This window comes from Marinilactibacillus sp. Marseille-P9653 (assembly GCF_916618885.1).
Taxonomy (GTDB): Bacteria; Bacillota; Bacilli; order Lactobacillales; family Carnobacteriaceae_A; genus Marinilactibacillus.
Genome location: NZ_CAKAKH010000003.1, coordinates 1 through 48600, shown reverse-complemented (window position 1 = coordinate 48600; position 48600 = coordinate 1). Strand labels below are relative to the sequence as shown.

The following is a 48600-nucleotide window of genomic DNA, read 5'->3' as shown; positions in this document are numbered from 1 at the left end:
CGAAAAGAAGGCACTCTCTTCGGGTTTTCGGTCTGTACTGAAATCAAGGTATTATTGGGAATCCCAGCTTAAATCATAGATACCGTAAGGGATTTTATTCTTTATTTAAAACTTTGCAACAGAACCAGTAGGCGAATAATGTTCCGACGAAGAACTATACTTCCTCGTTCCTGTCGTCTACAATGAATAGTGCTTGTATTACTGATAAAGAGAGGTTGCTGTATGATTTTATATTACTTACTGGCAGCTGTTTTGATTGCCATAGATCAACTAGTGAAGTGGGGAATCGTCCAGAATTTCGCCTTGTACGATGAGCTGGAAGTTATCCCAAATATTTTTTCCCTGTACTACATCCAGAACCGTGGGGCCGCCTGGGGGATATTGCAAGGGAGGATGGGCCTCTTCTTCATCATCACCGTCCTGGTGGTGGGGTATCTGGTCTACACCTTCCATAACCTGCCGCAAAGGAGCATTTTGGCCGGTATCAGCTTCTCCTTCATCCTGGCGGGGGCTTTGGGCAACTTCATTGACCGCATGCGTCTCGGCTATGTGGTGGATATGCTCCGATTCGATTTCATTGATTTCCCGATATTCAACGTGGCAGATGTTTTCCTCACCATCGGAGTGGGTACCATGATCGTCTACCTCCTCTTTTTCGAAAAAGAAGAGGGAACTACGTCCAAAAGGGATTAGGAAGGGGCGAAAAGGAAATGAACTGCCGGGTTGCTGGATAGGCAGGCAAAAATAGCTAAGCTAGGCTCCAAGCCAAGGATAACTAAAGAGAGCTCAGGCAGTTTATCTCAGAAGCTGATTCCGGTATTCCACCGGAATCAGCTTCTTTAGCTTCCATTGTGGGTACAAAAAAAGACTCTATAAAGGATCTCTTTTTAAGAGCTCACTTTATAGAGTCCAGATTAAGGTTTTACTAGCTTTCTTTTTTCTTCAATCAGGGAACATTGATTGTCCCAGCTTTTTTGTTTCTACTTACTGTTTCTTATTGAGCATGTGGATAGCATGCCCCAAAACCCCTTCCGCAGCTTCCATGAGGGGTTCCGGCAAGGTTGGATGTGCATGGATGGTGAGGCTGAGATCTTCTGCAGTTGCTCCGGCCTCAATTGCAAAGACTGCTTCAGCAATGAGAGAGGATACCTCTGGTCCTACCATTTGCACACCTAGCACCAGGTTGGTGTTCTTCTCCGCGACAATCTGGACAAAACCATCAGCGTCCGAAACAGATAGAGCTCTTCCGTTTGCTTGGAATGGAAAACGGCTGGCAATCGTTTCATATCCCTTTGCCTTTGCCTCGCTCTCCGTTAGCCCTGTATAAGCGACTTCTGGGTCACTAAAGATGACAAAAGGCATTGCTTGGAAATCAATCGCACTCTTCATCCCACTAATCACTTCTGCAGCGATTTTCCCTTCGTAACTAGCTTTATGGGCAAGAAGATGACCGCCTGCACAGTCTCCAATAGCATAGACATGTTCAACATTCGTTTGACATTTTTCATTGATTTTAATAAAACCGCGCTGGTCTAATTCGACCCCGATGTTTTCCAAGCCACTGTTCCCTGTATTGGGTTTTCTTCCAATGGAAACTAGACAATAGTCCCCGTTAACAATTTCGTCCTTCCCATTTACCTGAACCTGAACATTTACTTCATTACCTGTATTCTCTCCGCCTTGGACGAAAGCATTCGTTATAACGGTGACTCCAAGCTCCTTCAAATGGCGTTTTACTACATTTGTAAGCATAGAATCCGTACCCGGGAGAATTGTATCGGTTCCCTCAAGGATGGTCACCTTAGCCCCAAATTTGGCATAAGCAGTCCCCAATTCTAAACCGATATAACCGCCACCCACTACAATCAAATGCTTCGGTATTTCCTGAAGCGTCAATGCCTCCGTTGAAGAGATAATCCTTTTTCTATCAAATGGCATATTTTTTAACTCAGTTGGCAAGGATCCTATGGCAAGGATTAAGTCGTTGTACGAATAGAACTGCTCACCGTTTTCGGTTCTTATCCTTACAGTATGAGGTTCAGTGAGATAAGCTTCTCCGCTTATTACTTCGACTCCATTACCTTTCAACAAGGTCTGTACCCCGTTTGTGAGCTTGCTCACGATCCCGTCCTTCCATTTCACTACTTCTGGCATTTCTACTTGAACATCGCCAGAAACCTTAATGCCCATTGCATTTGCATGTCTAATATGTTTTACTCGTTCAGATGCACTTATCAGAGCTTTTGACGGAATACATCCTCGATTAAGGCAAACCCCTCCCAATTCTGCTTTATCCACCAAGACCACTTTTCTTCCTAATTGAGCAGCGCGTATGGCAGCAACGTAACCGCCTGATCCCGCGCCTATAATTAACACATCTACGTCTTTTTGTGCTTTCTCAGTCATCTTTGTTTCCTCCTAGCGATTTTAAAGTATTATGTAAAGATTTTAACTATTCATCTACATAACCTGATATTTTTACATATACCCTATTTGAAAGGTTTCTATCTAAATCAAATCAACTATTTGAAAATTATGAGAAAGAGGCTTTCCAAACAAACGGAAAGCCTTCACTTTTATTCTTTAACCCGCATAAGTCGTAAACTATTTAATGCTACCAAAAGAGTTGCCCCCATATCTGAAAGAATGGCAATCCAAAGCGTTAGCCATCCAGGTATAACTAGTAGTAATGCAATGACTTTAATAGCAATAGCAAAGGTAATGTTAGCCTTAATTATATTTAGAGCTTTACGGCTTAGTTTTACAGCAAATGGAAGTTTTCTCAAATCATCTCCCATTAACGCAACGTCTGCCGTCTCAATAGCTGTATCTGTACCAGCACCACCCATTGCTATTCCAACTGTAGAAGCTGCCAATGCCGGAGCATCGTTAACACCGTCACCAACCATGGCTACATTCCCATGCTCTGATCGTAACTGTTTGATATAATCCAATTTATCTTGAGGCATTAATTCTGCCTGAATATCAGATACTCCAACATGCTCTCCTATTGCCTTTGCAGTACCTTGATTATCGCCAGTTAGCATTATTGTTTGTTTGATCCCTAACTGATGTAGCTTTTGAATCACATCTTTGCTTGATTCACGAACTTCATCTGCTACGGCAATAACTGCAAGAATATTTTGTTCTGTACCAATTATCATCGCAGTTTTCCCTTGATTTTGGAGGTGTCTAACCTTATCCTCGAACTCTTGGCTAAAGTCGGGAACAAATAATTCCTTGAAAAGTTTTGGACTGCCTATATAATAGGTTGTTCCGTTTATAAACCCTTTTATACCTCGACCCGTAATAGAAGAAAAATCCTCCACATTTACATCTGAATAAGAGATATTTTCTTGTTCTGCTTTTTTCATAATCGCTGAAGCAAGAGGGTGCTGCGAACGGTACTCAAGAGCTGTAATGATGGAAAGCAATTCTTTCTCTTCCATTTTTTTATTTAATACTGTAAAGTCTGTTACAACTGGAACACCTTTTGTCAGTGTACCGGTTTTATCAAATGCGATGGCCTTTAAGGCTCCCAATTCTTCTAAATAAACCCCTCCTTTTACAAGGACACCTTTTTTCGCAGCATTCCCAATCGCTGAAACAATAGAAATAGGAGTCGATATGACCAACGCACAAGGGCAACCAACAACAAGAACAGCTAACCCTTGATAAACCCATGTTTCCCAACTGCCATCAAAGAATAAAGGCGGGACTATAGCAACTAATGCAGCAATGACCATTATGATTGGTGTATAATATTTAGCGAATTTTTCAACAAACGCTTGAGATGGAGCGCGTTCCCCTTGGGCTTCCTCTACAAGATGAATAATTTTAGAAATCGTTGTATCTTCTACTAGTTTGGTTATTTTTACTTCAAGTAACCCTTCTTCATTTAAAGTACCAGCAAATACTTCATCATCAACGATTTTGGCAACAGGGACTGACTCACCTGTTATAGCTGCCTGATTGACGGCAGAGTAACCACTGACAACGACACCATCCATGGCAATCTTTTGACCAGGTTTAACAATCATAATATCTCCAACCATGATATCATCAACATGGATCATGATTTCTTGCCCATTCCGCCTTACAAGGGCTTCCTTTGGCGCGATGTCCATTAATGAACGAATCGATTGTCTAGCTTTGTCCATAGAAAACCGTTCCAGAGCTTCACTAATCGCAAAGAGTATGACAACAAGGGAAACTTCAGCCCATTCTCCTATAATGGCACCACCTATAACAGCTACTGTCATAAGGGTTTTCATGTCAAAGTCAAAATGAATCAAGTTTTGTAAACCGACTTTAAAGAGTGATAATCCTCCGATTAACATAGATGCTACAAATAATAATGTAGTAACAATGTTCTCATCCCCATTAACAGATGAGGAAAGGTAACCAAAGACAAGAAATAAGGCTGAATAGAGTAAAGTGCTCTGTTTTTTATAGAATGGCACTTTTTCTTCTTTTTTAACCTCTTTCCCCTCTTGAGAAGCCTGTTGTCTCCGTTCATCAGGAGCCACCTTTAAGTTTTCAAAAGCGCCAGCCTTTTCTAATTCTTCAATGGAAGTTTCACCATAAACCGATATTTTTGATGCCCCAAAGTTTACCTTGGCATCTTGAACACCTGGAAGCTCTTTAACATTTCTTTCAAATTTCCCTGCACAATTTGCACATGAAAAACCTTGAACTCGGTATACATTTTTTTCTTGATTCATCTCTTGTGGTACTTGACGTCTCGTTTTTTCCGGAATTACTTTCAAGTTCTCAAAAGCACCCGCTTTTTCTAGCTCTTCGATCGTTGGCTCGCCGTAAACGGAGATCTTGGAGGCGCCGAAGTTCACTTTGGCGTCCTGTACTCCTGGTATGTCTTTGACGTTTCTCTCGAACTTCCCGGCACAGTTTGCGCAAGAGAACCCCTCAACTCGGTACACATTTTTCTCTGCTGATGTTATTGTTTCACTCAACTTTAACGACCTCCTTTTGGTGTGCAAAAGCAATTTTTATGAGATTTTTTACATGGTCATCATCCAATGAGTAGAAAACTAATTTCCCCTCTTTACGATACTTGGCTAAACCTAAAGTTCTTAGCAACCTTAAGTGATGGGATGCTGTTGCAGTAGTAGAGCCTACGATATTTGCAACATCACAAACACATAACTCGTCCTCTAATAATAAAGCGTAGGCAATCTTTATCCTTGTATCATCAGAGAGGGCCTTAAAAACTTGTGCTGCCTCCACTGGTTTTTGCTCTGACAGGTTTCTTTTAGCCCTGGAAACTTTTTCTTGATCAAAAAGCGAAACTTCACAGTAATCTTTAATCACAGTATTTCCTCCTTTCGTATTATTCAAACACACATTTTAATGATGTAATATCATTCTATACATTTACACTCAAATAGTCAAACGTTTATTAGAGTATGAACTACTTTTGGTTCTGTTGCAAAGTTTTAAATCTACTATCAAATAAGGTAGAATAATAGAAAAAGATAGCAGGAGGAATGACGATGAATCATTTTAAAGGAAAGCAATTTCAGCAGGATGTGATTATTGTAGCCGTGGGCTACTATCTTCGTTATAACCTTAGCTATCGTGAAGTTCAAGAAATCTTATATGATCGTGACATTAACGTTTCTCATACGACGATTTATCGTTGGGTGCAAGAATATGGCAAACTACTCTATCAAATTTGGAAAAAGAAAAATAAAAAATCCTTTTATTCATGGAAAATGGATGAAACGTACATCAAAATTAAAGGAAAATGGCATTATTTGTATCGAGCCATCGATGCAGATGGTTTAACCTTGGATATTTGGTTACGTAAAAAACGGGACACACAAGCAGCCTATGCTTTTCTTAAGCGGTTAGTGAAGCAGTTTGATGAACCGAAGGTTGTAGTCACAGATAAAGCCCCCTCTATTACAAGTGCCTTTAAGAAACTAAAAGAATACGGCTTTTATCAAGGGACAGAACATCGTACCATTAAATACCTGAATAATTTGATTGAACAAGACCATCGTCCAGTAAAGAGACGCAATAAATTCTATCGAAGTTTACGCACTGCCTCTACCACGATTAAAGGCATGGAAGCCATTCGAGGATTATATAAGAAAACCCGAAAAGAAGGCACTCTCTTCGGGTTTTCGGTCTGTACTGAAATCAAGGTATTATTGGGAATCCCAGCTTAAATCATAGATACCGTAAGGGATTTTATTCTTTATTTAAAACTTTGCAACAGAACCATATTTTTCATACAGTTAACTAATTTATTATTTACATAGATTGAAAAGAAGCGTTAAGAGCTGACTAGAAAAAAACAGGGCTATTTTGAGAATCCTCTCAAGATAGTCCTGTTTTACTTAAAAATCATTCCTGCCCACGTTTTATTAATCGCATAATGGGTTTGCGATATTCTCTGAACCTACCCACGTCTTGTATACCGCCTAATGGGTTTGCGGTATTTCTAAATAGATTATATCACCCACGTTCTTATTATTCTATTTAATTTGTATGTCTTTCTCTCTTAAATTTATTTATATACACTCTATAAAACAAAAAAAGACGCTTTTAACGTCTTTTTCATGCCACTAAACTAATTATCCTTATTTTGTTTAATAATGGCTTGAAGAGCCTCTATTGTGTTTTGTTTTTCTATTTGGAGCTTTTTTCGCTGATCTTGGTTTTGGATCACCACTATTCTCCAAACGTCTTCTCGCATTATCTTCACTTGCCTGCACCAAATGCTCATACAAGCGAGCATTGGATAAAAATGAAAATAATGAATTCGGTGAACTTACCTGGCTATCTTGTCCTTTTTTTGTATCAGGCCTATCCTCTCCGTATGCTCCTTGATCTTCCAGTTCGGCAAGAAACAATTTCCGCTTGCTGGTATCGGCAACCGTATGGAACAATTCTTTTTTGAACGGGTCTTTTTCTATAGCTGCCAATTCCACTTCCGTAAAAGATTGTTTCTCGAATTTATTGAGATACTCTAGTCCCAACGTTCTTTCGTAATGACTATATTTCTGGATCAGTTCTTTTTGACCAGCACGAATAAGCTGATCTTCTGAGAAGCGATCACCATAGTAATCAATCAGACTCGAAAGACTTTCTTTTTCATGAAGCGTAAGTTGCTTCATATCGACTGTAGGATATCTAGATCGGATCGTTTCTTCAAAATACTGTTCTGTTATTTTAATCGATTCAAACGCTAGCTGTTCTTTCATTTCTATTTTTTTCAGACCCAATTTCACGTCTTCAGGAACATCCGTTAAGGCTTTAAAATCTTTAAGATCTATCCCGTGTGTTTCAAGAAAAGCTTCTTTATCTTTACGAGCTTTCAGAAAGACTTTTTGGAAAACTTTTATATCTTCAGAGTAAGGATCACGGTAAAGTTGCTGCAACCGATCATTTAATTGACTCTCTTTAGCTTCACTCAATAGCGTGTGAACTTCTTCAGTGGTTAATATGCGATCTTCTTTGATCGTTGCTTCCGATAAAACTTTTTTATAATAGTTCGCAGGATTTTTTTCAGCTACTTCTGGGTAATATGTTTCAATGATTCGATCATTTCTTTTGTCTACAATTTCCGCAGCTTCTTCTAAATGTAGCGTAAAGATTTTTTTATACTGACTACTGTCTTTAACCGCTATACCTAGATCACGATTAATCGTAGTAGATCGTTCCCAATTCGACAATAATCGTCTACTTTCTTGTACACTTTCAGACGTAATAGACGGCAAATTTAAGGCACTGGCTAGTTTTAATAATTGTTGCTTATCCGTATCCAACAACCGCTCAATACTTTGTTGAATACCGGTCTTTTTATTGTCTTCATTTCTAGTGTATTCTACTTCATAATTTTCTTTTTTTATCGTCCGATTTATTTCTACTCGATCACTTTTTCGACCGTTCTGTTCCATCTGTCTTGCGACATATCCTTCATGAATTGTAGGAATTTTTTTAATGCCTTGTTCCACGTAACTTTTGTCCGTAACACGATCACTATAGCCCAGTTTTTCCAAGTGTTTATTTTGAATAGTCGCCCATTCTTCTCTCCACTCTTTGAAAATTTCTTTGTTTCCCCAACCGGTTAAATCTACTTTACGGGACCGAACATTTCCAGCTGCTGTTTTCTGTTTTTTTCCTTCTTCGTCTAACAAATATTCTTTTTTTGTTTTATCTCCCCATTCGCCATGTTCATCAAACGGTCGAACCGTTGTCAGAATATGGGCATGGGGGTTATTATCATCTTCTCTATGAATCGCAACATCTGCGACCATTCCCCGATCCACCAATTGGTCCTGAACAAAGTCTTCTAGTAAATCTCTTTGCTGTTCATTTGTCATTTCTCTTGGAAGGGCCAGGGTAAAAGATCGGGCCAATTGTGCTGTAGGAAACGTCTCTTGTTTCTCTACACCATTCCATAATTTTTCTCTATCCAGGGTCCAATTGGGTGCATGATTTGGTTTCAAAATAAACGTTTCTGGAGGGACTTCTCTTTTATAAAAACTCGTCACACCATAACGTTCACTATACAATTTTTCTCCACTACGATAGCTCGCACTAGCTATGGCACTTTGGCCTTTAGCTCTACTAATGATCCTGCAATTAAAACTATATTGTGCCATAGAATAAGCCCTTCTTTTATCTTTTTATTTGAATCTATTTGACCTAAATTTTCGTAGAAAATTTTACTCCGCTTTAAAAAAGAAAACATGAATACTAATGAGTTTTTGTCCCCTGATTAGGCATGAACGAAGTGAAGGAACAATCGAAGGGGATAAAACTATTTTATTTGTTTTAGATTTGATTTTTTGACTTCAGCATACACCTTTCGAAGGAAGGTGTATAAGTGCGCCCTTTGTCTAACTCTTTATTATTGTACCATCTCTATTCTGTCATTACCAATTTAGACTCCCCACAAAATTTATGGATAACAAAGGGGTAAGTTCAATAGATCCTAATCAAATAATCGTGTCCTATTACTCTTAAAAGATAGTAAATAAACTCCTAATAAAACACTTAAGTACGATTTCAAAAAGAGCTAAAAGTAAACTTTAAAAAAATAAATTTAACCGATAAAAATAAAAACACTTTCTGATATAAATGATCTCTAAAATAGACATTTTCCTACTTAATAAACGACTAAATTATGTTTAATTTTATAAATAATATGGGCTATTTCCTAACCTATATAAACCCAATACAGTTGAATTAAATTGTAGTCAGTAATCTATTAAATCGCTCAAATATATCTAGTCCATTTTTCCAACTATCCCCGTTTTCTATCGTCCAACAAGCTTCAAGAATACCTCGAACAATACCCCACTTTACAATGCGATACTTATCTAAATGGAGACGATCAGACATTTGTTTTATACGGCGTTTTAGGACGCTATCTGGATCACCTTCACGATCAATATGATTGAGTAAATATTGTATTGTTTCGAAATGTATATCCCCTACAATACCTTTTGGATCAATGACCTTCCACTCACCTTTTTGATCCTTTAAAATATTCCCCTGGTGTAAGTCTCCATGAATCAAAACAGACGCTTCAGTAGTCTGAATTAACCCCTCTAATAACTCTTCAGCCCTTCCAATAGCTGCTTCCTTAATCACTCCATTTGATCCATAGTTCTTTCGATAACGCTGAATCCCTTCAAACCATTTAGAGATAGAAGTATAGTCATCCCTTACTTTTAATTTGGGGCTATGAAGAGCCTCAAAAACCTGACAAAATATCTCTACTTCCTCCTGATCATTTCCTACACTAGTCAAAGCATTTCCTGGTACAACTTGTTCCATTAAAAGAGCCCCTAATACTTCATCATGCTCAATAACTTCAACAACACTTCTACCTTGAAAAGCATTTAAAGCCCTAACTTCCTTCTCAAGATCTTCTTTCAAAAAAGAAAGTTTTAAAACCACTAATCGATCATCTTTTGTTCCTTCTACAACATAGTTATAAGACAGATTATCAAAAGCTTTTTCGATTCTAATTCCAAACTTATGCTCACATTCACCAATCAAAACTGGTAATTTTTGAACCCAATCATTTACACCTTTACCATAATTTTTTATCATTATTTCTAAAAACTCTTCAGAAATTTTAGACAATTATCCCTCTCCTTTTACTCGTCAGTAATTAAATATAATCCTACATTCATTACTTAAATAATCATCTATAAACAATCATAAATCCTTGATATAACTGGGACTCCAAGTGATGGAGATCCAGTTATATCAACACTTCTAAAATTACATTTTAAAAATAAGAGACACCAGTATTCTATTTTCAAAGATCAAGACAATGGATAAGTTTAAATTTAAAATTAGACAAGAAGATACTCTCCAGCAAACAAAATAAGAATCTTCACAACACTATAAGAAACATTAAACTAAGAAAGTAAAAAGTGCACGCAGAAGTATACTAGAAATAAGTAATAGGCAGTTCGTCCCTTTTATTTTTTAAGAGGTATCAATGATCTCCAAAGATAGATTTGAATCCCAATGTTCTTTTTTAAACTGAATGTCTTCCACTTCTTTAATAACTTGTTCTGCTTTTGGCAAACTCTTCACTAGATTCTTTTTTTGTTTCGCATACTGTTCCTTTTTTTGCCCTAATAAACTAATGACTATACTTTTAGTTGTTCCTAGACGTGTGTAGCCGCCTCTGCCTGGCTTCGTTTGAATGATCACGTAGTGATCTTCCTTCAGCATTCTTAAAAGGTCTTTAAGGCTTGATTCAGGTATATTGAGCTCTTTCATCAATTCTTTTCTCGTCATTTGAATAAAAGCTTGTTGGTTTTTCGTTTTTTGCTCGATCAAGTGAATAAGATCTAACCGATACTCCGAATAATGCGTTTTCTCGCGTTCTTCTCTAGGCTTTGCAAACTTATACCATACACCTTTATTTAAGCTCTCAGAGCGATTTTGAGAGATCCCCCACTGTTCTTCCAATACTTGAATATACTGCGCTGAAGCCCCACTATAACGCCCTGAATAAGCGGATCTAACGATCTTCTTCACTTCTCTATCGGATAGTGGATTCGCCAAAAACGTATTGAACTCGTCCATTAGGTCAATGCAGTCCTCTTTTTCCATTTTTGAAGAGTAACATGCCAAAGAGGCCGTAAAAATTGCGGAATTTCGTCCCAACAATCCTTTACCACCTTTTATCGTCTTCACGTTCAATAAGCTTCTAAACCAGCTCGTTTTTGTTTGTTTAAAATCAGCGTTTCTAAAATTATCTTTCTGAAGTAACTGTCTTTCTTGTTTTTGATCATCACTAATTTTCATGGACCACGCCATGAGCTTTTTGAAATCGAATAAGTTCGTTGGATCATAGTAGACAATATTATCTTCACGTGGGAATCTAAAAATACCGAAAGGATTGCAGCCAAAGTCGACCCCTTCAATTTCTTTTGAAAAGGCTACTTTTAAGGATCTCACAATGGCCTTATTGGTTCTCAAAGACTTGAACTCATTTGCTTTGGAAATATAGCTGGGTTGGTCCAACACAAAGTAAGCTTGATAGCCGTTAGGGGTCTCTAGGATCAACGTAGGAACGGTATTGAGTTCAAGCCCAGCTACTAGGATATCGTCACTGCTTACGCTCTCTTTAGAACAATCAAAATCGATCACGAACGTATTAATCTGTTGTAGGTTTTCTTCAAAGAAACCCATGACATGTTTTCTATTTGGATCTATGTATCCACCCCAGCTGTAGACGTTCGGTGTCCAGTGAGAGATCTTGTCCTTATTCTCGTAAATCGCCTCTTCTGAACCCATAATGAACCCTCTAGCTTGAGTCATAGCTTCTTTGTTGCGAAAAGCAAAAGTCACGCCTTTTTTACCAGGAGCTTCTTTAAAGTTCGGTGGGCAGCCTTTGCTATTCTTATATTTATATTTTCTTATACCATTTTTCGTAATTATAGAATAGACATCTGTTGTTATATACAAATTTAGATCCTTTCCAAAAAAAGAGGACACATTTTAATTAAAATGTGTCCTCTTCAATAGAAATATCCGTCAATAAAATGACCATGACAAATAACCTACTTAAATTGAAATACTCATCTGTATATGGTAAAATAACTTCAAACGGACATGAATCCGTCTAAAATTATAATTCATAAGTGGTTCTCAGCCACTTATAAATCCTGGAGACGAGCGTGAACACATAACTTAGGATTATGTGATTCAGAAAATTTAGACCCTCTCAAAAGTCTAAATTTTCCGTCTCTTTTTTTATATAATTTTTTAAAGAATGTACAGTAAGAATAACTGATAAAGAATACGTTGTCCATTAAAAAAAATGAATACAAGATTACTTACTACCGTAATTACATAATTGTATACTACCTCAATTTCCAATATTTGGAATCACTTACTACCTTTAAAAATAATTGTTTACTACCTTATTCATATGTGATCGCATAATAACCTACTACTTTAATTGTGAATTAAATACTACCTGATTTAATTCAGATTAAGGTAATTATCCCCTCTAAACCTTATATTATTCTGTACAATTTGATAAATAAACATAATTATCTACTACGTTAATGTATAATATCTTACTACCTTAATAAATAATAACCTACTACCTTAATACCTCTTACAAAAAATTACTTGCTACCAAATAGTTGTTTATTATCTATTTACCTACTACCATAATTAGATAATTTATATAATAAATTACTACCTTATTTATAAAAAAAGAACCCTAATAGTAGGATTCTTTTCTATATTCCCCATTTTTTAGCAATAACTCTTTCAGTCTCTTCTTCAATCTCTTTAGCGTTTTCTAAAATATTTCCATCCTCGTCTAGCTTATCTAGCGTAGGATTTTTCAATCTATAAGTGTTTAAATCTTTTGTTACTTCGTTTAACAAAGCTTTTTTATCCTCTTTTGTTAAGTTGACTTTTATATAATCATCCAAAGCTGCTCTTAAAATCTCATCTCTAGAATACTCAGACATATGTGTTTCAGATAATATTCTAGAAGTTGCATTTAAGATTGCTGATAACTTTATAGGTTGAGAAGCAGAAAAGACTCTATCAAAATTTCGTACTGGCGCTCCTGCCCCTCTTTTATTTACTTTTCTTGGTTTTAATTTCTTATTATTAATATTTTTTTTCTTTTCTTTAGTTACTGTAGGATTGATTGATTTTTTGTTTCCCTTATCAATTGAAGCCTTTCTTATTTGATCGAGTCCTTTATTTTGACTACCAAATATATTCATACTTTTAATGTCAGCCATATTTTAACTACCCCTCCTATTCCTCGTACCAAGTTTCATGCTCATCTAGTTCTTCAAGTATAGAATCAAACAATTCATGGCTTTTGCGATCCCATTGTTTTAATCGACCTTTTGTAGTTTTTTCCATAGTAATTCCAGAACCATCATATCTTTTCAATCTGGCATTTTTCAATACTATAGTTTTAAGTAAATGATTCCCGTATATTTCTTTTGCATTTTCGTACATTTCTTTATCAACTGCGTCGCTTGCTTCTAACATAAATGGGATTATTCCAGCTACCTGTAGTGTAGTATCGAATTCTTCTGTAAAAAACTCCATGTATTCTAGATATTGCATAGCATTTCTCATTGACTTAACTTGTGTTTGTAAAATGACTATGGCCCAGTCAGCTAAATACATCGCTGATTTACTATAAACTGATATAGAAGGTGGTACATCTAAATATATTACGTCATACATTTCAAATAACGGTGCAAATACTCGTTCCATATATTTAAATTGATCAATAGAACTATTATAATTCTCCTTAATCCAGTCGTCATACATTTCAAACGCTATATTAGCCGGTATTATATCCAAATTATTAACTACCTGGTATATTGCACTTTCTAAAGGAGCTTCATTCATTAAGACATCTGCGACAGTATTTTCAAAGTTTAATCCTTCATTGTCTCCTCCGCCTTCTTCTGAAGAAAAGTTCATATGTGTTAAACTACAGACGTCCGAAGTATTTCCTTGCATGTCTAAATCTATGATGCATGTTTTTCTACCCTTTTGAGCTGATCGAAAACCTAACATCTGAGCTGCTGTACTTTTACCAACACCTCCTTTAAAATTTCCAATTACATAAGTTTTTGCTTTCATCTAGTTTACCTCCATTTATATTACGTACTACTATAATATAAATAATAGCATACTACTATAATTTATCAACCATTATTACGGTAGTATGTTATTATTTTAAATTACTAAGAGTATTAATAATACTCTTAGTAATTTAAGTTATTACCATGTAGGTATAGTACTAGTTCATATTTTCAGTATTACTAAATAATTAAGGTAGTACTTAACAATTCCGTACTACCTTAATTATTTCTCTTAACACTGAATATTAAGACCACAATTAAAAAGACCGGAATCAATAGATAGAAAAACTGTCTATTGATTCCGGTCTTTTTAATTTCGAATTTTAATAACTTAGAATCTAGTTATTAGAGTCTTTTGCTAAATGAGGAGCATATTCTTTAATAAAATCTGCTGAACTAATAGATTTTCCATCTAGTTTAGTAACTTCATAGATTGTAAAACCTGTTTCAGAATCAGACTCGTAGTAACTAGTGGAATCAATCTTGAATTCGACTTGAAGCGTAACAAGCTCTCCGACTAAGGTAGCAAAATCACCGTTATTCCTTGTATATTCGCTAGGTGAGGTTTTGATTCCATTAGAGATTTCCAAGTACTCATGGCCTTCATATGGTTCAGAATCGATATCCCCGTCACTAAGGTTTATATAATATACCTTACTTTCAAGTTTAACGCTCTGCCTCGCCGAATCATGATAAAACTTCTGAAAATCCTCAAGAAATTCCCTTTCTTCAGGTGTCTCTAAATTGGATTCTATATAAAGAGTATCTAATTCATGTAATTTCCATAAAGTCGTTAACGTTTTGATATGATTCTCTTCGTCCCAGTTCACGTAAGCACGTACTCGATCAGCAAATATATCCTCAGGAGATTGTATATTAATTATATATTCCTCTGCTGTTTTAATTTGTCGGCGTCGATCATAGTTACCGGCAAACGGGCCAGAAGGGACTTCTATGGATATATTGATATCGTCTCTATACCATGATTTACCCTCTTTAACAAACTCCAACATATCCATGACTTCTGAAAAGACTCGGTCATCCGATAGTAGAACGTCTATATCTAAAGTAGTATAATCACCTGCCGTGTATATCTCAGCTGAAAGGCCTCCAACTAAAACAAAGCTAGTTTCTTCTCTATCGTTTCTTTTTCTAAATAATTCATGATACGCATGTGATATGATTCCGATAGCTTCGGTGTGCTTCAAATAAATATCTTTTCCAACCAAATTATTAAGCTGCTCTTTATATATCTCCTTGTTCATATCCATCTTTCGACCAACGTTCTAATATTTTTTTTTCATCAGGATTCCGAGGACGTTGCCTAGTCTTTTTTTTACCTGGATATTTCTTGCGAAGTTTACTGTTTATATCAGCAACTAACTTTTCATCATATTCCTTTTCATCAGTGAGGATTCTTTTCAATCGTTTGTATTCATTAGATACATATATAAGCTTACCCATAGGTTATTTTCTCCTCTCGTAGCCGTTAAAATTGAACTGTTAGTACTAAAATACGCATGGTAGATTATGTCTCAAGTAGCTTTACGCCCTATAGCATTAAGATTTCTGTTTTTTTCTTTCGAGCTTTTTTATTAATTATTATACGTTTAATTTTTCTCTTAATGCTTCTACCGTAACTTCAGATACATTTATTTTATTAGTAGTTGCTAGTTCATTTAACCATTCTGGTACAGAAATGTTTCTTCTTACTTTATTAGATCTATACTTCCTTCTAAATGCTTCTAAATCAACTTCTACTAGTCCTAGCATAGATTTAGGATATAAACTATTAATCTCTTCAGCAGTAGAGCTTACTGGATATTCACTCATTTCTGATAATAAACTACCTAGTACTTCTTCAGCTTTCTCATAAGCTTCCTTATAGTTTTCTCCTTGTGTAAATGCACCTTCAACATCAGGAAAGTTTACAACTATATAATCTCCATCTTTTTCAAAAGTAGCGATATAAACAAATTTGTTTGACATAATTTATCAATCCTTTCAGTTCATTTTAAAGATAAGGATATGCTGCAATGATAAAAAAGCGGAGCGAGGGCTATTTCAGCCCTGCTTGCTTTAAAATGGCATGTTCTATACCTTTTGCTAAGTCCTTATTGTGCATTGGGACAGTGGTACGTTTGTTGGTTATTTCGTTAAACATGAAAAGGTGTGAACCATCTTGTCTTAATTTAACGAAGCCATTTTTCTTCAACAGTTTAACCATCTGTTTTGGCGTCATTGGCATATCCTTAACTCCTTTCTACACATTTATCATACACACATAGTGTGTATGAATCAAGTGAAATATAATTTATTTGCTGAATTAGCAACCGAGCTTTTGATACGGAATGAGAGAGACTGTTATTTTGTTTCTTTTTTTAGGAACATTATAGTAACAATAGAGTATACATTAGAATGACAACACGTCGAGACGGGCGACAACCCAATTACTATTTTTTCTACGAGAAAAGTATAAAAAGAGCAAAATCTCTTTTAAGATTTTGGTATGTCAACACTTTTTTGAACAAAAATTATAAGGTGTAAATGATGATTGAGTTCACTTTCCTTTTGCCTCTCTAACTGAATGAGAGGCCAGTTTCGACCAGCTGGGGAACAACGGATTTGCAGACTTCAATTTCAGACTGTTCCTGTTCCCAATCTTTTCGATAATCGATAGGAGATTCGTAGTCCAATGATCCATGTGGGCGAAAATGATTCCACCAATGGACGTAGTCCATAAGTTGGACCTGCAGTTCATAGAGTGTATGGAATGTGTTGTCGTAGACAAATTCAAACTTAAATGATTTATACGTGGACTCCGCTACGGCATTGTCGTAAGGATTCCCTTTTCTACTTAACGAGCGCACAATATTAAAGGTATCCAGTAACTCATCAATGGTATGGTTGTCGAATTCTTTTCCCCGGTCAGTATGGAACACGTTGACCGTATGTAAATCTCCCTTAACTGTAGCGAGAGCCTGTAGGACTAAGTCAGCTGTCTTATTTGGTCCAGCAGAATACCCGATGATCTCGCGGTTAAACAAGTCTAAAATAAAACAAACATAGAACCACTTATTGGCAACTTTGACATAGGTCAAGTCCGTGACGATAGCTTTCATCGGCTCTTTCGGATTGAACTCACGGTTCAATGCGTTTTCAATCTTCGCTTGATTGACGCCACTCTTTTGTGGTTTGTATGATGGTCTATCATACTTGGACACCAGATGGAACTTTTTCATAATGTGTCCAATTCTCCGACGAGATACGATAAACGCACGCTTCTTCAATCTTTTCTTCAGTTTACGCGTGCCATAATTGTTTTTGCTTTTGGCAAACTCTTCAATAATCGCTTGTTCGAGTTCCGCGTCACTTTCTTTCTTTATTACTTCGTAATAATAAGATCCTCTACTGATCTCAAGGGCACGGCACATCGCTGATATAGAATAGTTATGTTTATTGCGTTTGATTACTTCGACTTTCGCCCGAATATCAGCGCCGCTTGCTTTAAAATATCATTTTCCATTTGAAGCTGGGTATTGGCTTTTCTTAATTCTTTTAATTCTTTCTGTTCAGGTGTTAAGTTATCTTTTTCTTTGAATGAACCGGTTTGATTATGTTGACGTACCCATTTGTCAAAAGCCGATCCTGTAAGATCATATTCTTCTATGATTTCTTTTCTTGATTTTCCTGCTTTGTGTAAATCAACAATTTGTTTCTTAAATGCTTCTGTATAAGTTCGGCGTGGACGACGAGTAGACATGATAGATTCCTCCTGTGTATGTTGTGTTTAGTATACACACCTTATCTTTTCTGTCCAACTGAGTGTAACCTATCCATTTTACTCTTTTAATTTATTATATAGAGCAGAGCAATAGCATTTTTAATTAAATAATATCGTCATATTGTTTAATTGTAAATAAATTTAAAGAATAGTCACAATGATTCCTTCTTTATTTCTAAATATATCAGCGATACTTTTATCTTGTAAAATAATTTCGCTTAAATGTTCTTCAAAATCTTTTTCAAAAGTCTGACTGACAGCTGTTTGATCAATCCATACCGTTCTCCCTTCTGGACCGTTACCAATAAAATACGACTGACCTTGATAGCTGAATTCTATTTCTCTTCCATGTTTAATATAATCTATCAAATCCTCTAGTGATATGGTGGGATTAGGTAACTCTTTTTCATAATCATTCATAGACACAATTTTATCTCCTTTATTTTTAATGTCCTGACCTATCCTTACCTTTCCAAGTGTGTGTATGCGGAAATTTATACTTCCCAGAGTGGGAATAGTCGACATCAAAATCTGCATTACCATTTTTATCATAATATCTTCTTTGTGTGCGTTTTCCTTTTACTAATTTATCCTTAGAAGAGTATGGCCTCTCCCCAGAGATAGGAACTTTACTCTTTGTTGTAGTAGAATGGGTTTTGGTCGTTGTCCAATCTTTTTTAGCTTTATTATAAGCTCTTTCAGTAAAAAATATACGTACTTTTTTGTACGCCCAGTGAGTTGCTTTTATAGTAACGCCCGCTATAACTATAACTCCCACAGTAGTAATGACCACTTGGCCTACTCCAGGAATAGCCCAAGTTCCTGCAAGAATTGGAGAATATTGGATAACATCACTAACAGCCATTCTAGACATCTGTCCACCATTATTTGCATACGGTGGTGTATTCGTTACGCTTTCAGCAACCTCTACTTCTACAGCTGTTTCAAGTAGTTTTTCAAATTCATCTTCCGTGTAATAAGTACCATTTATGGTTATTCCGTATTCTGATAATACAACATTAGACGGGTCATTTTCAATATCGCTATCTGTTGTATCTTCTTCGTAAGTATCGTTGATTATTTCGTTTTCTTCAGTAGTATCATTTACCATTGTATCTTCCGTAGTACTATCTGCTGAATCAATTTCAGTAGCATAAACATATAATCCTGTAGTTCCGAAAATCTGAAATACCATAATAATTGTTAACATTGAGATTAAGTATTTTTTTAAAACCTTCATAAATCACCTCTTCATTTTATTATATGACGATATTACAAAGTGATTATAGCATTATGTTACAAATGAGTTTCAATGTTATTAAAATAAAGTCAAAAAAATGAACAAAATGTGTCAAAACCTTTTTAGCTTAAATTTACTATCTACACATTCGTTCGTAACAATAGGGTATACTCTATCGTTACAAAAGTGAATTATTGAATAACTTGAGTTTGCAACATACCAGTAGGATTGAACGAAACTAAAATTATATAAAAGGAATAATGCAACATTTCTGATTATTGTTGTACTCATTAAAAAGACTAAAGATAATAAGAATGTAGGCTCTATCACGAACTAAACTGTTCATGATAGAGCCTACATTCTTATAATAATTTCTAAAAAATTTTGTTTATTTTACACTATGAAAATAAAAGATTGTGATTTTGAAGTTAAGAACAACATACATAAGCTTTATTCACAAGTCTCATTTAATTTATCTGAATAAAATTCAATGGCTTCCTTGTACGACTGAATATTCTCATCTTTAGAAGTTGCCAACAAGCATTGTAGTAGAATTTCTATCGCTTCTTTGTTGCTGTTCAAATTTTAAAGCGTCATAGCAAAGAAAACTTTCACTGCGTTATTAGTAGGAAAAAGTTCTAATCCCTTTAAGAAAGTTCTTTCCGATTCTTCGTATCTCCCCAGTGTTCTATACGTACTTGCTAAACCTAACAAAGCACCTTCTAAATCTTCTCCATCTAGTCCAAGATCAATTGCTTTTTTATAAAAAGGAACAGCTTTTTCCTCTTCTCTTAGTAAGTCATAGCTCCAAGCACATTGATAATTTATTATGGGATCAGTTGGTAATTTTCTATTAAGTTTAACATCATTTGATTAGATTCTTCTCTTTTATTGAGCTTTCTCAATCTAATTGCTTTCATTAAAAGTTGATCCATTATTTATTCCTTCTTTTTGATCTTAATTAAAGTGTATTCAGTTCCGTTATACCTATTATTAACCGATAAATAATCAATAGGTATAATTTCCGTTTTTAATTCCAACTATTAGCTACTAATCTAAATTCCAAATAACGCAACATTCTTTATTATTGGTTATCAAAAAAAGAAATACCTTATTCCGAGTAATAAAACTAAATGCATTGGATAAAACCAATAGAATGCCCATCTTGAGAATTTATTTCGCTTACCGGGTTGTCCGTTATACAGATAAAGAATGGGTATAACTAGTAACTGTCCAAACCGGTAAGTGGCTTGCATTCCAAGGTCTTGCAAGCCTGGATAGATATAGAGTAGTATTCCAATAATCGCAAAAGCTATTACTTTCTTAGAAAAATTGTCACGGAATATTCCAAAAGAAACAATCCAAAGCACTCCTACATAGTGCCAGTTTGCAGGTACTGCCAGCAGACAACACAAAGCAATTCCAAGAATTTTGTATATTGTATGTACCTTTTCGTTTTTTACAATTTCTAATCCTATTACACCGAGTAATATCGTCCACATAACACTAGTCGCTCGAAAATAACTCAAATTAAAATAAGCAACATACGGAATATGCGAAATAATAGCAAATAAGAATATACGCCACATATACCTTTTCTTATTTGTCGTATAATGATGACTCTCTGCAACTAAATAACAAATTATCGGCATAGCTAAACGACCAAATAAATGTACCCACCATCTTTCTTGTGTACCTTCTTCTGTAAACAGACGAAACCCATGATCAACAAGCATTGCTGTTACTGCAAGTATTTTTAATAAATTTGCATTTAAGCCAACTTCTTTTAAGTGTACTAATGTTTTAATTGCTTTCATAATATTCATCCTTTTTTGATTGTATTTGTCATACGCACACTTTCTGCTCTAGCGAACTTGTTTTTTAAAAATTAATTAGTTGTAAAGCAATCAAAACAACCACAACGATTGATCTTTCAAGAACGTATGGATAGGTTACACTCAGTTGGACAGAAAAGATAAGGTGTGTATACTAAACACAACATACACAGGAGGAATCTATCATGTCTACTCGTCGTCCACGCCGAACTTATACAGAAGCATTTAAGAAACAAATTGTTGATTTACACAAAGCAGGAAAATCAAGAAAAGAAATCATAGAAGAATATGATCTTACAGGATCGGCTTTTGACAAATGGGTACGTCAACATAATCAAACCGGTTCATTCAAAGAAAAAGATAACTTAACACCTGAACAGAAAGAATTAAAAGAATTAAGAAAAGCCAATACCCAGCTTCAAATGGAAAATGATATTTTAAAGCAAGCGGCGCTGATATTCGGGCGAAAGTCGAAGTAATCAAACGCAACAAACATAACTATTCTATATCAGCGATGTGCCGTGCCCTTGAGATCAGTAGAGGATCTTATTATTACGAAGTAATAAAGAAAGAAAGTGACGCGGAACTCGAACAAGCGATTATTGAAGAGTTTGCCAAAAGCAAAAACAATTATGGCACGCGTAAACTGAAGAAAAGATTGAAGAAGCGTGCGTTTATCGTATCTCGTCGGAGAATTGGACACATTATGAAAAAGTTCCATCTGGTGTCCAAGTATGATAGACCATCATACAAACCACAAAAGAGTGGCGTCAATCAAGCGAAGATTGAAAACGCATTGAACCGTGAGTTCAATCCGAAAGAGCCGATGAAAGCTATCGTCACGGACTTGACCTATGTCAAAGTTGCCAATAAGTGGTTCTATGTTTGTTTTATTTTAGACTTGTTTAACCGCGAGATCATCGGGTATTCTGCTGGACCAAATAAGACAGCTGACTTAGTCCTGCAGGCTCTCGCTACAGTTAAGGGAGATTTACATACGGTCAACGTGTTCCATACTGACCGGGGAAAAGAATTCGACAACCATACCATTGATGAATTACTGGATACCTTTGATATTGTGCGCTCGTTAAGTAGAAAAGGGAATCCTTACGACAATGCCGTAGCGGAGTCCACGTATAAATCATTTAAGTTTGAATTTGTCTACGACAACACATTCCATACACTCTATGAACTGCAAGTCCAACTTATGGACTACGTCCATTGGTGGAATCATTTTCGCCCACATGGATCATTGGACTACGAATCTCCTATCGATTATCGAAAAGATTGGGAACAGGAACAGACTGAAATTGAAGTCTGCAAATCCGTTGTTCCCCAGCTGGTCGAAACTAGCCTCTCATTCAGTTAGAGAGGCAAAAGGAAAGTGAACTCAATCATCATTTACACCTTATAATTTTTGTTCAAAAAAGTGTTGACATACCAGTACACTATAATTAAAATGCCTGTAAAGCCAGAAATTGAAGTAGCTATCAATAAAGCTATTATCCCCAGAATAGACCAAAGATTTTATTGAATTTTTTTGCTTTCTCTACTCAAGTGTATAGAAAAAAATAAGAAGATAGTTATTTGCCTGTCTGTTGATGATAGCGATTTCTATTGAATTATTTTAGTCAAACTCCCATTACTACCCCTACAGTATTGATTGTCACAGCAAGTACTTCAATTATTTAATCCCCTATCATTCCAACATAATTATGACCTTTAACCAACTGTTTTCAGTTTAGTTTAGCAAAATTATCTTTTGTAAGCAATTCTCCATATACATCCTCAACTCCAATTTCCTCCGTATTTAGAATTAAAAAATCATGTTTTGTTAAAAAGGACATATAGTAAAAAAGTTGTAGAGTACTTTTTTATACTATTTATATTTAGTACGCAATAAGACAAGATACAATTTTCGAGTTTTCTACAACTCTCTATTTCAGTGAACCATTTTATAAGCTTTGTATTTTTTTTAGATTCAATATGGATTAAATATGGTTTGTCGAAATGTGTTCACTTCTTAAAATAGAGCATTCACTTCCTACGTAATCTATCATTGTATAAACACCGTTTTAAAAGCATTTAAGAAGTAAATTCTCTTCAACTCCCGACTAACAATACAATTGTATGACAATGTCGGGCTACTTTTGTAATTATAATAAAATCTTTCAACAGCTTAGAGCATGATACAATATGGTTAGTAATCAAGAGAGCACCAGTGGTCAAGCCACATGCAAAAAAATAAAAAGAGAATTTAGAGGTAATTAATTTGATTAAAAAGAAATTATTCGCAATAGTTGCTATATCATGTTTAAGTCTTCCAGCATTTGTACCAATGAACGTCTCAGCTCAGTCTGACCGTATGGAAGAATTAGAAAGAGAACAAAAAGAGTTATACGATAAAAATGGGTCTTTGGACGAGCAAATCCAAACCAAAGAGCAACAAATGGAAAATCTTCAAAAAGAACGTATTACTTTGGAAAAAGATGTTAGTGAGTTACAAAAAAACATTGACGCATTGATTTTAGACATTCAGGAACAAGAAAAAGAGATTGAACGAATTGAAAATGATATTATTCAGTTACAAGAAGAAATCGATCTTTTAGAGCTACAGATTGAACAGCGAACAGAACAATTAGAAAATCAAGCACGATCAGTTCAGACAGAGGGAAATACATCTGACATCATCGATATGGTCGTATCTGCTGAAGATATTTCAGATCTTATTGGTAGAATCGGAATGGTTTCTAAAATTGTTTCTGCGAATCAAACGATCATGCAAGCTCAGATTGATGATCAGGAAGCTCTAGAAGTTGCTGAACAGACTATCCAAAAAGAGCGAGAAGACGTTCAAACAGCAAAATCGCAACTAGAAGTGGATAGAAATAACTTAGTTGCGCAAAGAGTTGAACTTGACGATAAGATTATTCAGGTCGCAGAACGTTTCGATATGTCTGAACAAGAGAAAGCTTCATTTATTTCAGAACAGCAACTGATTGCACAACGAACCAGTACATTAAGTACAGAAATGCAGGAAGAACAAGCACGTATTGTAGAAGAACAAAGAAAAATACAAGAAGAAGAACGTTTGGCAGAAGAACAACGCCAAAGAGAAGAAGAGGAAGCTTTCCAACTAGCAGAAACAGAAAGAATAGCGGCTGAAGAAGCATTAGCAGCAGAAAAACAGCAACCGGAAGTATCTACATCTGAATCATCTAAAGAAGAAACAATTTCTAAACCAGTAGCGCCAAGCAATCCAGAGCCTTCAAAACCAAGCAATCCTGAACCTTCAGCACCAAGCGTAAGTAGTGGTTGGACAAGACCTGCAAACGGACGAATTTCTTCACCAATGGGTACACGAACGCACCCTATTTCAGGTGAACAAAAGTTGCATAGAGGTATTGATATTGCTGGTGGTGGACCAATTTCAGCTGCTAAAGGTGGGAAAGTGGTTACTGCTTCTTTTAGTAATAGTTATGGATATCATGTTAAGATTGATCATGGGGACGGCTTCACAACTTTATATGCACATATGCAAGCTGGACTTAAAGTGGCTCCTGGACAAACTGTATCTCAGGGACAACAGATTGGTATCATGGGTACGACAGGCGCATCTACAGGTGTTCATTTACACTTTGAAGTAACATCTGGTGGAAATTTAGTTGACCCTCTCACATATATTGGAAGATAATACTAAATCAAACAAAAGCAATAAATTTGTCCGTACACTCTTAATAAGAGGTTGGGACAAAACTAGCTAAAAAGAAGAAAGCCGTCAAATTTTGGATATTTAATCCTTAATTTGACGGCTTTTTTGCTTGTTTAATTTTGCGAAATAATATTAAATTGAGACTTATGTCTCAGCCTTTTTATTAGAAGATATTTTTGTCTAAACATAAGAGACGAGTTATATGCTATCAAAAGAATGCTTCTGTAACGGTACATGATCTTATACAAACGTATGAATTTATTTAGTTTTGCTGGATTTTATAATGAAGTTAGCCACTTAGGCTAACCTACAAAAAACGCCATGTGAATTTCATGTTATATTGAAGTTACCGCTAACTCTCAATAGACAGGATGAATTCACATGACGCACTCTAACGATAACACATCAGCACGTAAGGGAAAACACTTATCTTATTCAGAACGGTCTCAAATTGCTATTTTAAAAACTGAGAACTACTCCAATCGTCAAATTGCGAATGCACTGGGACGTGTCCCGCAAACCATCAATAGTGAAATCCATCGTGGAACTATCACTCAACTTAAACGCCAAAAGCAAAACGGCAAAGTTTATGATTACTATACGACTATCTACGATCCCGATACCGGACAAGCAGCTTACGATAGGCTTCGATTGAACTGTGGCCGTCGGCCAAAATGGGCTGACACGGATGCATTTATTGAGTGGGCAGATGATAAATTGATACTAGAAAAGTGGTCTCCGGACGTGGTCATTGGTTTTGCTAAAACACATGACTTGTTTGACTCTTCTATTATTCCTTGTACAACGACTCTTTATGGATGGATTGACAAAGGTATCATGAGAACCAAGAATATGGATCTACTTGAAAAACTATCACGAAAACCAAAAGACACTTCTTATAGAGGACGAACAAACAAACGGATTTTAGGCCAATCTATTGAACAAAGACCTCCAGAAATTGATAATAGACAGACTTTTGGACACTGGGAAATCGATACAGTTGTCGGAAATAAAGTGAAAACCGATTCGGTTTTATTGACGTTAGTTGAACGTCAAACACGCTTTGAAATCATCCTTAAGCTCAGAGGTAAAGATAAAGAATCCGTTGATCAGGCAATCCAACAATTACGGCTTAAAGCCGGCGATACCTTTTCTAAAGTATTTAAGACCATCACCTCGGATAATGGATCTGAGTTTGCAGGGCTTCACGAAGCGCTGAAAGAGACACTTGAAGTGTATTTTAGTCATCCGTATGCTTCGTGGGAAAGAGGCACAAGCGAGAACCAGCATAAATTTATCCGCCGATTTATTCCAAAAGGTAAAGCTATCAGTCATTTTAGTGAAACTCAGTGCTTGAGAATACAACAATGGATGAATGACTATCCTCGGAAAATACTTGGCTATAAAACCCCTCATGACTGTTTTGCCAATGCTCTACGCTTGTTGTCCCAAGTGGTCTAAGCACGTTAGTGCTAAAGAAATGACGACTATATCCTTCAACAACCTACTAACAATTAAGGTCAAATATCTTTTTTAACTAGGTGACTAACTTAAACTTGAAATTTACGTTTATTTAGTTTTTAATAATCGTAGACCATTTAATATAACGACTAAAGTGCTCCCTTCATGAATCACAACACTAATTGCAATATCCGTCAAACTTAACAAGCTAACAGTAATTAAAAAAGCGACAACGAACATTGAAAAAATAATATTTTGCCAAATAACCTGATTCATTTTCAAAGAAAGCTTATGTGCTTTTACTAATTTGGATAAATCGCTTTTCATTAAAACTAAATCAGATACATCTACCGCAACATCAGTACCCTCTCCCATAGCAATTCCCACATCTGCCTTCACAAGAGCAGGTGCGTCGTTTATGCCATCTCCTACCATAGCCGTTATGCCATATCGCTCCATTTGTTCTTTTATCATTTTGGACTTATCTTCGGGCATGACGTTCGCAATGACTTGATCTACTCCTAATTGTTTACCAACGGCCTGTCCCGTCATTTCAGAATCCCCAGTAATTAAAGCGGTGTGAATACCACACTTCTTAAAATAATCTATAGTAGCTTTCGCATGTTCACTTGGAATATCCATCAGTGCAATGATACCAATGACTTTTTCGTTTTCTGATACATAAACAATCGTATTACCTTCTGAAGCCCATTCCTCAGTCTTACGCACAAACTCATCTGATACAGATTTAAAGGAAGTCGGTTTACCTATACGATAAGTCTTTCCGTTATATTCACCTGTCAAACCTTTTCCAATCTGATTTTCAACCTTAATCATTCGTTGATTTTTTGATTCGAATTTGTTTAAAATCGCCCTTGCTAAGGGGTGATTTGATTCTTTTTCAAGAGCCACTACGATATCAATAACATCCTCTTCATTGACAACATCAGTAAAGTAATAGTTGGTGACCTCAGGTTTCCCTTTCGTTAAAGTGCCTGTTTTATCAAAGGCAATGGCTTGAATATTTGCTAACTGTGATAAATAAGTGCTGCCTTTTGAGAGCACCCCTCTTTTTGCTAAATTAGAGGTAGCTGACAACGTTACAGATACAGTCGCTGCTGCTAAAGCACATGGAGAAGCCGCAACTAAAAGAACTAACCCCCTATAAATACTTTGTGACCATGTCCAATCAAAAAGCGCCGGAGCGAGTACAATAAAGAGTGGGATTGTCATTAAAACAAAGGTGACGTATTTGGGTTCAAATTTTTGAATAATACTAGAAGCTTTGGTTTGATTGTCTTGATTTTGATTCACTAATTGTACGATTTTCGAGAAAACTGTATCTTTGTTTTCTTTTGTGACTTTCATAGTAAACGTACCTACGCCATTAATTGTACTCCCAAAGACTATGTCTCCCTCGCCTTTTTCTTTAGGCATACTCTCGCCATTGATAGAAGATTCATCAATGGACGTAGTGCCTGATAAAATAATTCCGTCAATAGGGACTTGATCGCCATTTAGTACTTGTAAGTGATCACCCACCTTTAATTCTTTAACATCAACTATTGTTGTTTTTCCATCAGACGTTATTAGTCTAGCGGTTGTTGGATTCATTTTCAGCAACTTTGTAATTTCTCTTTTACTTCTACCTTCAGCATAATCTTCAAGAAAATGTGCGCCAGAAAAAATAAGAATCAATAATGTTCCTTCCCAGAAGCTTCCAATAAGAGAAGCACCGATTGCTGCTACCCCCATTAAAATGTGAGAATTAGGTGTGAATTTGTGTTGGGTTCGAGAGTGCTCAATAGTTTCTCTGATCCCTTCAAGAAAAATGACATGATAGCCAGCGCTGATAGTAGCAACTAAAAACAAACTATTCTGCAATAAACGATACTCTTGGTTTAGGAATAGCGCAATAAGCGACAAGGTTAAACCAATAAAATACAATATAATCGGCATTCTTCCATGGTTATGATCATGACTATGTTGTTCGCGTGCATGTTTCTCTTGAGTAGTTTCCATTTTTATCACCTTTCTTAATAAAGTTATTTTTAAAATCGGAACGTTTACGAATACACATGAATATTCATTCATATGTATTCGCGTTCATTATATATTGCTAAATCGATTTTGTCAAAAAACTATTTGGTATACTCGTTAATAGGAGTACAGAAAAATATTGCTTTACATTGTTCTTGTGTTAACATGAACGGATAAACATATAAAGGAGAGAAACTCTTATGTATACTTCATCAACTTTACCATTTAAAAATGAGTCCCTACAAGAAGTCAGTAAGCTTTTTAAAATCATTAGTGATCCTACGCGACTTTCAATTTTATTTCTTTTACACAAAGAAGAACTTAGTGTAGGATCTATTGCTCAATCTATGAGTATGGAACAATCAGCCATTTCTCATCAGTTGAAAATTTTAAAAACCTCGAGATTAGTAAAAGCAAAACGAGTTGGTAAAAATATGATTTATAGCCTTGACGATCTTCATGTTTTTAGTATTCTTGAACAAGTTTTAACGCATATTGAAGAACAAGAAAAGTAATTATTTACTACAATGTTTGTTAGAAGTTAATTGTTTGATTTTAAATATACTAATTAAAACAATAATATTAATTAAAGTTCCTTTTCGACTAATCATTTGTGACATAGCACACGCTCACAAAAAGGCATATAGGTTTAAAGAGGAATTCTTCTTTAAACCTATATGCCTTTTGATTTTCTATAAAACGCAATATTTTTTATTATTTTTGCGTCCAAAACCTTGAGTAATCAAGGTTTTTTTGTATACTGAAATTATAATCAAATAATGCAACTTAATATATTCGTTTTCGTCAATAGATAGTATATTGTTTACTCAGCCGGTTCTAATTCATCTTCAGTCAACCATTTGTGATTCTCGACGGTATCTCCAGTTTCAGTATCAATATAGGTAATCATATAAACTGACGTGTCTTCTGCTGAATCAATAGTAGCTGTAGCACCTTGCATACCTGGCATGTGATCAGCTTCTAGAACTACTTCATCACTTGTTTGGTAAGGTTCTTCTTGGGAGTTTTCAATTTCCTTGTGTACGATCCATTTATGATTGGAAACTTCTTCACCTGTTTCGTTATCAGTATAGGTGATTTCATAAGCAATTGAATCAAAGGCGCCCACAATCTCACCTGTGGCTCCCCTCATACCTGGCATGTGATCGGCTTGAATGGTAACTTCGCTGCCAACAGGATAAGTTGGGTTTTCTGCTTCTTCCAAACCTTCTGGGATTTCACCAGATTCATCGTGCATCATGCCACCGTGATCACCACTTCCTGAAGATGTATCGTCGGTTGTCGTTTGGTTTGTGTCTGTTATAGTAGATTCATTTACCTCGTCAGTGCCACATGCTCCGAGCAATAAGGCAGATGACAGTAAAATAGTTCCTATCCATTTTTTATTCTGTTTCATTTTTTTCCCTCCTGATTAAAATGTAAAATTATTTTTTTATAAATTTAACTATAGAAATGGGACGATTAATAGTAATAGAACATTTTTACGTTTTCACCGTGAAAATCAGTTTAGATTAGTATAAGAATCTATGCTGTTTAATCCTCCCGATTTTTCTCTATGTCTTCTATCAATTGTTCCATTTTAGCAATTTCTTCTTCTTGTGCTTGGATAATTTCTTCGCTTAATTGCTGTGCCCGCGAATCTGTGAGATTGGCATTTTCACTAGTCATAATAGCAGTAGAGTGGTGTGGAATCATGGCTCTCATCCAAGCAGTATCGTCTACTCCGACTTGGTTTTGAATAAGCCCAAACGATCCCACCACGAGTAAAACTGAAAGTCCCATTATTCCAACATTTAATTGTTTATTATCATACATTTTCCACATAAAACCCATCATAATAATCGCCATGACAGAACCCATTAGAATGGCCATATAGATACGAGTCTGACTCAAGTAGATATGCGCAAATTCATTGACATTCACGAACATCAAAAAATACATAATCACTGTAGACGTCAAAATCATGAGGCCAAAACGAATATACTTTTTCAATTAGGTACACTCCTTTAAATATTATTTTCAGTGCTCTTAGTATAAACTCTTTTATTCTTTTATGAAAACTATATGTTTCCAATCCTGTGAAACTATTGTATTTTCAAACGTTAAGGTGATTCAATTATTCGATATATTAATCGACATTTTATTTTGGCTCTAATTTCAATGTCATAGCATTGATAGCAACAATTACAGTCGAAAGTGACATCAAGACGGCACCGACTGCTGGGCTTAATGTTATGCCGATTGGTGCTAAGATTCCTGCAGCTATTGGGATTGCGATAAAGTTATACCCTGCTCCCCAAACAAGATTTTCTTTCATCTTACGTGTGGTCTTCTGAGCCAACTCGATAAAGGATTCAATGTCGCCCGGGTCTGACTGTGTCAAGATGACATCGGCTGAATCCAATGCTACTTGAGTTCCCGCACCAACAGCTATACCAACGTCTGCCAATGCAAGAGAAGGTGCGTCGTTGACCCCGTCACCGACCATGATAACTTTCTTTTCTTCTGCTTTAAGTTTTTCAACTAATTCATATTTGTCTTGAGGAGATTGATTAGCCAAATAATCAATACCTAAAATTTCTGCTGCTCCTTGAGCCGCTTTTTCATTGTCACCCGTTGCCATAATGGGTTGAATGTTGTTCTTTTTAAGGGCTTGTATTAAGTCTTTACTTGTTGGTTTTAATTCATCCCCTAAAGCTACAGCACCGATTGCTTCGTCGTTTTCTACTAAGACACTGAGGGTTGCTCCTTTTGGAATATCCATATCCAGATTACGTCCATATGCTTTTTGACTGATTAATTGATAACGATGTCCGTTAGCTTGACCTTCTACACCAGCGCCAGAAATAACATCAATCGAATCAAAACTTACTGGACGTATCCCTTGCTGTTCTGCGTAACTAATAATTGACTGAGCGATAGGGTGACTAGATCCACCTTCGATACCTGACAATAAGGCAACGATTTCATCTTTCGTATATTTATCATTAAAGAGTTCAACATCTAATACTTTAAACTCACCAGTTGTTAAAGTTCCAGTTTTATCTAAAACCATAACATCTGCGTTTGTAGTCAACTCCAAAGCTTCCCGGTCTTTCACTAATAATCCCCGACTGGCCCCTAAGCTGGTACTACGAGCAGTCACCAATGGAATAGCCAGACCCAGGGCATGCGGACAAGCAATAACTAATGTGGTGACTGTAAAAATAACTGCCGTTGGTACATCAGCTATAACCATCCATATGACAAGGGCAATAAGAGCTACAATAATCGCAATATAAAAGAGCCATCCTGCAACTTTTTGTGCAAGATTTTCTGCTCGAGATGGTTGGCTTTGAGCTTGACTGATTAATGTCTGAACCTGAGAAATGAAGGACTTATCGCCCGTCTGCTTTATTTCCACATAGAGGACTCCGTCACCATTGGTTGATCCACCGATAACTTCATCTCCGGGATTTTTTTCAATTGGTTTCGATTCCCCAGTCAAAAGTGCTTCGTTAACACGTGATTCGCCACGCTGGATCGTTCCATCTGCTGGAACATTTTCTCCGGCTTGAACACGAATCAAATCACCTACTTGCAAGTCAGCAACTGGACGTGTTTCAATTGAATCGTCTTCCAATACAACATGAGCATCTTTCGGCACCAACTCAGCCAATGCTTTTTGTGCATCTCCGGCTTCTCCAACAGCTTTCATCTCAATCCAGTGACCTAACAACATGATTAATACTAATGAAGAAAATTCAAAGAAAAATTCCATCACATGTTCACCAGTCACATATCTAGCAATGACTGCATAAACACTGTAAAAGTAGGATACAGAGATACCAAGAGTGACAAGAGCCATCATTCCAGGAGCTTTTTCTTTAAACTCATCTATTGACCCCATATAGAAAGGTTTACCTCCATAAATGTACAAAATCGTAGAGAGAAGAACCACCAATATATCAGAATACTGAAATGTAAACTGAAATGGTAACGAAATCCCCATCATAGGCGATAAAATCATAATGATAATTCCCATAGGCAATGATTTTAAAAATATTTCCTTGAAATCTCCATGGTGGTGATGATCGTGCCCGCCATGCCCACTGTGGTCATGACCAGCATGATGATCGTGATGCCCCCCGTGATGTTCCATTTCATTATGGTCGTGTTTTGAGTGATCCATGTCGCCGTGATTATGATGACTATGTGACGAATGTTTTTTGTTATTACTCATTTTTAATTCCTCCTTATTAGATTAGAGACTGATTTTAAAGTTTTAGAACCCTCTCATCTAACACTGCATATAATTATCATAAAAAGGGTTCTATACTTTATCTCTATCTACTATCTATGAATAAATGGTATTCGTACTTTATGCACTTAATACTGAATAGTTAGTTTCTGCTAAAGCAGCATTGAGTGTTTCGGTATCAATCTCTGTTTGACTTTCCAGTACTGCTTTTTTAGTCGCTAAATCCACCTCTACAGATTCAACGCCTTCAATAGCTGAAAATTTTTCTTGCACTGTATTGGCACAACCTGCACATTTTACGCCATCTAATAAGACTTCTTTTTTCATTATTCTATTCCCCTTTTTTTATTTGTCTTCTCCCGTTTTTTAAATAGGTAGAAGTTTAAATCCCAGATAAGTTACGTATTTTCTAAACAACTGCTGGTTTGAATCGTCTTAACCGTAAAGCATTGAGCAAGACCGATACGGAACTGAAACTCATGGCGACTGCCGCAAACATTGGACTCATCAATGGTCCGCCAAAAATATACAAGAGACCCATCGCAACTGGAATACCTACAAGGTTGTAAGCAAAAGCCCAGAACAAGTTTTGTTTAATGTTTCGTAGCGTTGCATGACTTAAATCAATCGCAGTCAATACAGCGGTTAAATCATTACGCATAAGGACAATATCAGCCGATTCAATCGCCACGTCTGTACCTGATCCAACTGCAATACCGATATCTGCTTGAGCTAATGCGGGTGCATCGTTAATGCCGTCTCCAACCATCGCTACCTTCTTGCCTGCCTCTTGTAGTTTTTTGACTTCCTCTGCTTTATCTTCAGGTAATACTTCACTTAATACACTGTCTATACCCACTTGCTTAGCAATCGCTTTGGCTGTACGTTTGTTATCTCCAGTAATCATGATTACTTCAACACCGCGTCTTCTAAGTTCTTTAACAGCCTTCATACTATTTTCCTTGAGTGTGTCAGCTACTGCGATAATTCCAGCTAGTTCTCCATCAACAGAGAGATACATCGGTGTTTTTCCTTCGTCTGCTAAACGATCGGATTCTTTTTCCATGCTTGATAAATCAATCTTTTGCTCTAGCATCAGTTTACGGTTTCCAATGTACATATCTTTGCCCTCAATTTCAACTCGAATCCCGTGTCCAGGAATCGCTTCAAAATGATCTGGTTTAGCTAATGTCATGTTCTCTTCTTTTGATTTCTGTACGATGGCTTCGCCTAATGGGTGTTCAGAACCTGTTTCACCGGAAGCTGCATAATATAAAAGATTTTCTTTAGTAATAAGAGGAGTTACCAAAATATCCGTCACGATAGGTTTACCTTCTGTCAGTGTCCCTGTTTTATCAAATACAATCGTGTCTAAATTATGAGTGGTTTCTAACGCCTCACCACTTTTTATCAAGACACCATGTTCTGCCCCTTTTCCGGTTCCAACCATAATACTTGTTGGAGTCGCCAAACCTAAGGCACATGGACAAGCAATGACAAGGGTTGTTATGATAACGGATAAAGCAAATATTCCAGATTGACCTGCAATTAACCAAGCAATCCCTGCTAAAACGGCTAATGCTATTACAATCGGTACGAAATATCCGGTAATGATATCGGCCATTCGAGCAATGGGTGCTTTAGACCCTTGCGCGTCTTCTACCAGCTTGATGATTTGGGATAGAGTAGTGTCACTTCCTACTCGAGTCGCACGGTAGTCAATGGAACCATTTTTATTGATACTAGCCCCTATAACCTCGTCTCCATCTTCCTTTTCTACGGGAATACTTTCTCCTGTCAGCATTGATTCATCGACTGAAGTGCGTCCCTCAACAACAACACCATCTACAGGCATACTTTCTCCCGGACGAACTCGAATAACATCTCCTAAAGCGACTTCGTCCACAGTAATCTCTTGTTCCACACCATTACGTATTACTCGAGCTGTTTTAGGAGCCAAGTTAACTAATTTTTCAATAGCTGAGGACATTTGCCCCTTTGAGCGTTCTTCTAAAAATAGCCCTAATGTATGGAGCGCCAAGATAACTCCAGTTACTTCATAATAAAGTAAATCGGAAAAGTTGCCGTAACCCAGGCCTGTCCCGATTGTCGCAGCAAGGCTGTAAACAAATGCAGACGCCGTACCAAGCGCAATCAGGGAATCCATATTTGGGTGACCTTTAAATAAACTTTTAAATCCCTTCTGGAAATATTCCCAGCTTACTACCATTATCGGCAAAGTCAGAATAAGTTGTAAAAGAGAAAAATTAAATGCATTTATCATTGGGTCAACGATATTTGGTAGAGGCATACCGACCATATGACCCATGGATATAATTAATAAAGGGATTGTAAATATAATGGATATCCCAAAACGATTTAAAAGTTGCTTCATTCTTTTTTCTTTTTTCTCACGCTTCTCTGCTCGTGAATTATCTTGAGTATCCGTAGTCTCTAATACGGCTGCATAACCACTATTGGATACAGCACCAGTCACATCAGATACTGAAATTGCTGACGGGTTATAAGAAACTTGCATTTTTTCTGTCGCTAAATTGACTGAAGCTTTATCTACGCCCGACAACTTTCCGACAGCTTTTTCAATTGTCTGTGCACAGGATGCACAGGTCATCCCTTCAATTGCAAAGGTTTGCGTCGTTCCTTCCTGGGTGACCATTTCATACCCTGAATTATCCACTGCTTTTTGTAGATTTTCTACCGAAAAAGTTGGTTCATCGTACTCTATACTTAACTTCTCTGTTGCTAGGTTTACGGAAGCCTGTGTGACCCCACGAACCTTTTTTGCTGCTTTTTCTACTGTCTGTGCACAAGACGCACAGGTCATACCTTCTATGGCAAATGATTTATTCTCCAATTTTTTCGCTCCTTATTCTCCATGATGATGTAAATGGCAATCGCATTGCCCTTCTGCACACTGACAATCAACTTCTTCTACTGCGAAAGCTTTTTTCATCTCTAATATTTCTTCTATCCGTTGGATATCATCGAAACTTAAAGTATGATCCTTAATGATACTCTCTATTACATTCCCGACATTCTTCCGACAAATACGATCGAAAATATCGTTTGTAAAACTTCTTACCGCTTCTTTCTCTTCGATATTTGCCGAATAAATATATTTTCTACCTTCTTGCTCTGTATTTAGTACGCCTTTTTCAACCAGTCGACCTAAGAGCGTTTTGATAGTAGCTTGTTTCCAGTCCATTTTCCCCTTCAAGATTGAGATGACTTCTTTACTAGTCACTCGGACATTCGCCCAGACTGCACGCATAACTTCCCATTCAGCATCTGTGATATAAGGGTTTACAACTATTGTACTCATTTTTTCCACCCCTTTCGTTTACACATGTAAACTAAATCGTTTGAAGCAAGTTTACATGTGTAAACCTTTCTTGTCAAGGATTTATTTAAAAATAAAGGAGGACAGCTATTCTTATACACTTTTCATTATAAAATGATATTTTCTAAATATGGTGCGTACTATGATAAAGTCCATATAATTGTGTAAAAAGAAAGGCTATATAATCGCCTGTACGGTACATTATTTTTAACCACTAAAAACATACCAGGAAGCTTTCATATGACCAAAATTTGTACCCTTAGCGTGAACTCGAAAAAATATATTTAGAAGCTGTACAAGTTTATCTATTAAAATTAAATTCTTTAATGAAAGAGCTTTTAAATTAATAATATTTAATTCTCGATTTGAAGGCTTTTTCATGGGTCAAGTAGCTTTTTATATTTTCAATATATTTATCTCTCTATTTAATTAAAGAATTTGAGTTTCGAGGTCGATAGATAGTTTTTATATATCGACTTCGGTATATTAATTTCACAGTTTTAAAAACGCAACATTCTATATAAATGTTGTATCTTTTTTTACACGATAAAGTCCATTATTCAAATTACGCTCGGATAACACATAAATCATTGCAAGGTCAGTGTGATTCGTTCATAATTGATTACAAAGTAGTCGTTTATGAACAGTGTTTAAAAAAAGTAGAGAGCCCTCACATCAGGGATTAAACCTACTGAATTTAACGAACTTCTGTTTTTAGCTAGTTGTGTATCAGACTTACTTGTTAGATAGAACAAAATAAAAAGCGAGCAGATTTAATATCTGTCCGCTTTTAGTTCAACTGGTAATTTTTCGATATTTAATTATTGATATTTCTCATCTTCAATAAACGAGATATACTGCTCTAGCAAATGAGGGTGCTCAAGTGATTTATCTAATGCAAAAGCTTTAAGCATACCTCTATCTTTATACTTCGTTCTTATTTCATGTTCTTTAAGCACTCGGTTAGTAGGCTTTACAGGTGTAAGCACACCGTTTTTTTCTTTGTAAGTTACCAAGGGACTTCTTCTATTCAAATGCTCGTCTTTTAAATGAGCAAAAATTACAGTATAGACAAACTTTTCAATCGAAAATTTATAATTATCAGTCACTAACCCAGCTGGTACAAGAAGTATAGGTTTCTTGTCTGGCCCCATCGGCAAATTTGCTACTAACTGTTTCCATTTTCCATCTGATACATCGTAGTATTTGCAAAGCCCTGTCACATAAACGGGAATACCAAGCTCTTTGCAAATATTTTCAGTAAATTCTGCTAGCTCTTTGCTAATTATGTTAACAGTCAAATCTGAAAATCTATCAGCACCAAAATTCGGAACGAATAGAGGAATTAGAGTCGGACGTGCCATAAAAGAGTTTCTGAGAAATTCTTCAGATGTAATCTTCTGAAAAACACCGTCTAATATTTCTTCAGATGGACCATTACCTTTTGAAGCCCCTTTAGAAAGACCCAAATGAGTAGCATTTATTTCCTTAGGTTCGCTAAGCAAAGAAATGGCTAAATTTTTATTTCCTTCTGCATATAGACTAAAACCTTTTTTAAAGTACTCTTGTACTTTGAAGCTAGCCTTCTTAGAATCGAATAAAGGTTCGTTAATTCCAGCAATTTTTACCGGATCGACAAACTTTTTCACGTCGGAATTCAAAGGTATATCTAGGTACCTGTCGTCTTGTTTGTTGAAGTGTTGATTAAAGCGAATAATTTTGTTGTTTTCCATTAATAATAATCTCCTGATTTTGGTATAGTGCGGCCATGGGAGATCATATAAGTAGTTTCATTTCGTAAAAATTCATATTTTTGATACAATATTTCTATCGAAAGACTTGAAATTGAATTTCGATAGTGATATTATAAATACCAGTTGAACGGAATTAATAGTCATTAAACGATTAAACAGTTATAAGAAAACCGACAGTAAAAGGCTGAAACTTCTACTGTCACCGCTATGCTAATTATAACATAGTTTTACAAAATTTTCAAGTTTTTAAAATAATTATTTTTGTAAGCGCTAACTTTGTGTCGCGAATGTGTCAAACCCATATTAGGTATAGATTACACGATTTTTGATTTTGTGTTTTCCAAGAATTCAATACATAAAAAAGAGGAGTGATTAAATCACTCCTCTTTTTGTTTTACTTATGGCTAGAAAAAGTAATTGCGATGTATGAAGAGATGTATTTCCCTTATAGAGTGACGGGTAGTGCGTGTTACTTTATTAAATAAACTTGGAAAATTTTGAAGAAGTAAAAAATTTTAGCAACGGCGTGAATCATAGAGCTTCCGCTGTAACTCATATGGTTTTGCGTAGTTGCAAATCTAATAGAAAAAGTATACTTTGAAATTTAAAAAGTAAAAAACGCAACATTTGTTAAGATTGTTGCGTCCGAAACCTTGTACATGCAAGGTTTTTTTTGTATACTAAATTTATAAGCAAATAATGCAACTTATTGAATTTAATTGTTGCGTTTTAAGGAGCCGAAATATGAGTACTTCTAGTCCAGTGAAAGACCAGGAAAAATTGAAAGAATTGAAAAGTTTATGGGAGAAGACATCTAAAAAATATGTCTTGATCGATTTCATGTTAAATACAGGATTAAGAGTTTCTGATGTGTTGTCGACTAAAGTAGGGACAGTTCTTCATGGGGAGTATATTGGAATTGAACAAAAAACGAAAAAACCAAAACGATTTCAGTTGAATGCAGGAATCCAGTTGATCATAAGAGATTATGTGTTGGCCAATCAGTTAACTGAAGAAGATTATTTATTTCCGAGTAATAAAAATCCTGAACAACCCATTAGCCGTTATCAGGCCTTTCGGATTGTCCAGGAGTCTGGAGATCTTATTGGATTAAAATTATCGCCGCATAGTTTACGGAAAACGTTCGGTTATCTTCATTATAAGCGCACCAATGATGTAAGTTTGTTGATGAAGGTCTTTAATCATTCCAGTCCAGCAGTCACGTTGTCCTATATTGGTTTAGACGAAGAAACCATGCAAAATGAAATATACAATCATTATATATAAACATTAAGAAATATAGACGCTTATTCAGCTAATAACTTCGTTCAAAAAGGAAAGTATTCCATTGGTTCCGTACAATGAGCGTAACCATTTTTCTTGTAATAATTAATAGACTCATCACTCGGCCATACAATTACAAACTCATATTTATTCTCTTTTATCCAGTTATTTATTGTACTTACTACTTTGCTTCCAATGCCTTTATTTCGATATTCGGGAACGGTATACACGTTGGTCATATATGCAAATGGATAATTAACTTTACCAGGCCTTGGAACTTTTTGTATCAATTCTATGTATATATGAGATGAAATTTCCCCTTTATTCTCAGCAACCCAAATAAACCACTGATTACTGTTTAATGCATTTTCTAGAAACATTTGGCATTCATTTTCAAACGCTTCATAAGATTCGTTTTTTTTGCTCTCATCGAACTCGATGGTATTATCCCATCTCATTTTTATCAATGTTTTAGAGAGTGTAAAATATCTTGTGTAAATAGAAAAAAGGAAGCCCCTTCTGTAGAATAGAGTTACCACACTACATTCACAGAAAAGAGGACTTCCCTATGAACAATCTTACTACAGATATCTTACAGACTCTAGCTACAAAAGGTGATTTAAATGAATTATTTCGTTCTCATATAGAATTGGCCGTTAATACACTCTTAAGAACGGAATTGACCGTCTTTTTAGATTATGAAAAGTATGATCGTATTGGTTTCCATTCAGGTAACTCTCGTAACGGCACCTATGACCGTACGGTCAAAACAGAATATGGTGAACTTAAGCTACAGATTCCACGTGATCGTAATGGTGAATTTAAACAACAGACGCTTCCTGCATATAAAAGAACCAATGAAACGCTGGAAGAAACGATTATTCATCTCTTTCGAAAAGGGATCACGATGTCTGAAATTGCCGATTTGATTGAGAAAATGTATGGTCATCACTATACGCCGCAGACGATGTCCAACATGACAAAAGTCTTTTCTGAAGAAGTGGCTGCTTTTAAAAAACGTCCACTAAATGATCATTATGCCGCTATATATCTTGACGCTACCTATATTCCCTTAAAACGTAAAACTGTAGACAAAGAAGCCATTCATATAGCCGTTGGAATCCGTCCAGATGGTGCCAAAGAAGTACTCGGTTATGCCATTGCCCCAAATGAATCTACTGTTACATGGAAAGAGCTATTAGAAGACTTAATAAGCCGTGGTGTTAAATCGGTTCTCCTCTTTGTGACCGACGGTCTTAAAGGAATAAAAGATACGATTCATCAAGCATTTCCTCAAGCTGCTTATCAACACTGTTGTGTTCATGTTTCTCGCAATATTGCTAGTAAAGTACGTGTAGCTGATCGCAGAGAAGTATGTGAAGATTTCAAAGCTGTTTACCAAGCAGACTCACGAGAAAAGGCAATCGAAGTTCGGCTTGAATTTACAGAGAAATGGCACACCAGTTACCCTAGAGTAACCAAAGCAGTCTTAGAGAACGACAGTTTACTGACGTTCTATGACTTTCCCGTTTCGATCCGCAGGAGCTTGTACTCCACTAATTTGATTGAATCTTTTAACAAACAAATCAAAAAATACAGTCGACGTAAAGAGCAATTTCAAAATGAAGAATCCATGGATCGCTTTTTAGTCTCAAATTTCGATCTGTATAATCAGAAATTTTTAACCCGAAGCCACCGCGGGTTCCAGCAAGCTGAAGCAGAGCTATGGGAAATGTTTGGAACACTAGCAGAGAGATGATTTTTACAGAAGGGATTCTTTATTTACACAAACTTCTTGACGCTCCCCTACTAAAAATAAATAAAAAAATTCTTTTCAATTTTTATTTATGGTATGACATAAATAAAGTAAAGTTATTCGTCTATGTTAATCTTATTAATGCTCTTTCTCACTAGTGTTGCATGCAACACTAGTGAGAAAGAGCATTAAATATACTGCAAGGCAAGACATTTGGTAATTGAAGAATAACAAGCAAAAAAATAGCAGTCAGGTCTCTTGACAAAGTATAGTTGCTATTCTTTTTTTAGGCCCTACTTTAATGAAATTTTTGTTTGGAGGGAACGACTTCATTCCTTTGATTATTTCAGTTGAATTTAATAGAGAAGCCTGGCGTCTATTAAGAAATACTTTTCTTGATGAGCGTCAATTTTTTTAACGGAAATCTATCCTATACTAAATTCAGTAAAGAAAAAGGAGGAATCAAAGAAAGCTATTTTAAACAAACCAAAATTATAGGAGGAATAAATCATGACTGAAAATAAAGCTACTCAAGAAAGAACACCCCAAGAAAGATTGCAAGAAGAACAAGAACACAAGGAACATGTTCATCATACGAAAATTAATGCAGCGGCCATTGCGGATCATCTTTTAGGCAATATGCATACATTACATGTGAAACTGCACCAATATCACTGGTATGTAAAAGGAGCCAATTTCTTTACGTTGCATGAAAAATTTGAAGAGTTGTATAACGAAAATGAAAAATGGTTCGACAAACTTGCGGAGCGTCTAATTACTTCTGGGCATAAACCTGCTTCGACAACGGTTGAATTTGAAAAATATTCGATGCTTTCGGAAGATGCAGTTAATAAATACGCTAAAGCAGAAGACATGGTTGAAAATATTATCGAGGACTTCAGAAGCACTCGTGACCTAACTATTCGCGCGATTCGTTTAGCTCAAGACGAGGGTGACGATGCTTTAGAAGATACATTGATTGCTTTTAAAAATGACTTAGACAAGAACATTTGGATGCTGCAAGCGTTCATTGGTAAAGAAGCATTAGAAGATGATGACGCTCTTGATGAGGATGAAGATTAAGGTAAAAGTAGAAGCTGATTTAGGGATTGGAATTCTTTCCAGTCCTTTTTCCATTTTCTTAATGTGCATCAATTTTTTTGTAGTAAGAGACTTATATAATAAAAGCAGCGAATATAAACAAAATAAATAAAGGGGGAGAATGAATTGACTAAACATACCCATCATGAAATTGGTGACCACGCAGCCTGTATCCGCTTGGTTCCAATATTCAATCACTTAGAGGATAGCGCGATGAATTACATTGCTGAAAAAGCCCACACGAAACAGTATCAAAAAGGAGAGTTTCTGTTTCGTTCACAAGAAAAAGAGGATACTTTATATATTATCAATCGTGGGAAAATCCGTATTTATCGATTGGCAGACTCTGGCAAAGAGCAGCTAGTGCGGATCTTGAACCCTGGTGATTTCACCGGAGAATGGACCTTGTTCAACCCGGATGCAGTACACGAGGAATATGCCGAAGCAACCCGAGATACCGTTGTCTGTATGATTCAGCAAAAAGATGTCCAAGATTTTCTGGAACAATACCCAGCTATTTCTTTAAAACTATTGGCGGAAATGTCTAAACGGTTAGAAAGTTCAGAACGTCAAACGACACAAGTAGCCGTGGAGAGTGTCATTACCCGTTTAGTTTTGTTTTTGGCAGAAAATGTGGAACCTGAAATGGGCAACTCTCCCACCATCACCCTGCCGATGGCAAAAAAGGACATTGCTTCCTATTTAGGAACGACACCTGAGACCATCAGTCGCAAATTTGGAGAATTGGAGGACGAGGGATTGATTCAACAGCTGTCTGGGAAAAGGATCAAGATTCAGGATTTAGATGATTTATTGCTTTACAGCGAATAATCGGACACACTTTTTTCTACACGTTGGTGTTCTGTCGCTCTTCATTAACAACGGGACAGAACTCAGTGCTTTTGCTTCCATCTGTCCGTTTTTGGCTTTTTTAAGACAGAACGACCTTCATTCATTGGAAAAATAAAAGCACAAACATGATAACCCTCAAGTTTTTTTGTTTTATTTTTCTTTAAGATAGGGTTGTCGAACAAAACGTAAAAATAAGTAGGGGTGAATGTGCATTGTTTTTGGGTGATAGTTGCCATCACGTTGTCAGCAGCGGGTGCATTCTTTGTCGTCCCTTTCACCAAGAACACGATTGGCGGCGAAGCAAAAACGTCTAACGTTGTTGAGGCAGATAGGTTAGCTATGGAAAAAGAAGAGGAAGTTGTAAAAGGAGCCGGCGTAATCGGACACGGAAAAGTGGCGTATTACGAAGCGAGTGACCAGGGAGCTAAAAGTGAATTCACTGTTTGGTTTCCATGGAGCTTAGCCGGAATCTTGTTCAGCATCACCATGACTAGAATGACGCGAAAAATTGAAGAAATGGAGCAAATAGAATGGGATTCGTATTAGGCGTTTTGAATCCCCATGTGGTGGAGATTGGTTCTGTTGTGATTCATTGGTATGGAGTCATTATTGCAGCGGGCATATTAGCGGCTCTCCAGTTGAGCACCAAGGAAGCAAAGAAAAAAGGACTGGAAGAGGATACCATTATCGATATGGCCTTATGGGCAATTCCGATTGGACTCCTCGGCGCTCGGCTTTATTATGTGTTATTTGAACTTGGTTATTATCTGCAAAATCCAGGACAAATCCTTGCGATTTGGAATGGCGGCATTGCGATTTATGGGGGATTGATTGCAGGAGGGGGTACGCTATATTGGTATGCAAAGAAAAAAGGTACTTCTTTGGCACTCGTTCTTGATATTTTAGCGCCCAATGTATTGTTAGCCCAGTCCATTGGTCGTTGGGGCAATTTTATGAATCAGGAAGCTCATGGTGGACCGGTTACTCGTCAATTCTTGGAAAATCTTTATTTACCTGAATTTATCATTGAACAAATGAATATCAATGGTACCTACTACCATCCGACTTTTTTATACGAGTCATTGTGGAGTTTGTTGGGCTTTGTCCTCATCGTCACTATACGGAACCGAAAACAGCTTTTGCGTCAAGGAGAAGTCGCTTTGAGTTACGTTTTGTGGTACTCAGTGGGTCGGTTCTTCATTGAAGGTATGCGAACGGACAGTTTATGGATTGGCGAGTGGATCCGCGTTTCGCAAGCCTTGTCTCTGGCCCTGTTTATTGGCGCGATTGTAGTATGGTTTATACGCAGACAAGATTATCCACCAATTTCTTATTATTCTGATGGCAATAAGGGGCAGAAAAAGACTATTAAGATGGTGAATTGAGCAAAAAGATAAAAAGAAGTGCAAAACTTGATAGCCGTCAATTTTCGTTTGCTAAAAGTGAGCTATACTACAGTTGTAAAGAGGAAAAGGCAGTGTTCATTAATCTGCTGCCGATAAAATAAAAACACATAAAGGAGATAGGAATTATGGAAAAAGCTATATTGCAATTAGAAACGTTGTCTTGTCCAAGTTGTATGCAAAAAATTGAAGGTGCCGTGAAATCAGTTAACGGTATTGATAAAGACAGCATTAAAGTATTATTCAACTCCAGCAAAGTCAAAACCAATTTTGATTCAGCTGTCACTTCGATTGAAGAGATTCAAAAAGCTATCGAAAACGTAGGCTATCCGGTCCTTAAAGCAAAAGTCAAGGCCGCTTAACAGATTAAATGAACTAGGCAATTCTGGAAGAAAAGCTATTTTTCCAGGATTGCTTTTTTTGTTGCAATCCGATTCGAGGTGCTTAGAAACGATAAAAGAGAACTTTCTAAACTTGATAGCCGTCAATTAATTACTTAGGCAATTATCTTATACTGTGTTTATCAATAAAAGAGAAATTAAATTTGGAGGGAAAAAGCATGCAACAATATATATTAAGCAAGAAAAATGTTATCACCGTCATCAGTGGATTGTTAATCGCACTCGGTTTCTTCAGTCACTTTGTTTTAGAAAACGTAGGACTTTCAGAGTGGTCTTTGATCATCGCCTCTGTCTTTGGGATTATGCCAATTGCCATTCAAGCGTTTCAAGCAATGAAAGTCAAAGTCATCAGTATTGATGTCTTAGTCAGTATTGCAGCGATTGGTGCGCTTTTTATTCAAAATTATGAAGAATCGGCTATTGTCACGTTCTTATTCTTATTCGGACACTACTTGGAACAACGAACATTGAACCAAACGCGATCTGCTATCAAAGAATTGACTGAAATGGCACCCGAAAGCGCCTTGAAACAAATGGATAATGGCGAATTTGAAGAAGTAGAAGTGGATGATGTAGATGAAGGGGATATCTTGCTCGTTAAAACGGGTGCGAAAGTTCCAGTAGATGGTACAGTCCTTACGGGTGAAGGGCATATCAATGAAGCTAGCATTACAGGTGAAGCTGTTCCGGTCAACAAGCTAGCTGATGCAGAAGTTTTTGCAGGAACCATTTTAGAAAACGGAACGATTCAAATCAGAGCTGACCGAGTTGGTGAGGACACCACATTTGGAAAAATTATTGAACTCGTGGAAGAAGCACAAGATTCTAAATCCGAAGCGGAACGGTTCATTGATCGCTTTTCTAAATACTACACACCAGCTGTCTTGGTTCTGGCAATTGTTGTATGGGCGTTCAGTCAAAATATTGAGTTAGCAATCACCATCTTGGTTCTAGGTTGCCCAGGCGCATTAGTTATCGGAGTGCCTGTCTCAAACGTTGCCGGTATTGGGAATGGTGCTCGTAACGGTGTTCTTTTAAAAGGGAGTGAAGTCATTCAAGACTTCAGCAATGTGGATACAATTGTATTTGATAAGACAGGTACTTTAACTGTCGGAAACCCAACCGTTGCAGCGACTGAACTGTATGAAAAAGATTCTGCTGAAACGCTTGGCTATCTGGCCAGTGTGGAACGGGAATCAGATCATCCATTAGCAAAAGCGGTCTTAAATCAAATTGGAGAAACAAACTTTTATCCTGTTGAAGGAACTGAAGTCGTGAAAGGCGGCGGAATCGTTTCAAGTGTAGCTGGACATAGAGTGGCTGTTGGGAATGTGGCCTTGATGGAAAAAGAAAATGTCACTCTCAGCAAAAAAGTGCAAAAAGATGTCAAACGGTTTGAACAACAAGGGAACTCTCTCGTTTTGACAGCGGTCGACGGTGAATTAAAAGTACTGATGGGCATTCGCGATCAAGTCCGTCCGGGTGTGAAAGCTAATTTGCAGGAATTAAAAGACTTGGGCGTGAAAAATCTAGTCGTTCTTTCAGGAGATAACCAAGGAACCGTTGATGTGGTCGCCGGCGAACTTGGTTTGACCGAAGCTCACGGCCACATGTTGCCGGAAGACAAATCGGCTTATATCGGAAAGCTTCAACAACGTGGTCAAATTGTAGCCTTTGTTGGAGATGGCGTTAACGACAGTCCGTCCTTAGCTTTAGCAGACATTGGCATCGCAATGGGAAGCGGAACGGACGTAGCGATTGAAACATCCGATGTCGTTTTAATGAACTCGAACTTCAGCAACTTGCCTCACGCATTAGGATTAGTAAAAGCCACCGCAAATAATATGAAACAAAATATCGTGATTTCAATTGGAGTAGTGTTGGTCTTGTTGACCAGCGTCTTCTTCAGCGAATGGATGAATATGTCTATCGGAATGTTGGTTCATGAAGGTAGTATCTTGGTGGTAATTTTCAATGGCATGAGATTAATGAAGTATAAGTTGAAAAGTCGAAAAGAACAAAAAGAAGTATCAGCACCTGCAGAGAAAGTAAAAATATCTTAAGAATAAATTAGAAGAGGCTGAGACAATAGTCCATCCTTGAAATGACAAAAGCGGAAACTCAGATTTTTAAATCTGGGATTTTCCGCTTTTTTGAGTTCTTGAAAAAAAAATAAGAGTATAGAGTATGCTCTTTATAAAATTAATTTTCGTGTAAATGATTAAAAAATCTAATAATAAAATTTAAATTCCTATTAAGTTGTAACACATGAAATTACATAGAATCGTGTATCTAGAAATTTGTATTAACAAGGTTCTTTAATTTTTTTATATTTAATCAAAGTAGAACAACTCTTCAAATTTTTTATCTAAAGCGATACATAATATCAATGCTAATTTTGCTGTAGGAACAAACACACATCTCTCTATTGAACCAATCGTATTTCTAGAAACACCGATCATATCTGCGAGTTGTTGTTGAGAAAGCCCTAATTCTCTACGGGTGTCCTTTAAATGATTTTTCAGTACTAAATCTGTCTCTTCTGAATAATTTTTATCTTGTTTACTCATATTGTTTCGATCACATACCAAACTAAGAACGCAATTCCAATAAAACCAGTAACAATACCATATACCAAGGTATCTTTTTCTTTCGTTTGCTTATAACGATTAAAGCTATGAAAAGATAAAAAAGATAATGGGATTGCACCAGTATCTCCAAACGGCAAATTCATATATATTTTATAGATAGTTATAAGCATGATTAACATAGCCATAGCAAAGAAACCTTTCTCATCACTCATATTATTGATATGGTCGTTGCCTTCATCTTTTTTTTCATTTCGGTAACTGTTTAATATCTTTTCTTTTTTCATAATTATCCTCCTTTTATAATGACAAGCGTACTTGTCTGAATAAAGAATAACTCAGACAAGTACGCTTGTCAATTCTGCTCTTTATTTGAACAATCTTTTGATACATGAAATTGCTTATAATAGTGTATTGAAATTAAGGTAGCTTGACAAACGAGTGATCAAATAGATATACTACCTTCAAACGACCGTTTGAAGGTGAGGTGAGATGAATGGAAAAAGTTTGCCAAGTGACTATCGTACATAAAGAAAAAGTAGACACTGTAAAAAATAAATTAATAAAAAAAGATCTGTCGAGCTTAATTGTATTAGGGAAATGTTTCAGTAATTCCTCCCGAATTAAAATTTTTTATGCTTTGGAAAATTTTAAAGAGATGTGTGTCTGTGATTTAGCAGAATTACTAGATGCTAGTATTGCTACAACGTCACACCATTTACGTTTTTTAAAAAAACATGGAATGGCAAAATCACGTCAAGATGGAAAAGTAGTTTATTACTCTTTAGCGAATGAAGACATCCTTTCCGCTATTCATGTTTTTTTAAAGTTATCAGAAAATCTATCTATGAAATCTTAGTTTGGAGGAAGTTATTTTGTTACAAAGTATTTTTTCAGCTATCGCTGTTTATATTTCTACCAGCATTGATTATTTGTTTATCTTGCTGATTATTTTTTCTCAAAGTCATACAAAAAAAGGGCTCCGTCAGATTTTTTGGGGTCAATATCTAGGAACAGGTATCTTAGTAGCCGTAAGTTTATTTGCAGCATATGTGCTGAATTTCATTCCGCAAAATTGGATCATTGGGCTTCTCGGTCTAATTCCGATTTTCTTAGGAATCAGAGTGGCATTGGTTGGCGAAGAGGAGGAAGAAGAAGAGGAAGTCGTTGAAAAGCTTGAATCAAGAGGAACAAACCGCTTCTTTTGGACCGTTGCCTTAATAACAATTGCTTCTGGTGGCGATAACTTAGGGATTTATATTCCTTACTTTGCCTCGTTATCTTTTTCAGAGATTGTCACCGCTCTAATCGTATTTGCTATTTCTGTTGCGGTTCTTTGCTATATCAGTTACAAATTAGCCAAGATTTCTTTTGTTTCCGAAACCTTAGAAAAATATGAACGAATCCTTGTTCCTATAGTGTTTATTGGCTTAGGAATTTATATATTGATCGAAAATGGTACGATTCAAACTGTATTGAGTTTATTTAATTAATAAATAACCTTAGCTATCGTGAAGTTCAAGAAATCTTATATGATCGTGACATTAACGTTTCTCATACGACGATTTATCGTTGGGTGCAAGAATATGGCAAACTACTCTATCAAATTTGGAAAAAGAAAAA

General features: G+C 36.3%; 44 protein-coding genes and 2 pseudogenes. 18 read left to right on the top strand and 28 right to left on the bottom strand.

What is annotated here, in order from left to right; all coding sequences use genetic code 11:
• Together LG377_RS12285 and lspA are read left to right on the top strand one after the other, a co-directional pair.
• Positions 1–72 (top strand): annotated as a pseudogene (locus tag LG377_RS12285) (IS6 family transposase); the annotation flags it as partial.
• Positions 73–222: 150 nt separating this feature from the next.
• The gene (lspA, locus tag LG377_RS12280) at positions 223–693 is read left to right on the top strand and encodes a signal peptidase II (protein ID WP_007725803.1); all 471 of its coding nucleotides are present in this window, start codon (positions 223–225) and stop codon (positions 691–693) included.
• A gap of 291 nt (positions 694–984) precedes the next feature.
• On the opposite strand, the gene lpdA is transcribed toward lspA, so the two are convergent.
• From lpdA to LG377_RS12265, 3 genes are all read right to left on the bottom strand, one after another.
• The gene (gene lpdA / locus LG377_RS12275; protein WP_072693708.1) at positions 985–2406 is read right to left on the bottom strand and encodes a dihydrolipoyl dehydrogenase; all 1422 of its coding nucleotides are present in this window, start codon (positions 2404–2406) and stop codon (positions 985–987) included.
• 170 nt (positions 2407–2576) lie between these two features.
• Positions 2577–4973 carry a heavy metal translocating P-type ATPase gene (locus tag LG377_RS12270; RefSeq protein ID WP_083540455.1) on the bottom strand — a complete coding sequence of 799 codons (2397 nt, stop codon included), beginning with the start codon at positions 4971–4973 and terminating at the stop codon, positions 2577–2579.
• Positions 4966–5331, bottom strand: coding sequence for a metalloregulator ArsR/SmtB family transcription factor (locus LG377_RS12265; protein WP_034558141.1), 366 nt, complete (start codon positions 5329–5331; stop codon positions 4966–4968). The genes LG377_RS12270 and LG377_RS12265 overlap by 8 nt, the downstream gene beginning before the upstream one ends.
• A 182-nt stretch (positions 5332–5513) precedes the next feature.
• Between LG377_RS12265 and LG377_RS12260 the strand changes: the two genes are divergently transcribed.
• Positions 5514–6194, top strand: a complete 681-nt coding sequence (locus tag LG377_RS12260) for an IS6-like element IS1216 family transposase (RefSeq protein ID WP_002325565.1) — start codon at positions 5514–5516, stop codon at positions 6192–6194.
• Between the two features lie 423 nt (positions 6195–6617).
• Here LG377_RS12260 and mobQ read toward each other — a convergent pair whose 3' ends face one another.
• The 14 genes from mobQ to LG377_RS12190 form a co-directional block, all read right to left on the bottom strand.
• Entirely contained in the window at positions 6618–8636 is a 2019-nt protein-coding gene (gene mobQ / locus LG377_RS12255; RefSeq protein WP_225744998.1) for a MobQ family relaxase, read from the bottom strand.
• A gap of 586 nt (positions 8637–9222) precedes the next feature.
• Positions 9223–10128, bottom strand: coding sequence for an aminoglycoside phosphotransferase family protein (locus LG377_RS12250; RefSeq protein ID WP_225744997.1), 906 nt, complete (start codon positions 10126–10128; stop codon positions 9223–9225).
• 351 nt (positions 10129–10479) lie between these two features.
• Positions 10480–11973: a primase C-terminal domain-containing protein gene (locus LG377_RS12245; protein WP_225744996.1), complete on the bottom strand. Its 1494-nt coding sequence runs from the start codon at positions 11971–11973 to the stop codon at positions 10480–10482.
• A 785-nt stretch (positions 11974–12758) separates the two neighbouring features.
• Positions 12759–13277 carry a hypothetical protein gene (locus LG377_RS12240; protein WP_225744995.1) on the bottom strand — a complete coding sequence of 173 codons (519 nt, stop codon included), beginning with the start codon at positions 13275–13277 and terminating at the stop codon, positions 12759–12761.
• 16 nt (positions 13278–13293) lie between these two features.
• Positions 13294–14142: a ParA family protein gene (locus LG377_RS12235; protein ID WP_225744994.1), complete on the bottom strand. Its 849-nt coding sequence runs from the start codon at positions 14140–14142 to the stop codon at positions 13294–13296.
• A 340-nt stretch (positions 14143–14482) separates the two neighbouring features.
• Positions 14483–15373 (bottom strand): hypothetical protein, encoded by an 891-nt coding sequence (locus LG377_RS12230; RefSeq protein WP_225744993.1) that lies wholly within the window; start codon positions 15371–15373, stop codon positions 14483–14485.
• 16 nt (positions 15374–15389) lie between these two features.
• Positions 15390–15608 (bottom strand): hypothetical protein, encoded by a 219-nt coding sequence (locus tag LG377_RS12225; RefSeq protein ID WP_225744992.1) that lies wholly within the window; start codon positions 15606–15608, stop codon positions 15390–15392.
• Between the two features lie 138 nt (positions 15609–15746).
• A complete protein-coding gene (locus tag LG377_RS12220; RefSeq protein ID WP_225744991.1) occupies positions 15747–16133 on the bottom strand; it encodes a type II toxin-antitoxin system HicB family antitoxin in 387 nt (128 codons plus the stop codon).
• 70 nt (positions 16134–16203) lie between these two features.
• Positions 16204–16392 (bottom strand): type II toxin-antitoxin system HicA family toxin, encoded by a 189-nt coding sequence (locus tag LG377_RS12215; protein WP_225744990.1) that lies wholly within the window; start codon positions 16390–16392, stop codon positions 16204–16206.
• 331 nt (positions 16393–16723) lie between these two features.
• A protein-coding gene (locus LG377_RS12210) for an IS3 family transposase (protein WP_225744989.1) occupies positions 16724–17907 on the bottom strand; the annotation gives its coding sequence in 2 pieces (ribosomal slippage) (positions 16724–17622 and positions 17622–17907; 1185 coding nt in all).
• Between the two features lie 162 nt (positions 17908–18069).
• On the bottom strand, positions 18070–18354 hold the full coding sequence (locus tag LG377_RS12205) for a hypothetical protein (protein WP_225744988.1): 285 nt from the start codon (positions 18352–18354) through the stop codon (positions 18070–18072).
• A gap of 19 nt (positions 18355–18373) precedes the next feature.
• The gene (locus LG377_RS12200) at positions 18374–19168 is read right to left on the bottom strand and encodes a hypothetical protein (protein WP_225744987.1); all 795 of its coding nucleotides are present in this window, start codon (positions 19166–19168) and stop codon (positions 18374–18376) included.
• A gap of 585 nt (positions 19169–19753) precedes the next feature.
• Complete coding sequence (locus LG377_RS12195; RefSeq protein WP_225744999.1) at positions 19754–19996, bottom strand: tetratricopeptide repeat protein; 243 nt, start codon at positions 19994–19996, stop codon at positions 19754–19756.
• Positions 19997–20262: 266 nt separating this feature from the next.
• Positions 20263–20985 (bottom strand): TraX family protein, encoded by a 723-nt coding sequence (locus LG377_RS12190; protein WP_225744986.1) that lies wholly within the window; start codon positions 20983–20985, stop codon positions 20263–20265.
• 203 nt (positions 20986–21188) lie between these two features.
• Here LG377_RS12190 and LG377_RS12185 point away from each other — a divergent pair.
• The 3 genes from LG377_RS12185 to LG377_RS12175 all read left to right on the top strand — a co-directional run bounded on the left by LG377_RS12185 (position 21189) and on the right by LG377_RS12175 (position 26176).
• Positions 21189–22372, top strand: a protein-coding gene (locus LG377_RS12185) for an IS3 family transposase (protein WP_225744985.1) whose coding sequence is annotated in 2 segments (ribosomal slippage) — positions 21189–21474 and positions 21474–22372 — 1185 coding nt in all. Because the reading frame shifts where the segments join, the coding sequence is not laid out codon by codon here.
• Between the two features lie 903 nt (positions 22373–23275).
• Positions 23276–24697, top strand: coding sequence for a murein hydrolase activator EnvC (locus tag LG377_RS12180; protein WP_225744984.1), 1422 nt, complete (start codon positions 23276–23278; stop codon positions 24695–24697).
• A 399-nt stretch (positions 24698–25096) separates the two neighbouring features.
• On the top strand, positions 25097–26176 hold the full coding sequence (locus LG377_RS12175; RefSeq protein ID WP_225742806.1) for an IS30 family transposase: 1080 nt from the start codon (positions 25097–25099) through the stop codon (positions 26174–26176).
• A gap of 108 nt (positions 26177–26284) precedes the next feature.
• Here the strand turns inward: LG377_RS12175 and LG377_RS12170 are convergent, their stop codons facing one another.
• Positions 26285–28198: a heavy metal translocating P-type ATPase gene (locus LG377_RS12170; RefSeq protein WP_225744983.1), complete on the bottom strand. Its 1914-nt coding sequence runs from the start codon at positions 28196–28198 to the stop codon at positions 26285–26287.
• A 218-nt stretch (positions 28199–28416) separates the two neighbouring features.
• On the opposite strand from LG377_RS12170, the gene LG377_RS12165 reads away from it, so the two are divergent.
• Positions 28417–28731, top strand: a complete 315-nt coding sequence (locus LG377_RS12165) for a helix-turn-helix transcriptional regulator (RefSeq protein WP_225744982.1) — start codon at positions 28417–28419, stop codon at positions 28729–28731.
• 308 nt (positions 28732–29039) lie between these two features.
• On the opposite strand, the gene LG377_RS12160 is transcribed toward LG377_RS12165, so the two are convergent.
• From LG377_RS12160 to LG377_RS12130, 7 genes are all read right to left on the bottom strand, one after another.
• Positions 29040–29633, bottom strand: coding sequence for a YdhK family protein (locus LG377_RS12160; protein WP_225744981.1), 594 nt, complete (start codon positions 29631–29633; stop codon positions 29040–29042).
• Between the two features lie 137 nt (positions 29634–29770).
• Positions 29771–30229: a DUF305 domain-containing protein gene (locus tag LG377_RS12155; protein WP_225744980.1), complete on the bottom strand. Its 459-nt coding sequence runs from the start codon at positions 30227–30229 to the stop codon at positions 29771–29773.
• Positions 30230–30377: 148 nt separating this feature from the next.
• A complete protein-coding gene (locus LG377_RS12150; protein ID WP_225744979.1) occupies positions 30378–32459 on the bottom strand; it encodes a heavy metal translocating P-type ATPase in 2082 nt (693 codons plus the stop codon).
• Positions 32460–32597: 138 nt separating this feature from the next.
• Complete coding sequence (gene tcrZ / locus LG377_RS12145; RefSeq protein ID WP_062532177.1) at positions 32598–32804, bottom strand: copper chaperone TcrZ; 207 nt, start codon at positions 32802–32804, stop codon at positions 32598–32600.
• A gap of 82 nt (positions 32805–32886) precedes the next feature.
• Complete coding sequence (locus LG377_RS12140; protein ID WP_225744978.1) at positions 32887–35352, bottom strand: heavy metal translocating P-type ATPase; 2466 nt, start codon at positions 35350–35352, stop codon at positions 32887–32889.
• A gap of 12 nt (positions 35353–35364) precedes the next feature.
• Positions 35365–35820, bottom strand: coding sequence for a CopY/TcrY family copper transport repressor (locus tag LG377_RS12135; protein WP_225744977.1), 456 nt, complete (start codon positions 35818–35820; stop codon positions 35365–35367).
• An 839-nt stretch (positions 35821–36659) separates the two neighbouring features.
• Positions 36660–37571: a hypothetical protein gene (locus tag LG377_RS12130; RefSeq protein ID WP_225744976.1), complete on the bottom strand. Its 912-nt coding sequence runs from the start codon at positions 37569–37571 to the stop codon at positions 36660–36662.
• Positions 37572–38336: 765 nt separating this feature from the next.
• Here LG377_RS12130 and LG377_RS12125 point away from each other — a divergent pair.
• Positions 38337–38879 (top strand): tyrosine-type recombinase/integrase, encoded by a 543-nt coding sequence (locus LG377_RS12125; protein ID WP_225744975.1) that lies wholly within the window; start codon positions 38337–38339, stop codon positions 38877–38879.
• A 41-nt stretch (positions 38880–38920) separates the two neighbouring features.
• Here the strand turns inward: LG377_RS12125 and LG377_RS12120 are convergent, their stop codons facing one another.
• Positions 38921–39334, bottom strand: a complete 414-nt coding sequence (locus LG377_RS12120; RefSeq protein WP_225744974.1) for a GNAT family N-acetyltransferase — start codon at positions 39332–39334, stop codon at positions 38921–38923.
• 110 nt (positions 39335–39444) lie between these two features.
• Here LG377_RS12120 and LG377_RS12115 point away from each other — a divergent pair, with 110 nt between their 5' ends.
• From LG377_RS12115 to LG377_RS12085, 7 genes are all read left to right on the top strand, one after another.
• Complete coding sequence (locus tag LG377_RS12115; protein ID WP_225744973.1) at positions 39445–40635, top strand: IS256 family transposase; 1191 nt, start codon at positions 39445–39447, stop codon at positions 40633–40635.
• Positions 40636–41142: 507 nt separating this feature from the next.
• Positions 41143–41715: a Dps family protein gene (locus LG377_RS12110; protein WP_002292150.1), complete on the top strand. Its 573-nt coding sequence runs from the start codon at positions 41143–41145 to the stop codon at positions 41713–41715.
• 144 nt (positions 41716–41859) lie between these two features.
• Positions 41860–42564, top strand: a complete 705-nt coding sequence (locus LG377_RS12105; RefSeq protein WP_002292156.1) for a Crp/Fnr family transcriptional regulator — start codon at positions 41860–41862, stop codon at positions 42562–42564.
• Positions 42565–42792: 228 nt separating this feature from the next.
• Positions 42793–43131 (top strand): hypothetical protein, encoded by a 339-nt coding sequence (locus tag LG377_RS12100; RefSeq protein WP_225744972.1) that lies wholly within the window; start codon positions 42793–42795, stop codon positions 43129–43131.
• Positions 43116–43970 (top strand): prolipoprotein diacylglyceryl transferase, encoded by an 855-nt coding sequence (gene lgt / locus LG377_RS12095; RefSeq protein WP_068710168.1) that lies wholly within the window; start codon positions 43116–43118, stop codon positions 43968–43970. The genes LG377_RS12100 and lgt overlap by 16 nt, the downstream gene beginning before the upstream one ends.
• A 146-nt stretch (positions 43971–44116) precedes the next feature.
• Positions 44117–44350, top strand: a complete 234-nt coding sequence (locus LG377_RS12090) for a heavy-metal-associated domain-containing protein (RefSeq protein WP_003103602.1) — start codon at positions 44117–44119, stop codon at positions 44348–44350.
• Positions 44351–44547: 197 nt separating this feature from the next.
• Positions 44548–46452 (top strand): heavy metal translocating P-type ATPase, encoded by a 1905-nt coding sequence (locus LG377_RS12085; protein WP_225744971.1) that lies wholly within the window; start codon positions 44548–44550, stop codon positions 46450–46452.
• 270 nt (positions 46453–46722) lie between these two features.
• Here LG377_RS12085 and LG377_RS12080 read toward each other — a convergent pair whose 3' ends face one another.
• Together LG377_RS12080 and LG377_RS12075 are read right to left on the bottom strand one after the other, a co-directional pair.
• Positions 46723–46959 carry a helix-turn-helix transcriptional regulator gene (locus LG377_RS12080; protein WP_002329962.1) on the bottom strand — a complete coding sequence of 79 codons (237 nt, stop codon included), beginning with the start codon at positions 46957–46959 and terminating at the stop codon, positions 46723–46725.
• The gene (locus LG377_RS12075) at positions 46956–47264 is read right to left on the bottom strand and encodes a DUF6442 family protein (protein WP_010728593.1); all 309 of its coding nucleotides are present in this window, start codon (positions 47262–47264) and stop codon (positions 46956–46958) included. The genes LG377_RS12080 and LG377_RS12075 overlap by 4 nt, the downstream gene beginning before the upstream one ends.
• 209 nt (positions 47265–47473) lie before the next feature.
• Between LG377_RS12075 and LG377_RS12070 the strand changes: the two genes are divergently transcribed.
• The 3 genes and pseudogenes from LG377_RS12070 to LG377_RS12060 all read left to right on the top strand — a co-directional run.
• Positions 47474–47836, top strand: coding sequence for a metalloregulator ArsR/SmtB family transcription factor (locus LG377_RS12070; protein ID WP_023171225.1), 363 nt, complete (start codon positions 47474–47476; stop codon positions 47834–47836).
• Between the two features lie 16 nt (positions 47837–47852).
• Positions 47853–48470 carry a CadD family cadmium resistance transporter gene (locus tag LG377_RS12065; RefSeq protein ID WP_023171224.1) on the top strand — a complete coding sequence of 206 codons (618 nt, stop codon included), beginning with the start codon at positions 47853–47855 and terminating at the stop codon, positions 48468–48470.
• A 5-nt stretch (positions 48471–48475) separates the two neighbouring features.
• Positions 48476–48600 (top strand): annotated as a pseudogene (locus LG377_RS12060) (IS6 family transposase); the annotation flags it as partial.

Coding starts and splice junctions, on each gene's coding strand:
- lspA (WP_007725803.1), top strand. CDS start 223: ATGATTTTATATTACTTACTGGCAGCTGTTTTGATTGCCATAGATCAA.
- lpdA (WP_072693708.1), bottom strand. CDS start 2,406: ATGACTGAGAAAGCACAAAAAGACGTAGATGTGTTAATTATAGGCGCG.
- LG377_RS12260 (WP_002325565.1), top strand. CDS start 5,514: ATGAATCATTTTAAAGGAAAGCAATTTCAGCAGGATGTGATTATTGTA.
- mobQ (WP_225744998.1), bottom strand. CDS start 8,636: ATGGCACAATATAGTTTTAATTGCAGGATCATTAGTAGAGCTAAAGGC.
- LG377_RS12240 (WP_225744995.1), bottom strand. CDS start 13,277: ATGGCTGACATTAAAAGTATGAATATATTTGGTAGTCAAAATAAAGGA.
- LG377_RS12235 (WP_225744994.1), bottom strand. CDS start 14,142: ATGAAAGCAAAAACTTATGTAATTGGAAATTTTAAAGGAGGTGTTGGT.
- LG377_RS12225 (WP_225744992.1), bottom strand. CDS start 15,608: ATGGGTAAGCTTATATATGTATCTAATGAATACAAACGATTGAAAAGA.
- LG377_RS12220 (WP_225744991.1), bottom strand. CDS start 16,133: ATGTCAAACAAATTTGTTTATATCGCTACTTTTGAAAAAGATGGAGAT.
- LG377_RS12215 (WP_225744990.1), bottom strand. CDS start 16,392: ATGCCAATGACGCCAAAACAGATGGTTAAACTGTTGAAGAAAAATGGC.
- LG377_RS12200 (WP_225744987.1), bottom strand. CDS start 19,168: ATGAAGGTTTTAAAAAAATACTTAATCTCAATGTTAACAATTATTATG.
- LG377_RS12190 (WP_225744986.1), bottom strand. CDS start 20,985: ATGAAAGCAATTAAAACATTAGTACACTTAAAAGAAGTTGGCTTAAAT.
- LG377_RS12175 (WP_225742806.1), top strand. CDS start 25,097: ATGACGCACTCTAACGATAACACATCAGCACGTAAGGGAAAACACTTA.
- LG377_RS12170 (WP_225744983.1), bottom strand. CDS start 28,198: ATGGAAACTACTCAAGAGAAACATGCACGCGAACAACATAGTCATGAT.
- LG377_RS12165 (WP_225744982.1), top strand. CDS start 28,417: ATGTATACTTCATCAACTTTACCATTTAAAAATGAGTCCCTACAAGAA.
- LG377_RS12160 (WP_225744981.1), bottom strand. CDS start 29,633: ATGAAACAGAATAAAAAATGGATAGGAACTATTTTACTGTCATCTGCC.
- LG377_RS12150 (WP_225744979.1), bottom strand. CDS start 32,459: ATGAGTAATAACAAAAAACATTCGTCACATAGTCATCATAATCACGGC.
- tcrZ (WP_062532177.1), bottom strand. CDS start 32,804: ATGAAAAAAGAAGTCTTATTAGATGGCGTAAAATGTGCAGGTTGTGCC.
- LG377_RS12135 (WP_225744977.1), bottom strand. CDS start 35,820: ATGAGTACAATAGTTGTAAACCCTTATATCACAGATGCTGAATGGGAA.
- LG377_RS12130 (WP_225744976.1), bottom strand. CDS start 37,571: ATGGAAAACAACAAAATTATTCGCTTTAATCAACACTTCAACAAACAA.
- LG377_RS12125 (WP_225744975.1), top strand. CDS start 38,337: ATGAGTACTTCTAGTCCAGTGAAAGACCAGGAAAAATTGAAAGAATTG.
- LG377_RS12120 (WP_225744974.1), bottom strand. CDS start 39,334: ATGAGATGGGATAATACCATCGAGTTCGATGAGAGCAAAAAAAACGAA.
- LG377_RS12115 (WP_225744973.1), top strand. CDS start 39,445: ATGAACAATCTTACTACAGATATCTTACAGACTCTAGCTACAAAAGGT.
- LG377_RS12110 (WP_002292150.1), top strand. CDS start 41,143: ATGACTGAAAATAAAGCTACTCAAGAAAGAACACCCCAAGAAAGATTG.
- lgt (WP_068710168.1), top strand. CDS start 43,116: ATGGGATTCGTATTAGGCGTTTTGAATCCCCATGTGGTGGAGATTGGT.
- LG377_RS12090 (WP_003103602.1), top strand. CDS start 44,117: ATGGAAAAAGCTATATTGCAATTAGAAACGTTGTCTTGTCCAAGTTGT.
- LG377_RS12085 (WP_225744971.1), top strand. CDS start 44,548: ATGCAACAATATATATTAAGCAAGAAAAATGTTATCACCGTCATCAGT.
- LG377_RS12080 (WP_002329962.1), bottom strand. CDS start 46,959: ATGAGTAAACAAGATAAAAATTATTCAGAAGAGACAGATTTAGTACTG.
- LG377_RS12075 (WP_010728593.1), bottom strand. CDS start 47,264: ATGAAAAAAGAAAAGATATTAAACAGTTACCGAAATGAAAAAAAAGAT.
- LG377_RS12070 (WP_023171225.1), top strand. CDS start 47,474: ATGGAAAAAGTTTGCCAAGTGACTATCGTACATAAAGAAAAAGTAGAC.